This is a genomic window from Domibacillus aminovorans, assembly GCF_001643235.1.
GTDB lineage: Bacteria > Bacillota > Bacilli > Bacillales > Domibacillaceae > Domibacillus > Domibacillus aminovorans.
This window is the reverse complement of record NZ_LQWY01000019.1, coordinates 1-57671: the sequence shown is the minus strand read 5'-3', so window position 1 is coordinate 57671 and position 57671 is coordinate 1. Positions and strand designations below refer to the sequence as shown.

Here is a 57671-nt window from a genome sequence, read left to right as displayed (position 1 = left end):
TCAATAAAGGAAGTTAATTGATTTTTGATCAGACTTTTTTAAAATTATCGAACTTTATTTCGAAGCCACATCAGAGAATTGTTTAATCCCTAACATCCCGTACCCCGTGACATAATTAATTGAACCCATAATGTTTATATACATCATTGTATTTTCTTTCATCTTTCATTACTTCTTTCGAAAGAATTTTTAGATATTTTTCACAAATGGCTAAATCTATTTTATCAACCTCTCCACCACTATAGATTAGGTTATGGTAATGTAAGTCCAAGATGCCGTGAGTCATACAAATTTCTACAAAGTTTAAAAATACCTCAACTTTTGCTTCACCTAATCCATATATATTAACTAAACTAAATTCTCCAAGCAAATCGTCAACCAGCCCTATTTTTCTTTCTTGATAGTCCTTCATTTACCCTTTAAAAGATTGATCAAAACGGATTTTTTCCTTGTGTTTCGTATTCAGTTTTTATGATAAAGTTCGATAATTTATCATTCATTTTATATTCTTTATCCTAAAGCCTACGGATACAGATCTTACAAGAAATCAAATATTATAAATTTTCATTATTCACTAAAATCTAAGTTACTTGGCTGCTTGGGAAGCTTTTCCGCAGCTAATAGATTTGTTGTAGGCACTTTCTTGTCTACTTTCTCCAAGCAGAATCCATCTGCCCATACTTTTCCACTTCCGATAAGCAAAACGCCAAAATGGATAGATGCACTTTGCTCGGGAACATCCAGTACGATTGAATAATGATTCCAATCTGCTGTTCCTTCAATCGAACGCTCGCTCATATTATCAAACTGAAGTGTATCACCATCTGCATTGTCTACTCGTAACCAAGCACCAGATTTCGCTACATTTTCCGTTTTTAAATAGCAAGATAATTTTAAACGTTTTCCTTTGAACTGGTCCGCTTGAAAACCTTGCATCATTGTACCAAAATGTTGCATATTTGCTTCGCTTTTTGCTGCGAGTAGTCCTGATTTTATACCTGTATGAAATACATTTGTGTCTACAGATATTTCATACAGCTCTGGGTTTGAACCACTTAAGCTCCACCCTTTAATTGGTTGATTTATGTTCATCATTTGTTCCTCCTTTAAGATCCGTATGGTTTTCATGATTTTGCGATATTTCCCCGGGGGTAAGCTGTACATATCTTTAAAAGCTCTTGTAAACGCTTCTTGAGATTGAAAGTGAAATAAAAAAGCGATTGTAATAATGGGTTCATCGGAATGTAGTAACAGAGTTGATGCCATTGCAAGCCTACGGATACGAATATATTCCCCAATCGACTTACCCGTTTCTTGTTTAAAAATACGTAGCAAATGATACTTAGAGTATCCAATAACATTTGGAAAAGAATCTAATTGAATATCTTCTGTTAAATTACTTTCGATAAACGCAATCGTTTTTTGTGTAACCTCGCTATAATACACTTCACTCACCTCAAAACCATCATAACGAATGTAAAGAAAGGATTTTTGATAAATATTGCTGAAGGTAGCTGTCCTTTAAATACTTTTTACTCATCATTGTACATGAAATGGAAAATAAGAACTGTTCATGGACTCAATAATCTGTAAGCTATTCTTATCAATCTTTTTTAGAAATTATCGAACTTTTTTTCAAACCTACATCTATCTATATCCTTCTGCACTAGCAGGTTTTCCAGCCTCCTGAACTTCCACTAAGTATCTCCAGCAATCCGGCTGAGATCCATCAATATCATAGAAGTCATACATCTTCGCGAGTTCACCACTTGAGAGGGATTGCCCGTTTAAACGATGGTGATCAGGATCCTTTGCTAGTGCAGCAACAGCCCGTCCTATATAACGCGGTGTTTCCGAGATTACGAAATGAGGTTCTTTCTTTGTTGCCTCTCTCCAATTTTCCTCAGTCACCCCAAATGTCTCAAGCATAATTTCTGATCGCATCCAGCCAGGTGTCATAGAAACTGCTGTGCATCCATATGGAGAAAGTTCATGCGCCAACGCCTTAGCCATACGATTTACTGAGCTTTTCGCTAGATCATAAAACATAGAGAGTCGGTAATTTTTGTTGTTATACTCTTCTGTACCGTCCGTTACTTCAACTACTAATCCACTCTCATTTTTGATTAATAAAGGCAGTGCGTAATGACTTGTTGTAAGATGTGTATCAATCGCCAAACGCAGCATCCGTAAGCCTTTTTCAAGAGAGTGCTTCCAGACGGGTGTATTCCATTCGATCAAATATTCCCCTCCCCAAATGTCATTAACAAGGATATCTAATCTTCCCTGTTCGTTTTCAATTCTTTCTAATAAAGATTTCACTTGTTCAGGTACAAGATGGTCTACTTGTACAGGAATACCCACTCCACCAAGATTGTTGACAAGTTCTGCTGTTTCTTCAATCGTTTCTGAACGCCCGTATTCAGAAACCTCGGTTCTTGTTGTACGTCCCGTAATATAAACAGTAGCTCCGGCGGTTCCTAATTCCATTGCAATTCCACGTCCCGCTCCTCTTGTGCCTCCTGCTACCAAAGCTACTTTTCCTTTTAAAGACCGCATTTGCATCTTCCCCCTATTTTGTACTATCTTTAGTATAATCTTTAAAGTTGACATCTTATGTCATAATAAAAATTCTTTTTTTAGGAGAAATCTATGCGAGCAGACCGACTCATCAGCATATTATTGTTGCTGCAGAACAACGAAAAATTAACAACAAAAGCATTGGCGAAAGAATTGGAAGTGACCGAGCGAACGATTCATCGGGATATGGAAGCGTTAAGTGCTGCTGGTATTCCTGTTTTGGCAGAACGAGGAAAGTTAGGCGGCTGGCGATTACTTGAGCAATATCGAACAAAACTTACCGGTTTAAAAGAGGGAGAAATCAAATCCTTGTTTCTTTCTCCTTCCTTTCAGTTGCTCTCTGATTTAGGCTTCACAAAAGATTGGAAAGAAGCACGTCAAAAACTTTTAGCAACCATTCCAAAAACATTGCAAAAAGATGCCAATGATATATGGAACCGAATTCACATTGATACCGACACATGGAGACAATCTTCTGAAGAACTAAATGCTCTTGGGATCTTACAAGAAGCCATTTGGGATGAAAGAAAAATTCAAATGGAATATGAACGAGGCGATCATGAAATACATGAAAGAATAGTTGAGCCATTAGGATTAGTTGCTAAAGGCAGAACGTGGTATTTAATAGCAGTCTCTAACGAAAAGATAAAAAACTACAGAGTATCCAGAGTGAAATCTGCTGAGATGACAAACGACAGATTCATAAGACCACCTGAATTTAATCTCGTCGATTATTGGCAAGAGTCTAAGCAAGCATTTATCAAAAGTCTGCAGAAGTTTGAGGTAGACGTCGAGATTTCTCCATCCATTATTCAGCGGATAAAGTTTACCGGACGTTTTGTACAGGTTCTGTATGTTGAATCTAAAAAAGAAAATGGATGGATTCCAGCGAATCTATGTTTTGATACGGAACAAGAGGCAAAAGAATATGTACTGGGCTTTAGTAATCAAATAAAAATCATTCGTCCCGATACGTTAAAGCAAGCTGTTAGAGATATGGCTAAGGCCGTAATTGATTTATATGGATAAGGTGATTATTAGTAGAACAACACAAGGATTAATCAAAACATGCTCTTATTGTATCTTACAGGGGTATTCTTTTATAAAAAAGTTGAAAAGGATGGTGCGAATTATCATAAAAAACAGCTTAATTTTGTCGTGTTTCTTCTATATTTTTTGCGAAAGAATTACGGGTTACTCTATACTGTAGGTAAAGATTGTTGTTTAGGAGGTAGAAGAATGGCTAGTGATCAGTGGATTTTAATTATTGACGATGAGGAAGATTTAGCACGTCTGATGGAGACAGTTTTACATAAAGAAGGTATTAAAAATGTTGTAACCGCAGGGACGGTTGCAGATGGTTGGGCTAAGTTTCAGGAGTATAATCCTGCACTTGTATTGCTTGATATTATGCTACCTGATGGCGAAGGCTATGATTTATGCAAGCAAATTCGTGAATTGTCAAATGTGCCAATTTTATTTATGTCGGCGAAGGATGAGGAAATTGATAAGCTTTTAGGACTGGCTATAGGTGGAGATGATTATATTACCAAACCTTTTAGTCCGAAAGAAGTTGCTTATCGGGTGAAGGCACAGCTGAGACGTGCTGGCTTTTCAGAGGAAAAATCGACTTCGAAAAGTTTGCATGTTGGTCCTTTTGAGCTTAGTGTCAATGAAACAGAATTGAAAAAAGATGGCAAAACGATTGAGCTCACAGCTAAAGAAATTGGGCTGATGGGCTGTTTTATGCATCATTCGAATCAAATTTTGAGCAAGGAAACTTTGTTTGAACATGTGTGGGGCGATGAATTCTTTGGCTCCGATAATACGGTGATGGTACATATTCGCCGTTTACGTGAAAAAATTGAGGTAGATCCTTCAAAACCTTCGTTTTTAATAACTGTTAAAGGGCTTGGTTATAAATTACATACCAAGGGGTGAGGCAAGATGAAGTGGAAATTGACACGGCGCTTTTTAGGATCCGTTGTGACAATTGTTGTGATTGTAGGGATTGTAAATACAATTTTACTCTTCTGCTTACTCATTTTACAATCAATGTATAATATATTCGGCACAGAAGAAGGGTCTGCGGAAAACTTTAGCCGAATTTTTTCACAATATGTAGAACTACAAAATGAAAAACCCATAGTAAATGAAGAAGGCTTAGAAAAACTACAAGACATGAATGCCTGGATACAATTTTTGAATAATGAGGGTGAGCAAGTGGCAGCATTTTATACACCTAAAAATTTGCAAACAGAGTATTCCCCTGTTGAAATTGTACAAACGTATAAATATAAAGAAGTAGATGCGAATACGACTGTTTTTGTCGGCAAAGCCCATAATTTTAGCTATTTTTTAGGGATTAAAGATCAGAGAATAGGTCGCTATGTAATGACCTATGATTATGCTAAAGTTTTTAAATACATTAATATCTTACTTTTAGTATTTTTAATCGTTGATATTTTTATTGCAATAGTTATTGGATTTTTATTTGGTAAAAGATTAACGACACCACTCAACACATTAATAGAAGGAATTCAGCAGCTTCGGGAAAGACGATTTAAAAAGATGTCCGTACCAAAAGGCGTTTATGAAGATGTATTTCGCAATATGAATGAACTTTCGGTGAAATTAGATCAGCATGAGAAAGAACGTAATCATCTCGACCAAATGCGTGAGGAATGGATTAGCAATGTTTCGCATGACATGAAAACACCTCTCGCCTCTATCCATGGTTATGCAGAATTGATGAAAGACAGTGTAACAGATTTAACACTACAGGAATTGCATGATTATACATCGATTATTAATAGAAATTCGATGTATATGAAAGATTTGTTAGATGACCTCAATTTAACTATGCGTTTGCGCAATCAACAACTCCCATTGCAATTTGAAGATGTAAATATCGTTGGGTTTATACGTGAAATGACGATTGAGCTTTTAAATGATTCACCATTTGGTGATCGACAGGTTGAATTTGAGACAAATATGGACAAAGCAGTGCATAAAGTGGATAAAAAATTACTAAAACGGGCGATTTTTAACTTTATTTACAACGCACTTGTGCATAACGATGAAAATGTTGTTGTGAATATTCGAATTGATAACGTTTACCCACAATGTGAACAAGAGCAAAAATCAAGCAACATATCTACTGCTCCAGAATTTCATACCCAAATTACTATTGCTGATAATGGTCGCGGTATTCCCTCTAAAGATTTAGAACAGGTTTTTGAACGCTACTATCGCGGTACGAATACTACCAGCACACATGGTACTGGTTTAGGAATGGCGATTGCAAGAGAGATTATTTTGGCTCATAACGGGAAACTCGATTTGACTAGCGTTGAAAATAAGGGGACCACCATTACTATACTTTTATAATGCTAATCATATTCTTCTTAATAGGCAGAGAAAAGGGCTGTTCCCCACTTACTTATTGGAGACAGCCCTTCTTTAATATTTTAATTTTTTTGTGCCTTTTTCGGAATATCTTCAAATTTCACTTCATCATATGACGATACTTCATTACCATTTTTTACGTACATTTTCAGGTAGGCATCTTTACGGAGATTTTTTTGTGCTGTGAATTCAAGTGGAATTGTTTCACCATCAGCATTTGTGGCGTCTAGTTTATAAGAATAGTAGGTCATAACTGAACCATCATCTAGTTTATCTTCATGTGGTACCCCATCCTCTGTAATTTGTAAATAATAATTGTTGGCATTCATGCGGTTGAAGTCAATATTAGTAAGCGCGAAGACTCCTACTACTCCTAGTACAAACAAAATACCAACTACAATTAGAAATTTCTTCATCTCGATCATCCTTCTGTTTTATTATTTTGTGTAATAATACGATTGTAAGAAGCTACCGCTAAGACATAATACAGACCGTAAATAACTGTATAAGCAATCATCCAGATCAACACAGGTTTTGCTAGATTCATCATCAGTAAGCTAGAGAAGGCTTTTAAAGCAACAGCACTGTGTAATAACCCTACTACTAGTGGTACGAAGAAGATGACAAATACTTGTGATGCAATGGATTTTCGCATTTCTTTTGTGCTAACACCCATTTTATGAAGCATATTGTATTGTGGTTTATCTTCCTCTGCTTCAGTTAAAACTTTAAAGTAAATGATACTACCTGTTGCAGCTAAAAATACTAGACCAAGGAAACTTCCGATAAAGAGCAGTGAGCCTACGCCTTCAATGCTTGTTTGGAAGTCTTGAGGAGCACTAGAAAATAGCGCTTCTTCAGGTAATTGTTTTGCAATTTTTTTAGATAGACCTGTAGAAGCTTGATCCATACCAATGACACGATATTTTAGTGCTTCTCCATCTTTACGTAATGCTTTAAATTGATCATTTGATACTACCACTGCAATGCCTGCGGTGCCTGCATTTAAAACTGTTTGTGTTTTAAAACTTTGGAATGTGATTGCATTGTTGTTTTCTGTTGTGATGATTTTGCCTTTGTATTTAGGTGAGAATCTTTTGTCATATCCAATATCTAAAATAACAGCATTGTCATTATTAACATGTAGTTTTTCCTTATGTTGTACTGCTGCTAATTTGTTATATGCTTTTTCATTGATAACAGTATAAATTCTTTTATCTGAGCTATCGAATGCTGATGCTGAGTTTAATTCTTTGGTATTAAATGTGACAGATAGTGCTTCGATATTTTCATCATACTTTGTACCTGATAGTATAGTACTGACTTGTTTATCGCTTTTTGCATCCGTTTGCTGATACATAAAGGTATTCGGATTAGCGGTCTTAACCAAGTCATTTGTGTTGTAATAAAGACTATACACCGCACCACCTGCTGTTACTGTCGTAGCACTTAATACCGCAATCACGGTCAATGTACGTGCATTACCTCGAACACGATATAGTAGTTGTGAAATCGTCATTAAATGAAGACCTTTCCACAGCCATTTTTCACTTTTCTTAATCACTGCTAACACAAAGCCTGTCACACTGTGGAACAATAAAAACGTACCGACAATAACTGTTGTTAAAATAATTAGTGCTGTCATTAAAAAGCCGACTTTTTCCCACACTTTAGAAGTAAAAAGATCTTGCATCGCCAACCAATAACTGATGACAATTAGAAATACTCCAAGAATGGCTACAATTATAGATGACTTTGGAGCCGCTTCCCCTTTTTTCGATGCATGGAATAAATCAATTAGTTTAAATTGATAAATTAAACGATAGCCTTGGAATGACGTCACTAAGAAAATAAGAAGAAATACGATAGCGGTGTTCAAAGCTGCTGATCCCGAAAATGTAAATGGTGCCATGACATCATAGCCCATTAAATGAATCAAAATCGTCATAAATCCTTTTGAACAAAGGAATCCAAGTACAATCCCCACTACTAATGAAACTAAGCCTAATAATAAGTTTTCAAAAAAGAGCATTAAGCCAATTTGACGATTACGTACGCCTAGTAATGCATACAATGCCACTTCTTTTTTACGTTTTTTCATAAAGAATGAATTCGAATATGCAATAAATATGGCAACGAAGAATATTAGAATGACTGCCGCACCACTCATTAGTGAATCTAATTTTTGTGATGAAGCCGTTTTTTCTTCAATCGTATCGCTATATTTTAATGTCACAAATGTGAAGTAGATGACAATACTAAAAACCATAGATGCGATGTATAAAAAATATTGGGAGAAGTTTCGCGCAATATTTTTTCTCGCTAGACTAAATAACGTCATCTACCTCACCCCCAATTGTTGCAAGGATATCTAAAATCTCTTGGAAGAAAGCTTTACGCGTTTGATCACAGCGATAAATTTCTGTTGAAAGTGTACCATCCTTGATGAAAATAATACGACGGCAGAAGCTTGCGGCATATGCATCATGTGTCACCATCATGATGGTAGAATTATTATTTTCATTTAAATTACTTAAGCTTTCAAGTAGATCTGTCGCTGATTTTGAGTCAAGTGCACCTGTTGGTTCATCAGCTAGAATCAGTGCAGGTTCTGTCACAAGTGCTCTTGCTGCAGCTGTTCTTTGCTTTTGGCCACCTGAAATTTGGTATGGATATTTTGCTAGTAAATCCTCAATACCGAATACTTTAGCAATACGAGTCACTATGATATTGATTTCTTTCGCTGGAATTTTCGCAATCGCCAGCGGCAATAATATATTTTCCTTCACAGTCAATGAGTCGAGCAAATTGTAATCCTGGAAGATGAAACCGAGATTGTCACGTCTGAAATCTGCTAAAGCAGCTTCCTTCATATCGTGAATACTCGTATCATTCATATAAATTTTCCCTTCAGTTGGTGAATCAATTGTTGCTAACATATTAAGCAAAGTCGATTTCCCCGCTCCAGAAGGCCCCATAATACCTACAAATTCTCCTTCTTGAATGACAAAAGATACTTTTTCTAACGCTGTGTAAGCAGCGCTTGATTTACCATATGTTTTTTTAATATTTTCTACTTTTAATAATGGTTCCATTTGTTTCACCTCGTTAGTTTTGCTGATATTTATACTATAAATGCTCATCCTTACAGCATTTTTATCTCAACCTTACAGCAAGCTTAAATCTATAAAAAAACCGACTCCTATTGGATAGAAGACGGTTTATTATATTATTTTTTTCTAGTTGTATATAAATCAGATGCTTCATCGAAGTAGAATCGGCGTTTTTCTTTACCTAACACGACTAACATAATATGAATGAATAACACGATCGTTAAAATAATAATGATGACCCCTGTACCCAGCGTTAAGAATACGGATGCTTTATAATATGGAGAGTCTATTGGTACTTCCACATTATTCAAAGTACTTGCAATCACTAAGGAACAAAAAGAGAAGTAAAATAATAATTTTAAACATAAGACACCTCAGATTCATTTAAAATACTACACCACTGTGATTTTAGCCACTTCATGAATTTAAATAATTATCCTTTTCATGCATATTTTACCGAAAAAGTGGAGTGTAGAGTTTATACACCCTTACTTGACATAACATCACAAAAAAGGAAGTTCACTCAAAGAAAAGCCCCCTTATTGTACAAGGGTTTTTCTTTGTGTCCTCTATTTTCTCTATGCAGGATTTTATGCATCATGAATTTAACAAGGTTTCTGTCCCTCAAATCAGCTTAGTGGCTGCATGAAAAAGTGGTATTTTATGCAATCATTCCTTGCGGACTAGACTGTCTTACAAAAAAAGAATGCTGAACAGTAGACCTAAACTGCGTAACAAAATATACATCAATAATAAAAAAAAGAACTGTCCTAAAAAGGAGCAGTTGATTATTAGAATATTATTTCACTGTTTTTAAAAGAGTACTTCCTTTGGTATAGACAAATCTTTCTAGTTTGGCTAACCAACCATTTCCGTTTTCTCCATTGGCTATTTGAGAAGCGTGATTTTTATGGAATTCTTTTACACGTTTATTATGATCTTTTTGCCATTGGTGCAAAGCATTATGTTTCATTTTCAATTCCTCCTTTTGTTTAATTTCTTAATTATATGGTTAGAATTGATAAATTAATGTTGCTTTAAAATAAAGTTTGATTAAAAATTCCTCACAAGCTAGCATTTTACGATAAATAAAAAGAATCTATTTTGAAAAAAGATTGATCAAAATGGATTCTTATCCCTCAAATTTAAGATTGGTTTTTATAAAAAAGATTGATTATTTTCTACCAATGTTGTTCAACAATCGCGCCCGATTGTTGAAGATCTTAACTACTTTTTCTTGTTGAACTAACGCCCCCGTTAGCTTAATCTTGCTTATAATCACTGCCTAGTTGTTCCTACTACTTCCGTTAATTCTATATTGAGTATTTGGAAACACTTTAAGTGTTAGTTAATTAGATAATACTAATACTTAAAGAGGCACCCTGCAAAGGATGGCCTTTTTAAATACCTCTTGTTTCCTTTTCGATCAATTCCTGAATCTTGGCGGATTACGGATCGATCTTGCTCTGGCCACACAATAAAATGCTCTTACAGCACGTCAGTCCCGGCCCGCCTCGTAAAACTTCTGTGCCACCATAGCCGCCCTTGTACGCGTGTCCGTAAAGTGGTCGCCGTCGCCGACGATCAGGCGGAACTGGCCGAGTCGTATGGACATATGCGGATGCCAGCCGAAGCCCTCTCCTTGTGGCAATGCGTTGTCTTGGTAAAAATAGACATAGCTTTTAGGCGTAGGCAGCGCGTAGAACGCTTTAAGATCCAGCTTCTCGAAAAGCGGCTTAGCCGGTTCCGGAGTGATGCCTGCATACATCCGTTTGGCTTCCTCCAAAGTGGCCGTATTGACGAACAAATCCCGAAACAGCGGAAACGGAAGCATGATCGTATCGTCCTTCGAGCCGGCTCTGAGCTGCTCTAAACCTTGCCTCATTTGGGGCGAGAACTCGTCGGCAACCGATTCGCCGTCTTTCAGTACAAACGCGTCCCAGAAGACAAGACGCTTTATGCGATCCGGTACTTGTTCTGCAACCTTTTGGATGACAGTTCCGCCGAAGCTGTGCCCGACGAGAACAAAGTTGCGTAGGTTCAGTTTCGTTATAAAATCAACGACGGACTTCGTGATCATCGCATGCGTGACATCTTTGTTCGGATCTTTGCCGTGACCTGCGTATTCCGGCGTATAGACGGCATGCCCTCGACTGCGCAGCACCGCCGCTACGCCGTCCCAGAAGTGAGCGTCAGCCCAAGAACCATGCACAAGCACGAAGGTAAGGCGTTGCTGTGCGGGTAAACGGTATCTTTCATCCGATTCGAGGGCACCATTGCTCCAGAGCCACCATCCTTCAGAATAAGGGGAGAGATAAGGAAACATGTACAAGACATCCTTTCAAATCGACATATATTATCAGCTTATGCCCACTGCGTTTGAGAAGTTCCCACACTCGATCCGCCGAAAAAAAGCCGCAAGAGAGAACGGTGGAGAAACTGAAATAACCGTACTGATTCCAAACTGTGAAAATAACAATTTTGTAGAAAATGTAGCTTTGAAACAAAGTTTGATTAAAAATATCCCCCAAATCCTCATTCTACGGAATATAAAAAGAATCCATTTTGAAAAAGATTGATCAAAATGGATTCTTATCTTTTTGAATGAACGTTCCGTTTTATAAAAAAGTTCGATCAAAAGTGCCAATAGTTTAACTGTTGTTTTATATGTCAAAACTGTTATTAGAATTATTAAGGGGAGTTGATAATTTTGATTGGCACTCTCACAAAGAATCATCAGGGTAGATATGCATTACCCGATGGACAATACTTTACAACTGGTGATGATATTGAGGTTAAGCTAGAGCTAACTTGGATTTTTTAGTAGGATTCACTTTTATTTATAATTGTTAGTGATTAATCAATTACTTATATTTAATTTTAAGTTAATCATTATTTCTAGTTTTAGTCTGAATCTTCATTTTCTGCTTTATTTTATCTTATCCATCCCAAATCGTCAGCCCCTAGTATACCTTTGGAATAATTACTGATTATTTACATTAGTTTGCCCCTGGTGTCAGCTACGCTGGTACTATCCCTCTTAGTCTTAGGAAGGGTTTTTTATTTTATATTAAATTGTTGTTTATGGTATCCTGCTTGCAGATGTCAGTTCCCTTGGATCTCACATCGCAGGAATTTGTCAAAAATACGCCAGCTGTGGGGATGAAAATGATGCTTACTAAGGTATCTTCGATTCGGGATAAGTATCGGTTTATTATATTTAAACATTAGAGGTGGAGACATCCTCTCCACCCTCCAAATGCCCCTTTCGCGAAGTACATCAAACTTCTACAAACACAGTAACTGAGAGCAGATTTGTATGGACTTACCAATCCATAGCAAGCGAGTGTGGCTTCTAATTTGAATTTGGTGAACCTACGACTCTTCCAATTGCCCTGACTCCCGGCGCCGCCAACTCATGAATACCAAGGACAATGCAATTACCGAGAGGATAGCCCCAAGCAGTCGAAATCCCCCGGCGCTGAACTTATCTCCCATTACGATGCCTAGTAACAATGAAGAGAGAATGGTTCCCAGGTATCTCGATGTCATAAATAATCCGGATGCTACACCGATAATTTCTTTTGGAGAACTTTTGAACAAGGCCGCTTGCATACCGACATTGTTCAACCCGTTGCTAATACCGAATGCAGCTAAAGCCAAACACACACTGATAACCGGTGAAGTTTGATTCAATGTCACTATCCACACTGACCCAAATGTCATCAGCACTCCGGATACTAGCAATGCTGGTCGAGGTCCTGATTTATCTATCCATCGTCCTGCTATTGGAGAAGCAACGAGCGAGCACAAGCCTAAGCTTAGCATGAGAATCCCTGTATGGAACTCGCTGACATGACGTACCATTTGCAAGTAGGACGGAAGCCCGAAAAAGAGCGAGTAATAAAGTACGTTAACGAGTATGAATTCGACATTGACCCAAGTCATCGCAGGATATTTGGCGAATGTACGCAAAGGAATAAAGGGTGACGTCGCTTTTAACTCATGTCGCACGAAAGCCCCCAGTGCAACGAGCCCTATCAGCCCGACAATAACATGCCCAAATGAGACATGCCCAGATGATTTTGCTGACAGTAATCCAACGAGTAGGGCAACCAGACCCACTGTGAAGAGCAGGATCCCTGACGCATCAATCAAATCAAACCATTTACGAAAGGACATGTTGAGTGCAACGGATGTTGACGGTTCGTCCTTAGGAATAGTCCTCCAAGCTAATAGAAAGCTCATCACCACGAACGGAATATTGACGAAAAAGATAGTAGGCCAATCCCACCAGTGAATCAAGACCCCGCCAATAAAGGGTCCAATTGCTGCCGCCCCTGACAAGAATATGGACATAACTGACAGCGCAGTCCCTTGTTTCTCCGTAATATGAATTCGTACAATGGCCATTCCAACTGAAACCATCATGCTTGTTCCGATGGATTGCACAATGCGGAACACGATGAGCCACCCAAAGTTTGGTGATAGTGGAGCTAATAATGATGCAACGAAGGCTACAACAAGCCCGGTAAGAAATATCTTCTTGCGACCGAACAAATCACTGGCCTTTCCCATGACAGGTTGAGCGATAGCACTCGCAATGTAGAAAGAAAAAATAATCCAGGAAACAACTGTAAAGTCAAGATGGTACACATTTTGCAGCCTTGCAATAGCAACAGAAATCATCGAAGAATTTAATGGGTTCAATAGCACCCCCAGTCCAACGGAAATCATCAACCACCTGCTGCGAACATTCATTTTTGGTCCCCCCAAAAAGTGTATTGATGTCATCGTACTTGAAATCGATTATTTATTCCAATGCATTTTATGTTATAATTTCATTGATTTGAAGGAATGAATGGAGGTTACGAAATGGAACTTCTTCAACTGCAATATTTTCTCGTGGTGGCTCGATTGGAACATGTGACCGAAGCTGCACGAAGTCTGCACGTTACTCAATCGTCACTAAGTAAAACGATTCAACGCTTGGAGGAGGATCTAGGGGTCCCTCTATTCGATCGAATAGGGAGGAAGCTACGATTGAATGAGTTCGGAAGCAGATTCCTTCACCGTGCAGAAAGGGCTTTGTTTGAATTGGAACAGGGGAAGCAGGAGCTTAGCGATTTATCCAGCCCGGAACATGGCACACTCGAATTGGCGGTGACCACCGCAAGCACGTTACCAAATATCCTTCGAGAGTTTCGGAAAAAGCGGCCCTATATCCAATTTCATGTGCAAATGCTGACCACTCAGGAAATGATTACGCTTCTTCATAGAGGAGAGGTCGATTTCTGCTTGTCCTCACCTCCTATAGAAGGAGATGACATTGAATGTCAAATCGTGTTCATCGACCCAATCCTTGTAGCTGTTCCAAAGGGGCATCGGCTGGCAGACCGAAGTAGCGTATCCTTGACAGAACTAAGGGATGAATGGTTTGTCGGTGTAAAGAGAGGCTACGGTACTCGCGATTTTGTGGACTCTGTATGCAAATCAGTTGGATTTGTACCTAAATATGTGTATGAGGGGGATGAACCTGCAAGGCTAAGCACTCTTGTGGAAGCCGAAATTGGCATAGCCTTCATACCAAGCACGGCAAGGTATTCACGGGAACATATCAAATATCTCCAAGTAGAGAATCACGAATTGGTACGGGAGATAGCTTTATTATGGCACAGGAGTCGGTACATTTCGCGGGCTGCTCTGGAATTCCGTGAGGTCGTTGTAGAATATTTTGAGGCGATATCCAAACAGACAATTTAATCATGCTGTACTACTAATACTGATTCTATTGGCGGAACAAAACAGGTGTAACTAATACAAGGATTCGAGGTGATCCTGAGGAATTTTTATTGCTTGGAATCGACTTTCCACATTGACTGAGAAACTGGAAAAGGGCGAATTTTAAGCCCTTTTCAACCACAAAAATCCGAATATTTAGGCTCTACCAATCTTTGTCGTTGTCTGGGTGACAGCTTATGACGGAGTTACAGGGGCTGACATAATATCGTTGCGGCCGTTGCAACTAGAACCATTTGCTTGATTTCGCTTAACCTATGCCGGGCCTTGTTCCTTTACCTACGCGCCGATGACAGATAACTCCACCTTCACCGTTTCAGGTTTAACAAGCGGCTCACTTCTTTCACGCTAAGAAAGGACATGGGGAGTTCCCCATATGAGACATACGAGGGAATAACTATATTTAATACAAAGTACTGCTAATCTGCCCTAAACAAGCTTTAATAAAAGGTGTGCACCGCATTTCCCGACTGCGGCGCAAAATAACGATTGCACTAATTAAAAAGACTGGATAGTCGTTCGAAGTGGTTGAGGACACATGGTGAATAAAATGTTAGCTCGATGGAATGTTTACATATATGTCCATCTACTTCGTAAAGTGTTTGCAATTGCTGCTTAAGCTCTCTGATGGACACTTTAAGGACCGGATGTTGCGTCTCGGGCAACAAATCATTTAACCTTTAGTAATATAATAAATTGCTCTGTTCTTTACATTTTTCTTTGCCATTTGTCCATTTTTCTTATTATCAATTCTTTTAACTCTTTTTCATTTTCAGCTACTTTATAAAACAAAGCTAAAGATACAAGAATGACATCTACACATTCTTCTTTTACTTCATTAATACCTAATTGTTTATACTCACTTCCATTTGCTTTTAAGTAAGATAATACTGCTTGTGAGGTTTCTCCAACCTCTTCTGACAATTTTAATGCCATTTGCTCCAATGTTTTAGGTTCTTTCTCACTTAGTAGCTTAATTTGCCTCAATAATTGCTCCATAGACGTATATCCCCCCTACCTTTACAATAGTTATATTCAATTCTTGTTACCATTTATTTATATATTCACCTTTGTAATCCTTTATTTTTTTTACTAATTCTGATGCTTTATCATCGATTACTATTAATTTTTTATAATCGGATTTTACAAACCCTTGGTCAATCATATGGTCAAAAAAAGATAAAATAGGAGAATAATAATTATTAATATTAAGTAGAGCACAAGGTTTATTATGATAACCAAGTTGTGCCCATGTAAATACTTCAAACCATTCTTCCAATGTTCCTGTACCACCAGGTAATGCAATAAAACCATCAGCGTAATCCGCCATTAATGCCTTTCTTTCGTGCATAGTTTTGACTACATGTAACTCTGATATTTGTTGATGCGCTATCTCAACATTTTTTAACTTTTCTGGAATTACACCTATAACTTTACCTCCTGCCTCCATTACAGCATTAGCTACGTAGGCGTCAAACAAATACGTTTGTTTGAATGCCAAGAGGGTCTTGGTATAGAGAGATTGTCAATTCCTTAATGCTCCCTTCGGTCCGCTTACCATTGACAATCGCCAAAATGTAGCATCGCTCCTTTTTAAAAGGACTATGCTCATATTTATTTATAAAAAACTAAAAACACCGATCCGATTATTCAGAAGGTGTTAAAAAGCTACTGAATTTCCTTGTTTACCCTTAAATGTTGATATTTACTGATTTATATTTCGTTACATTTAATAATTTTGTAATATAATTGTAATTGTAATTTAATATTTTAAAAGATAAAGGCAAACCATTCGAAAGATTGGGACGCAAAACTACAGGTCTTAGGTTTTAAACTATGATGGCTGGGTTGCAAAATCATAGGAGTGATATATTTGTTGATGAAAAAGTTATTCAAAACTCTATTTGTAGTATTAACATCACTAGCATTAGGAGTAAGTATTCTATCCACGAAAGCGGAAGCTATTAATGAAAAAAACAATGACCTTATCATAGTCAACAAAGCCTATAATAAGATGGTGTTTATCAACGATGGGTTTATTGAAATGGTTGCACCAGTAGGAACAGGTCGCACATGGGATCTCACCCCTGTTGGGCATTTTAAAGTTGTGAATATGGTTAAAAATAGACCTTATTACAAAAAAAATATCCCAGGTGATTCACCAAATAATCCTCTTGGCGCACGATGGATTGGCTTCAGTGTACCGGGAAATTGGGAAACTGAAACAGGAAATGTATTTGCACTTCACGGAACTAATCAACCGGCCTCTATTGGTGGTTACGTTAGTTCTGGATGTATCAGAATGTATAACAACGACATTATTAAGCTATATGATAAAGTCGCTAACGGAACACCTGTGACAATCACTTATTCATACAAATCATTCCAAGAATTAGCAAAAATGTATGGCTATTCGATAAAAGGTTTTAGATAAGAGTTTCCGGAAATTCAATATACGTATAACAAGACTAGACTGGTCAAGCTAGGAGTGCTGTTTCTCAAACCACGTATACAGGCAGATATGGTAAATGGTATTAATTAAAACTATTTTTACATTTTTGACCTTGAATATATCAAGGTTTTTTTGTATTCCATTCATGTTGTTGCTTTAGAATAATGTTTGATCAAAACATGCTCTTAATATATTCAATTGAATCATTCTTTTATAAAAAAGTTTGATCATTTCTGTGACCCTTATTAAATTAAAGCTCCGATTGCGTAAGAACAAGAAATGTGAAAGAGTTGCAGAAATTACTACTTCTTTAAGGACATAGTTACTGCTTCAAGAGCATGTATATAAGTTGTGTCAAACATAGGAACTCCGACTTTATCAAAAATCCAATTTCTGTACAGCCAATCATAATTCCTTCAGCTCCACTTTCGATTTGAAACTAACCTGATGATCCCACACAAAATTAATGACAAAAAAGTTGTTTACCAAAACTCTTATTCAACAGAGGCACCGCTTCTTTATTACTATAACCTTTCCAATATTTTTAGATGTTTACACTTTTTTGACGATGCTTTTAAGCTGTTCTTCAACATTATTTTTACTTAACCCTCCGTGGTAACAGATCACGTTGTCAATATCGAAATTCAAATAGCTTGCTATAGAACGGGAAGCTGTATCCATATCCGGAGTGGATGGTAGATGAGGTCCTTGTAAAACGCCTTCCACACTAAACATGGCGTCACCAGCAACAAGAGTTTTGCTGTGCTTCAAATAAAGACTGATGTGCCCGGGTGTATGCCCCGGCGTAAAAATAACGTGAATTCCTCCGCAAAACGGAAGTTCCTCGCCGCCCATCAACGTTCTATTTACTTTAGCCCTCGGGGAATTTTTAACTAGAGCCACTACTTTCCGACTCTCGTCTTCCGAAAGGCCCTCTAATTGCCAAGCCATACTTTCAAGGTTTGCCTTCATGAGAGGTAATTCCCCCTCAATATAGGGCTTATCAACCTCATGAGCGTAAACTTCAATGCACGAATCGGATTCCTGCAGGATTTCAGGAAGGCTGCCAATATGGTCAATATCCTGATGCGTCAGAATGATGGCTTTTAATTTTTCAAAAGGGATACCAGCTTCATTCATGGCTATACGTATTTGTTCCAATTGTCCGGGCGTCCCTGTATCAATCAGAATGGCAGTATCATCGTCCCAAATCAAAGTAGGATTTAATTCTTGACGACCGCCGAAAGCTTCAACCTGCAATTCAAGCATTTTTACTCCATTCGAAATTTCCATATGTCCCTCTCCCTATCAAAATTTAGTGTGTCCAATGTTCTGAGGAGCGGTTACTGAGCATGAGGACAATACCTGTTCAAGCTGGCATTTGAAATCCATATCCTTAATAAAGATCCCCTCGAAAAGTTCACTCCTCAATAAACAAAACGAAAAAGGATTCTAAATAGTTACGGTGGTTTCAATATTTTTTTGTATCCGTCGTATCTTTCTGTTCTCATTTTTCGTTTATAATAAATGAAAGGCAAAATAAAGGAGGGATTTGCAATGTGGCCGCTTGTTCAAAACACTCCTACTGAAGCGAAAGAAAACTTCGAAAACGCCGTTCAACCCTACATTGGGGACTTGAAGAACTATTGCTGTTCCCTGATGAAATCGACTTGGGATGGAGAAGACCTGATGCAAGAAACATTGGCGAAGGCATATAAACGGTGGTCAACAACATTAAATCCAGTTTCCAAAGCCTATTTGTTCCGAATTGCACGCAATACATGGATTGATGGAAATCGGAAACGAAAGCCAAATGAAGATTTTAATCAGGACATTTCAGAACTGACCGAAGGAAAAGCAACAAATTCAGATGCCCTTATGGATGCAATGCAACTATTGTTGCAGGAATTATCGCCAAAACAGCGTATAGCAATGCTGCTCGTAGATGGATTAGACTACACAACACAAGAATCGGCAAAGATGATGGGTACGAGCGAGGGAGCCGTGAAGGCGGTTCTTCATCGAGCTCGAAGGAAATTAAAACAAGTGAGAAATCACGCTGTTATTTACTCGGAAGACGACAACGTCACAACGTATATCACCGCATTTCAAAACGGAAAACCAGAAACGCTTGTCGACCTTTTCCAGAAAGAAATCAGAGAACCGCGTATGACAGTAACAAGTGATCAATCAGGTTCTAATCCACAGCTGACAATTCAACCGATTATAGGGTCGGGGACTTCATACGTACTTGTTAAACTCAGAACAAAAAGTGGAAATTCAGTTTTCATGCCATTTTATCGGTCAGAGTGGTTGACTTTGTTCACTCAGTTGACGGAGAAACTTTCATTCGCGGCGTAAGAAAAGGGATTATATAGAATGGTTAAATGTGATTCCATATGTCTTGGAGCAGACTATTTACTACCTCATCACACCTCTGTTCCATGAAACACAATCCTATCCTTCAATAACCGCGAAAAAATATCATAAGATCGTTCACATTGTTCGAATTGAATCCGTATTCCATGGCCTCTTAGAGACGTAATATCCCAAGAGGCCATTCTTATCAATCTTTTTTATAAATTATCGAACTTTTTTACAAATTATCAAACTTTATTTTAAATCCACACATGTTCTACTAATTTCATTTTTTTAAGGTCAATTCGGTTCTGGTGCAAAAACTTCAAGATACGTGCTGTAGGTTTGAAATAAAGTTTGGTCAAAACATCTTTTGAACTCACTTGTTGCTGTAAATAGAAAGAATCCATTTTGAAAAAAGATTAATCAAAATGGATTCCTTTCCAGTAGATTTAAGTTGGATTTTTATAAAAAAGTTTGATTGTATTATAAAACCAATAATTATGTTGTTTAATTCGAGAGCCGAATATTAGCGTTTAGCCCCCAATTATAAAGTGAATTTTCCACCATGATAACAAAAGTAATTTTCAACCTTAAGATTTTTAATCATTGTCAAAGACTGTTCTGCTTTCTCAACATTTAAACAAAAGTCTGGATTAGCAATGACTAATTCATTATTCTCTTTAACAGCTGCATCACCTGTAATCACACTTTTTAAACTTGGAAAATATAATGAAATATGACCTGAAGTATGCCCTGGCGTTGCTAATACTCTACATTTGTTATCTAAAATCATATCACCCTCATGTACCTTTTCATCAATTGAAACATGCTTCAAATTCTTTAATTGCTGTATAAACCAATTACCAAATTCCATTTCTTCATTTGGCATATTTTCTAGCATTTCTTCGGCTTGAACCAATCTCTCTGACTTCATTTCACCACTAATGTATTTTGATTCAATTTCACTAGCTATAATGTTAATCCAAGGATACTTTTCTTTGAAATCATATAACGAACCTATATGATCATCATCATAGTGAGTAATGATTATATTCTTTAAATTCTTCATTTCATATCCATTTTTTGAAATTTCATTTTCGATTAAACTTAAAAAATTTGTATACCCTGTATCGACCAAGGTGAGTTCATTATTCAATATAATTAAGCTAGGATAAAGGTAATTTTTTTGTCCATTAAATTCAAATTCAATTGGTAGTTCAATTATCTTCATTTTTCTTCCTCCATACTGCCCGTAAGTGAAAGTACATTTTTTCACATATTGCGTTATTGTACTTCACAATCTGGCCGTTTAACAGAACAACTCTACTCAAGTGTCCTCAATCCACTTTTCAACTTTAGATGGTTTTTCCTTTTCACTATAAAAACACCCCTTTAAATAATCTTATCCAAAGGGGTAAAACGGTACATCTTTTTTAAAACATCGTGACTTTATTTCAAATTTACAAAATACGGTCCTTCTAAAAAGGTTTGATTAAAACTCGTAAATTCTTTTAAGAAGGATGCTATCATAACTTCTGAATCACCCGTTAAATCATTCCAGTTTTAATCCTCGTACTGCATGTCCGCCAATACGCTATAAAGTTCTTATATCCCGTGAAACTGGCCATTCACTGTTTTACTGATCCGACGTCCCTGCTCGTCACATCTAGGTGAGAGTAAAGTAAATACATCAGTTTTAGCTTATCTATGCATTGCTATATATTCAGTACCTCTTCTTTAATTAGTTGACTTGATTTTTGTTTTTTAATAATAATTACAAATAGGCTTGCTAATAAACAGAAAACTCCTGCCAAGAAGAACGCCCAAGTGTAAGAATTGAAAAATTTATAGATTATACCTCCACCAAAAGCAGCTACTGCAGCACCTGCCTGATGAGAAGCAAAAATCCAACCATAAACAATTCCACTTTTATTCGTGCCGAAGATTTGTCTTGAGATACTAATAGTTGGTGGTACAGTTGCAATCCAATCTAATCCATAAAACACAGTAAAGATAACCAGCATAGTGATGGAACCTTCACTTAATGCATAAGGAAGTAATACGAGTGAAGCCCCTCTTAGACTGTAATACAAAAATAATAGCCATCGGTTATCGAAACGATCTGACAGCCAACCTGATAGGGTTGTTCCTACTAGGTTAAAAATTCCCATAAACGAAAGAAACGAAGCAGCAGTAACTAAAGGGACTCCAAAACTAATACAGAAAGAAATAAAATGTGTACCAATTAATCCGTTCGTTGAAAGTCCACAAATAAAGTAACTACCGGCTAATAACCAAAATTCCTTCACTTTTACAGCGTCGAATAAACCGTTGAAAGCAATAACAATAGGATTTTTCTTTTGAACTTCATTGCTCTCTTGTGTTTCTTCCTCAAGTCCATATGGAAGAATACCAACATCCTTCGGTGAATTTTTCATAAATAAAAAGATTATGGCAAGCATAATGAAACTAAGGATCATTATTAATCCAATCGCCCATCGCCACGAATAATTATTGATAATAATCGCTAAGACAGGAAGTAGAATTAACTGACCTGTCGCCGTACTTGCAGTTAATATTCCTACTGCAAGTCCCCTTCTTTTCTCAAACCAATGATTCGCCACATATGGACTTAATACCGTTAAAAAAAGACTCGATCCTAACCCAATAATAAAGCCCCAAATGATGATCAGCTGCCATGATTGATTCATAATGAAGGTTAGCATGATACCTGTCAGCAGTGTTGCCATAGAAACTATCATCATTTTTTTTAACCCAATACCTTCTAATAATGCTGCCATAAACGGTCCTGATATGCCATATAAAAAAAGACTAATTGCAAAAGCAAGTGCAATAACAGATCGATCCCAGCCAAATTCATTTTCGAAGGAATCTATAAAAACCCCTGATGAAGATATGACGATTCCGGCTACAATAATTGAGAAAAATGTTATGGAAAGAATAAACCAGCTATAGTGAATACGTTTCAAAACCTCACCTGCATTCTATGGTGTTATTTTATCGATTCTACCTATTATATTCCCGATAGTTTAATATTCTTTCTTAGATAGATCTAATTGGAAAATAAATGGATTTCTATCAGGGTAGTCATATTTAATCAGTAAATCCTCTCTTGAAGCTGTCCAAATGGTTGTCTGGTTGCATCATGAACAGGCATCGTGGCAACAACCTTCTCACTTGACACTTCAACGATTTCAATTCCAAGTGCATCCAATATCGTCTTCATATAATATCCTCCTATTTTCTATTTTTCTTAACATTAACTCGTAATTAATTATTAGTAAAATTGAAATTTGTGAATTTATCTATTGATTTTTTTGATACTATAGACGTAAGAATAAAATAAAAGTTGGTGAAATGATGGAAATACGCCATTTTGTTACGTTTAAAAAGGTCATTGAAACGGGTAGCTTCACACAAGCAGCAGAACATTTAGGTTACACTCAATCCACGGTGACTTCTCATATTCAGGCGCTTGAAGAACATTTAGGCGCACCTCTGTTTGATCGGATGGGTCGAAAGGTAAGATTGACTGATATTGGCAAGAATTTGTTGCCCTATACTCAAGAAATTTTAGATACCTATGGAAAGATCGAAAGCATTACCAGTGATGGAGAGGATATGAGAGGGGAGTTAAAGATTGCGGCTCCGGAATCTCTAACGGTATACCGACTAGAACCAATATTAAGAGAATATAGAAAGAAGTTTCCTCATGTAAGCATCAGTTTAAGTAACGCCACCTGCGGAGATAACAAGAGAGCAATACTTAATGGTAGTGCAGATATTGCATTTGTCATGTTGTCACAGTTGCAGGATTCAGATTTAATCGTCCATTCGTTATTGGACGAACCTTTTGTCCTTGTTGGAAGCCCTGACTGTTCACTGAGTATTTTAGATAAAAGCTATGAAAATCAAAAGATAAGCGAGTGTTTGATTGCGAACGAGAAAGAATGCAGTTATCGAACGATGTTTGAAGAATACCTTGGAGAACGGGGAATTGTACCTTCCCACACGATGGAGCTTTGGAGTATTGAAGCGATAAAACGTTGTGTAATGAGTGGGCTTGGTATTGCTTGTTTACCTTTAATGACAGTAAATGATGAAATCAAGGAAGGAAGGTTAAAGATTATTCCCTGCGTTGGTGGCTTTAAACAGACTTTCTCCCAAGTCGCTTATCATAAAAACAAGTGGATTTCCCCAGCTTTATCAATGTTTATCGATATTACTTTGAAACATGCAAGAGACTGGTCATATGGGGAGACTACTTGTTGAGCGAACAGGGTGTTTTTCTTTAATAAGGTTTAGGCAATGTTCTTCAACAATCGGGCACGTTTGTTGAACAAGAAGTAAATGGGTGGTACATATTATTCATAACTAATATGTACCACCCATTATTTTTTATGACTTTTTACATTTTAGGTCTTGATAATTTATAAACGGTACGACTTTATTTTAAATATCGCATCTTTTTTAAACATCGTGACTTTATTTCAAGTTTACACTTGGCGATTTTAAGCGTGAACAGAATAATGTCGGCAAAAAAAGCATGAAATATCCGATTTTATAAGCCTTAAAGCTAAAGAATCTTTGTTATAGAAACCGGTAGAAAGTGGATCTTAAATTGGAGTTATCCATAAGAAAGTAATGCTACCCATCCTTTATCTTTTATGTTTTAATACCCTATAAAGCCTTTATATTATATTGAATTTTGAATTATTTTGGAATTATGTAACAAATCAATAGTTTTTTGCCTTTAAACATTAAAAACAATACCAATTATAATTAGAATGAGGTTGATCAGGATGGAATTCAGACAACTAGAATATTTTATGGCAATTTGTGAGGAGTTACACTTTACCCGGGCTGCTGAAAAACTAGGCATTACACAGCCTACACTTAGTCATCAAATTAAAGCATTGGAAGGCGAAGTAGGAATGCCTTTATTTGATCGGATAGGAAAGAAAATCGCCATTACTGAGGCAGGATTATTGTTGCAAGAGCAATGCACTAATATCTTTAGCAACTTAAAATGTGCTTCAGAAAAAATTCGGGAGCTTCAGAAAATGAAAAGAGGGAAACTTGCGATTGGAGCGTTACCAGGAGAAATAAATCACCTTGCTTCATTACAATTACTGAATTTTCACTATAAGTATCCTGATATTCAAATAAAACTCGTGGGCGTAGATGATCTTTATGAACGTGTTTTAAAAAATGAGATCGATTTAGCAGTCACGATTATACCTATTCATGCCGATGAAAGAGTTACCACTATACCTTTATACCGTGAAGAATTCTTCTTAACTGTACCTGATACTCATCCTTTAGCCAGTAAGGAGGAGATTGATTTTGCAGAAATAAATAAGATACCTATTATTATGTTTCCACAAACCCATCAGTGTAGAATATTAGTTGATATTACATGTAACTCTATAGGATTTAAAATACAGCCCCATATAGAAACGAATACTTTTGAATCTATAATCAGCTTAGTACGGGCTGGGGCAGGAGCAACAATTTTATCCAAAACATTATTAAATCTTAATGATACATCTAAATTAAAAATGATTAAAATTGTAAATCCAACGATTTGCAGGCAGGTTGGTATTGTTATTCACAAAGATAAATATATTGGATTTGCAGCCCGGCATTTTATAGATTTGTTGACAGATCACGTCAAAAGCTTGAATTTAAAAGAACCAATAAATTGTGATGCAATTGGATGAAGGCTGAATTTTTGCAGAATATTCCTTCGTGAGATAAACAGGCTGTACAGGAATTACTGATTATCTCATAAGGGATTCATAAGCTAACATATAGTTTTATGATAGAAATTATCTATCGTTATTATTGAAAACATAATATTGTTATATAGATCCCTCTCATTTATAATTCAGTCACATATTAGTGAACATCATTGGGCAACTATAAATTAATGATAAGATTGCTAGTATTAAATTTAGAATTATTAGGAGTGAGGAAAAATGGGTGTCTATTCAAAAAACGATTATGTAATGAGTGATGAACTAACAGCCAGTAAACAAAGTACACTGCAATTCTTGCCTGTAAACTTATTTGGTTCTGTAATGGGGATATCGGGGCTCGCCCTAGCATGGAGATGGTCTCATGAACTATTCGGAACATATGCACTTATTGGTGAGTTAATTGGAGCCTTAGCTGTTATCATTTTTATCGTATTAAGCATTTCTTATATAATGAAACTTTTTAAGTATCCACAAAAAGTTATTGAAGAATTTAAGAATCCAATACTCGGCAATTTCTTTGGGACAATAGCAATTGCAATCCTGCTACTTTCCTCAGTTATTGCACCCTATAGCAAAGCGCTTTCTGAAATAGTATGGGTTACTGGGACAATTCTTACCATAGTTTTAGCTTTTATCATTGTTCATCGCCTGATGAATCAAAAACAAGAAATCCTTCATGCTACACCTGCCTGGCTAATTCCAGGTGTAGGAACACTTGATATAGCTGTTGCAGGTGGCACAATGCCATTTCCTTGGAGCGAGGAAATAAATTTATTTGGCTTTGCAGTAGGAGGTATATTAGCGCTCGTGTTTTTCGTTTTAATTTTCTCACGCTTGATGCATCACGATCCTATGCCTGAAAAATTAACCCCTTCACTAATGGTTTTAATTGCACCGTTTGGAGTAGGTTTCTTGGCATATACAAACATTATTAAAGACGTTGATATGTTTGCCTCAATATTATTTTATTTTGGATTATTTTTAGGAATTGTTCTTTTTGGAAAGGTATTTAAAAGACGACTGCCTTTCGGTACATCTTGGTGGGCAGTAAGCTTTCCAATGGCTGCTGTAGTTATTGCAGCATTTAAATATGCAGCACATGTAAATACGTGGCCGCTAAAAGCAATAGCTGCTATTAGCCTCCTTGTGCTCACTATAGTACTAGCAGTTATATTTGTTCGTACTTTAATTTATCTTTTCAAAGGTGAACTTCTAAAAGCATAATCATCAGAAAAAGGAACAAAATATTGTTCCTTTTTCTACTTAATTCACATATGCAAAATAAAAGGAACAATACCTATGTAATTAGCTGGAGCAATATGTTCCCGAAAGAAAAGCAGGCCAACAGGGATTAATATCAGGGCTACAGCAATATTAACAAGCAGGCTGGCTACGCTGATATTCTAGCCGCTGCGGTAAACAAACAGGAAGCCGAGTTCAATACAACAACGGCAAACCCCAACGCAAAGGTGGCCCAGTTTAGTTGCCGAAAATCCTGAAAAACACTTATTGAACCGCCTTTTGACACAAAATAAGCAATGGTAGCTGTTATCCCGGCGACATTATATGTAACTATAAGAGACAGATATGGGTCGGCGTTGGGAGCTATAGTTTTTTGAAAGATATTTTATAAAACGAACGACAACACGGCGAGGACAATTGGTAAATATAGAGATAGAGACATTTAGATTACTCCTTTCTTTCATTTTCTATTGATTCCATAGCCATTTCACCTAAAGTAGGATGAACATGGATTGTTAGAGCTATATCTTTAGCTGTTAGACCAGCCTCAATAGCTAAGCCTATTTCAGCGATTATATTAGATGCACCAACACCAACAATTTGGGCACCTATTAATAGATCATCTTCTTTACGAGCAATAAGTTTTATGAAACCATCTGTCATGCCTAGAGTTAATGCATGACCATTTAAAGCAAAGGGGAATTTCGCAACTTTTACTTCTAAATTTTCAGCTTTGGCTTGTTCTTCAGAGTAACCTACGGTAGCTAACTCCGGATCTGTGAAACATACAGCTGGGATAGCTAAGTAGTCTACAATTGATTTTTTTCCAGCAATCGCTTCGGCAGCAACTTTACCTTCGTATGAGGCTTTGTGAGCAAGCTGTGGACCGGCTATAATATCGCCTATCGCATAAATATTTGGAATGTTAGTACGGCATTGTCTGTCAACATTGATTAAGCCGCGCTCACCGAATTTGATACCGATTTCTTGAAGACCTATTTCATCCGTGTTTGGACGACGACCTACGGTTACTAATATGTAATTTGCCTCAATTTGCTTCTCTTCGCCATCGGCTTCAAAAGTAATAATTACGCCATTTTCGTTTTCCTTTGCACTTTTAGCAGATGCGCCTGTGATTATTTCAACTCCTTTCTTTTTAAGTCCTTTTTTAACGATTTGTGTCATTTGTTTTTCAAAGCCGGTTAAAATATCTTCTCCACCCTCAATAATTGTTACTTGTGAGCCAAGATTGGCGTAGGCAGAACCTAACTCAGTACCTATGTAGCCGCCGCCGATTACTACAAGTTTATTTGGAACCTCTTTAAGCACAAGAGCACCGGTTGAGTTAATTACACGTTCAGTGAATTTAAATGCTGGAATTTCTATCGGTCGGGCACCTGTTGCTAAAATAACATTTTTGAATATATAATTTTGAGCTGAATTTCCGCTCATTACACGTACAGTATTTACGTTTGCGAAGTAGGCTTCACCTTTAACGATCTCAACTTTATTACTTTTTAATAAATATTCCACACCGCCAGTTAACTTTTTAACTATGCTGTCTTTGAACGCTTGTGCTTTTGTAAAATCTAATCTAATTTTTGAAGCTATAATACCGATGTCATTAGAATGTATTATTTGCTCAAAGCGATGACCGACGGAAATCAATGCTTTTGATGGGATACATCCAATATTCGAACAAACACCACCTAATTTATCCCTTTCAATAATCACCACTTTTTGACCAGTTTGTGCTGCTCGAATCGCGGCTACGTATCCTCCAGGACCTGAACCGATGACGAGTGTATCTGTTTCGATAGTAAAATTACTTAACATTTTATTTATTCCTCCATATAATGCAGATTGATAAAATATTCAGCTATAATCTTAATTTCAAATTTTCAAAAAGAGACCGATTGGTATCTTTTTTATTTTAAAAAAAGACGGCTCTACTGCCGTTCGTGAAAAATTGTTGAAAAGTAATGATTTAAATAATGATGAATGGATGTAATAATTTGTTCATCTTTTTTTAGTTTATATAAAACGAGCGCACCTTCCAATATTGAGATGATGAATATACTTGCCTCATTGGGGTTTACAAATTCTTTCAACTCATTAGATTGTAAACCTTTATGAATAATATTGGAAAGAAAATCCTTGAGGTTATCCATTGCTTGATCAATGTAGTCTATAAAAGTATTACCTTCCAAATCATCCATTTCGGTCGCAGCGTTGAAAATTGGACACCCTCCAACAATAGGTTTATTTTTACTTAAATCGAAGAAAGCCTCTACAAACGCATTTAACTTTTCTTTTGTATCTTTACAAGGTTCCACCATTTTTACAAAGTGTTGGTGCATTATTTGTACAGAGAATTGAAAAGCTTCGATCATTAGTTGTTCTTTATCTTTAAAATGACGATAAATCCCGCCTTTCTGTATACCAGTTTCTTTTATAATGTCATTCATTGACGTAGTCATATAGCCTCGTTGATTAAAAATGAATGAGGACTTTGCAATAATATGCTGTCTTGTTAATTCTCCTTTTTTAATAAGAATGTCCTCCTTTTAAGGTCGTCTACAAAAGATACCGAATGGTTTCTTTTATTTTAACAGATTCTTTATTATTGTAAATAATGAATTTTAATATTTATGATTAATTTTTGTAAAATAGCTCTAATCAGGAATTGCTTACATGTTATATAATTTTTTAATTCAAGTGTGTAATGATAATAAAGTTGTTTATTTCTTCTTAAATTAACGCCCCAATTAGAAAAATATAGAACTAATTAATTCAAAAAACTTTGTCATTATGACAAATGGTACTCCTACAATCAATACACCAGCAATGAGATAGCAAAAACTTTTAATAATATCAAAAATTGCACCAGCAAGGTCATCTATAAATTTAGCCATCTGTATTACCTCCGTAATCTATCCTCAAATTGAATAACTCTATTCTGATCCATTATACATTAATTGGTAAAAAAACCAATAACATGTTTGTTGCAGTGTCGGCTTTTAATTTTTTAAAGAACTTTATTGTGTTTTAAACGACTTTATTATTTTTAAAGAAATTTATTATTCGTGAACACATTAAACTAACAGTCCCATCTATTTACTGCACTAAGTACTGTCAACTAAGTGGTTTTTGTACAAAAAAAATTCCTATGTTTATTTTTGTCCATTGAAAGGGTAATTTTTTTATTCTATTCTATCATCAATAGATAATGATTTTGATTTGGAGGTAATATAGGATGAAGAATATGCGAATAAGCGTATTTTTCTTTTATGTTTTACTGGTAGTAAGTACATTGGCTGCTTGTAGCACATCAAAAGAAACAGAGAATAATGATTCTGTGTAAACTAAGGAAAAGACTAGCCAAACGCGGGTTTATAAAGACTATATAGGTCATAAGGTCGAAATCCCAGTTTCACCGGAGCGTGTTGTTTATCATGGAGAGAATTACGGCGACCTTTTACCTCTTCATATAGAACCAGTCGGTGCTCTCTATTCTTGGATTACAGATTATGTATTTGAAGACCAAGTAAAAAATGTAGAAGATGTTGGATTTCCTATCAATACAGAAAAAGTTTTAGAGTTAAATCCTGATCTTATCATCATAGCTACACCTGATGAAAAAGTTTACGAAGAACTTTCTAAGATTGCTCCAACTGTAGTATTAGATACATTTGCTCCTATTGATACACGGCTGATGGAACTTGGCGACATACTTGGAAAAAAACAAGAAGCAATAGATTGGCTTGCAAACTACGCAAACAAAGAAGAAAAGATGTGGAAACAGCTTGTTGATGAGGAGGTCCTGAAGCCAGGAGAAACAGCTTCTGTGTTTACCTATTATCCAGGAAACCGATTATTTATCATGGCATCAACAGGGCTTTCACAAGTTCTTTACCATCCCAATGGATTTAGACCAGGGGAGAAAATCCAGCCAATCCTTGATGAAGGAGTAGGATTTGAAGAAATTTCTTTAGAGCTTCTCTCAGAATATGCAGGCGATCGAATTTTTATCCTTACTCCAGAATCTGAAGAAGCAATTCAGTCTACAAATGATATGATAGACAGTGCAATATGGAAAAGCCTACCTGCCGTCAAAAACGGAAAAGTCTATACGATAGAAATTGAAAAAAGTTCTAGTGATGCAACGACTAGAGAATGGCTATTGGATGAGCTTCCTTCCATGCTAAAAAAATAAATTTAACGAGTCACTTCACCTTTAGTTGAAGTGGCTCTTTTTATTTTATACAATAGTAATTGATAATCGTTTTCACTTGTAATAAGGAGAGAAACCATGGATAACCAAAAGAGAATTTCCCCTTTTTCATCCTTTCTTTTTCATTTAACTCGGATTGACTATGTTACTTACTCGACGCATTTGAAGTTTCAAAGTATCGTTACTCTACAGCATACCATGATTATTTTTATAAATATCGAAAATGGAACATTAACGATTGACGATAAATCATGCTTTGCGACAAATGGCAAGGTTTTGTTACTAACACCAGGATCCGTTATAGAACTGACTGATGTAGATAAACAGTTTAGTTTTTACCAACTTACATTTACAGTCATTCAGTTAGGTCAGCAGGAGCCTTTTCGTTACAATGATAAATTATTTTCTAATCAGCTAGAATATACCATTCGTCCATTTTCACCATTTAAACATATTGCCAAGGAGCTTTATAATTTGCAAAGTGATGAAGGCAATCAAAGTTACTTTAAACAACAAAGTCTATTCAATGAGTTACTTAGCATGTTATTCGAACATCAGCTTCAAACAGAACAATTAATAGACACTACAAAAACAGTGGAACAAACGATTCAATATGTACAACAACATTATGATCAGCAACTAACGGTTAAACAATTAGCAAGTATGGCACAAGTAGCTCAATGGCACTACAGGGAAATTTTCCAAACAATAACCGGGCAAAATCCCCTCGATTATTTAACAGAGCTACGGATAAAACATGCTAAGGAGCTACTCCAGCAAGAGTATGGTCCATTTATAAAAATCTTGTTCCATATGTTCAAGATGTAGCATTCCCAATTGATGTAAATAAATCCTCCAAACTAAAACCGGACTTAATTATTTTTACAAATTTTGATGAGCAACTATATAAAAAATATCTACTATAGCTCCTACAGTAACCCACAATTCTTGGGCTACTCTCGAGGAACGGATTACAATATTAGGTAAGTGGCTAGGTAAAAGTCAAGAGGCTGAAGATTGGCTTACACACTTTAATAGAAAAGAAGAAATGATGTGGCAGCAGCTTCAATCCCTATTAAAACGTAATGAAACTGCATCAGTTTTTATATTTGATCGAGGACGACGCTTATATGTAATGGGATACACAGGCCTACCAACCTCTCTTTATCATTCTTCCGGATTTCAACCTGGAGAGCTGGTAAAAAAAATAATTGATGCAGAACAAGGTTATAAAGAAATAACGCTAGATTTGATACCCGATTATGCCGGAGATCGGATTTTTTTGCTATTGCCTGAAAACCCATTATCGAAATTAGCTACAATGGAATTGATGGAGAGCCCCTTATGGCATAGCCTGCCTGCCGTTAAAAATGGACATGCCTATCTAGTAGATGCAGTAAAGTGGAATTCCAGCGATGCCTTCACAAGGGAAAAATTAATGGGAGTATTACCTCGTCTACTTGGCCAATCACCCTGAGTAAGGAAAACAGATCCAATATTTAAGAATACATTCGCACAGAATTATGATCTAGAATAGCGAAAACAATACTTTTAGAAGCATCTATATAAAGTGAAATTTTGCTCAATGGGGGGGGCTTAACCCCCACTGAGTGTTAGTCCTGTTACGAGCAGATATTATCCCACCTATCTTATTTTGTTTATTCAGAAGCTTGAGTGGGATTCTTACTACTTGTTAATAACAGATAAAACATTTATTCCTTAAGAGAAGCTGCTTCATGCTTTTTTGTGGTCTTATCGATTGCAGCCCTACTTTCTGACTATCGCAACGTTTTTATGTATGATAAAAGTATCTCCATTCGATTACAATTATACATAGAGGTGTTTACATTGGGTAAAGAAGAATATGTAAAATATCAAAATTGAAGTAAATGTAACTTTGAAAAAAAGTTTGATCAAATTACCGCTATAAACCTTAATACAAGAGCAAATAGAAAAAGCGTGTTTTGAAAAAAGATTGATCAAAACACGCTCTCAATATATTCCATTTAAGCACTCACTCTTTCTGTATGGCCTACTAAGCAACGTCTGCCCAACATAAATCAGATTCAAGTGAGTAACCTTCTTTGATCATTTTCTTTATAACCTCTTCCTCCGAAAATTTACGGACAAAGATTTCATTTTTAATAGCGGTATTCATAATTGAAGCCCTCCCTTTTTTTGATGTGGATGCATAACGTCCATAATCGGACTAGCGATGTTTTTTTATAAATTATTTTTGAATTTTGCACAATGTTAAACTTGTATTAAAAAAGGAAATCCCATGGGGATCTCCTTTTTCATCATTTTAAAAGCGTTTGAAACTCAATCTCCGCTTTGCCTAGCTTCTCTGAAAGTTCTTCCTCAATCACTTCTTCAAGGATAGAGGACAACAAGAGATTTTCCTGCAATTCATTGTCTAATTCATTTTGAACATACGGCACACCAGTTACAATGACTTCATGCTCTCTAATGAACAAGTTCAAATTCTGCGGGTGTTTCAGCTTTTCCTTTTCTTCATACGCATGGATCGCACGGCTGATAAACTTATCGAGGTTTCCACCTCTTGAATTGAATCATATTCAGTCATTCTTGTAATTCCCGTAGCCTGACAATAAAAAGTAAAACGAACACCTGACATAAGTTTCTCGGTTCTGGTGCAACTGTCTTGAAGTTTTTGCACCAGAACCTAAAAGTCTGCTTTAAATTGTTGGTCCGCCAGCAACCCGTTTACCAGCTGTTGTAGCTTCTGGAAATTTTGAAAAATGAAAAGTTGCATAGATCTTTGACCGAACCATCAGTTCAACTCCACTTTGGTTATTTCACTTAAATAGGCCTCGTTTAAAATCGAGTCTTCATACGCGACGACATATTCAAGAACAGTTGGACTTACCCTTCGAATGTAAACAAAAGCCGAATCATCTACATACTCAATTCGGAGCTTTTTCCGCTGGATTTGCTTAATACCAAGCTGATTTGTGCTGGCTTCCGGCAGGCTCGTATAGTAAATTTCAAAATCTTCTTCCGACGCATCAATGAATAAATGCCATTTGTTATAACTTTCTTCTCGGTCAATAATCGTTTTAAATTTTCCCTTTTTCCCCATACCGAGAAAATACTTGAATTTCGCTTCATCATTCACAATGTTATGGTCAATAACTTTTATCCTTCCACCTTTTCTGCTCTGTACCAGCCCAAAGGCAACCCCCGTCTTTCCAGTCGGGCTCCCTAGGACATGTCTGTCAACAGATATGCCTCTTTCCTCTTGTTTGAGATAAGCGGCATCTGTCCCTAGTGGTGGAAAGATTTCAAAAAGATTATCAGAAAACTCATTCAGCTTATGGATGTTCTGTGCTTCTTCTTCTATGAATCTGTTAAACAAATTAATGACGACAGGAGATTTACTTGAATTGCCCGCAAGCAGAATATTTACTTTATTGATTTTGCTGGTCTCCGATCGATCAAAAGCGCGGCGTAAGGAGTCAAAGAAATTTTTGATCCCCTTTTCAATTCTTTTCATAATAACTTGTTCCATTTCCTCTTTATCGACCAGAAGTTCTACATTCGGTTTCGATTGGCCGGCTTTGTCAAATAGGTCTACTCGAATCATTCCTTTTTCAAAATGTTCTTCATACCCTTCATGCCTTTCCCAGAGAGGCCTTAATTCTTCTACCAGTTGTTTTGTATTTAATTTTGATTCTTGTGACTCGTTAATCAATATTTCACTTCCAGGAAATTTCGTGCATTCTAACGGGAGGATAAAGGATATGTTAAGCTCGCGCATCGTATTTTGGTTCTTTTTAAACACTTCGAATGCTAAAAGTTCTAATATATTTTCTCCACCTAAGTAACGGTCTCCGCCCGCTGCAAAATGTTCAATTACATAGTCATATCTTCTTTCCTTAAGGCCAGCTTCACGCCAAATACCAAAATCAAAATCCGTTGTCCCCCCACCAAAATCAAACACGCCATAAAAAGTTTTTTCATCCTCTTCTGGTTCAAATCCATATTCTTGTAAAGCACAAATGGCGTATGCGGCGGGTTCACTTGCACCGCCCGTTACACGAAATTTTTTCATAATTTCTTCGTCTTGCTGGATCGGAATAGGAAGCGTCTTTTTTAACCCACGTTCAAAACTTTGAAGAATTTTTTCTCTTACCTCTCTTTCATACGTGACAGGGAAAGATAATGTGTAGTCCAGGTAAATCCCATTATGCTGATTGTTGATATATAAACCGAGATAGTAGGCATATAACTCAATGGGGTTGATTTCCTGATCTGTTAAGTTCAAAAAAGATGGCAGTATGATATCATATCCCACCTTGTCTTTTAATCTAAGATGTTTCTTCTTGTCTCCGGCCCATTGCTTTAAATCATTCAGTATTGAATAATAATGGTCACTTTTGCCATTCATTAAGCTATTAAAAGCGGTATGGGAAACAGTGACATCCTGCCACACCGTGTCGGGTCTTCCTGCTTTTTCTTGATAAAGCTCAAAAAAACTTACTAAATCAATAAATTCAATCACTGTAGGGTTTTCATAATGCCAATCTTTTACTTCATCGTTAAAGTAACCAACACCAACACGCATAGGAAGGGTGAAATCATTTTCTTCTTGATGAACTACAACTGTACTTTTTGTACCAAAATCAATTCCTATGAGGCCGCCATCTTTAATGTCCATCTTAGGGTTTCTTGCCATTATTTCATCGTTCAGTTTTATAGTTAAGGGTTTCTCTTCAGTAAGGTATGGCCACAAATCCCAATGTCCTCGGTTTGGATCTGTTAACATCTTTTCATCATACCGATCGATGTCAGCCCTTACCTTTTCAGAGTTTAAAAGTTTCTCAAGATATGACTTGGAATCGATACGGGTTGATGAAAGTTCTTCATGAAAGTCATCATGATCTAAGTCCTTTAATCGATATAACGCTAGCAAATAATCATAAGCCTCTTGATGTTCTCCACTTAATTCACTCGGTACTAATCCATTTTTCAACCATAGATGCAGAGCCATTTTGTCACTGATCTCAGAGCTGTTTTTTCCGTTTAGGCGGAAAATAGGAATAAAAAACCCTTTCCCCAATGATTCGGTTTTTTGATTCACTACATCAAAACTTTTAATGTCGTACTCGTTAAATTTGAATGCAATTGATTTATCTGAATTCGTTGTTGCATTTGTAAAGAGCCTTGAAACGGAAGGGTTTTTACTCATGTAAGAATCGTGTAAGGCTAATATATCCTTAAATATAGGATGATCTCTCGTATCAAAACTTTTCCTGACTTCTTCATATGTCATAGCGTCGCCTTCAAAGCCTGAAAAGTCCAGGTGCTTTTTGTAGTCAAAATCCTCGTCCATTAACTTATATTGAGCTCTATACGGAAATAAGGCTGCAATGCTATGGTCATAGACAACGTTTACATTGCTCATATAAACCCATCTAGAGCTAAGAATCTTTTTGATATCTTGAAAAAGGCCCGATTCGTCTGTAAAAAAAGTTTCTTCCGCTACCCGATATAAATGGCTAATTAAGGATCTCATTTCTTTATAGGTCATTGAAATGGAGGAAACTGGCATTGTTTGTATGTCAGGTGAATATTGAATCTGCATCTCGTTGTTATCCATTAAATGAATAGAACTCCCTCCCGAATTTTTTTCATCCAAACCTGTTACTCTATCGAGGGTTTTTTCAACAGTTATTGCTTTTTTTTCTTCCACTTTCATTAAGGATTCTACTAATATAGAATCACCGGATTCCATATTACCTACTACATCACCGATCCTAACTAAAGCTCCTTCAGCTACATATAATTCTTTAAGGATGCCTTCTCTTTCTGAAAAGAGATCAAGGCGGATCTCCTCGTTGCTAATTTCTGCTAAATAGTCGCCCATTGCAATATAGTCTCCAGGCTGTTTGTACCATTGCACAAGTAAAACTTCTTCAATACCTTTCTCAAGTTCAGGAATTATAATCGATGTCATCCCAATTTCTCCTTCTTTGTTCTTCTATTTATTGCCCGTTATATCTTTACAATTGATTTTTTTATGATTTTACCATTAATGCTTATGTACCCTGGTAGTAGTATTTCCGTGATGTTTCCAGATATTTTGCTATCGCTGGCCCTTATATGTAGATCTTCTCTAAAGACATCATTAATTTGCACTTCCTGCGTTTTATATAAAGGGGTATCATACGTTTTACTGTAAGCTTGAAAGAAATACCGAAAAATAGCAATCAAGGTTTCTCTTTCGTGCTCCCTACCTTCCATTGCCTCATTTTTAATGAAATCCCATAGAGATGAGATATTTTCGTATTGCACACCACAAAAAATAAAATCTTGCACCGTTGTACCTTTAAAAATTCTTTTTAATGAGTTTCTTGTTTCTTCCGATAAGTGCTGAATAGAATTGTAAAGTTCTTCTGCTTCTTGATAATCTGCCCTTCTTTTTTGCAATTCATAAAGATAGGAATCGATCTTTTGATTTAGCTCGTTGATCTTGATTTTGTAGTCAATGATTTCCCTCTTTTTTGAGTCAAGCTCTTGTTGGAACCTTGCAATTTCTTCTTCTTTTTCTTTCAATAACTTGTTGGTTTCCCTCGTTTGATTAAATGTGTCGGCTTCTATTATTTCATTTATCTTTTCAATGATTCTTTCGTCTTGGAGGGAAATCAGCAGTTCATCAATAAAACAATCATCGGCTTTTTTATTCATTTATGTACTCCTATTAAGGTTGATTAACCAATACTGATATGTTATTTTAATTAAAATATGCCTGTTAATATTATATTGAACAAGAACTATTATTTCACTGTGAAAATATACCTCATTGTGTTATAACGGTTGGTTCTTCATCTTGATTCCTAAGTTTGGTTGTGACAAAATTAAAATTATGGATGAAATCACTAGTCCTTCTTTTATTTAATGCCCTTTACCTTCTAATCCTAGTTCATCTTGCGAAACCGAAACTAAGGTGATCAAGTTTTCTTTCATCGAAGGGATTGGGTTATATCCTACTTGGGAAACAGTAGTACCGCAAATCCTTCTTTTGCTGATTACTTTCTTAAAGACTTTTGGATTGTGCGAAATAAAAAAAGAAAAATGAAGCAGCTGTATTAAATTGGGCTACTTCATTCTTTAGAGCTTTATTAGTCTGTCAGTAAGGTGTTGGACTCTCATAACGAATTGTTCGTAAAAGGATAATGTCACTAAGGTCAAACTAAGTCCTTAGAAAACAAAAATAGAGATAGAAGGGATCAGTTTTGTAAGACCCTCTGATAACTTCATTGACGTTGCTCCTATAATTCCTATGAAAATACCTAAAATAAGCAAAATCCACCCCATGTTATTCCCCTTTTCCTAACCTACTCTTTTTGAAATGTTAAATGAATGATCGATGTAGAATATCATTGTATATTCACTGTTGATCCTATTCCCGGGCTACACCTTAAAAGTGAGAAAAAGCCACCTCAAGAAGTTCCTCTTTGAGGCGGCTCTTATCCTATTCAACGGATCCAACTACCAACATCTCATATTTTAGTCACATATGACCTAGCTATAGTCAGACATATTGAGGACATTACAGTGATTCCAATTATTGATAAATAGGGAGCAGATGCAAAGCCCCAAGACTCGCTTATTTCTGGCATATAACCCTCTCCTTTTTTAATTAGATAATTCCTGTATCCCGCATTCGGTCTTCACCAAAACTTGTTAGTGAATATTTAAATAATACCTTCCCCTTACTGAAGTGCTCACCAGTGTCTAACTTATCTTCATTCGTTTCGATCAGCGCTCCCGAAAACAAATCTGTTAACGCGACTCGTACGCTGCCCATCGCATAGGCACCATTCAGCTCGTACTCTTTAAGAATTTGTTTGGCTATATCATAATCCCATATTCCTCCGTCCAATCTTCCCGTGGTATTCTCTCGTATGATTTGCAAGATTCTTCCCTTGAACAGAGGTTTATCAAGTATTTAACTTGTTATTATTTTGTAACATATTCCATAAGTAGTAGTTTATTGACTAAAATCCTTCCAGACGGTACAGTGAAAGGTATACTAAAGCTTTTTTCTTCTATTATTGAAGAAGCCTTTGTTAAAGTAAGGGGTCGAATGGAGTGACAAATTGATAATTATTTTAATTCTTCCTTTATTTTTAATTTGACCTTTTGCATGATGCCCAAATGTCAGGCGTCAACATCTTTTCTACTGAATGTTTACAATAAATCATGAGTATATCATCTTGGAGGATTGATCATTTTGAAAGAAAACACACTGGAAAAAGAACTGTTAGCTGCCACTTCTCGTATTATAAACACGCAAGGAGTTAGCCGCTTAACACTGGAAAATGTCGCACAAGAAGCAGGCGTTAGCAAGGGCGGGCTATTGTATCATTTTCCGAATAAAAAGGCATTAATTATGGGTGTACTTAACCAGATTATTCAGCGATATACAGATAGTTTCCTCACCCCTTCGAACCAAGATACCGATCCTGGAGAAACCTTACGTGCATATATTGAAGTGTCGCTTAAAGATCCGCAACAAATGACTTCTGGATTGTTAGCAGCTATGACTTCGGATCCCGAGCTATTAGCACCTTTTCAGGAACATTATGAGCTTTGGCAAAAACAGATTGAAGAAGATGGTGTGGATCCTGTCATAGCAACCATTATCAGGCTTGCAGTAGATGGCTTGTGGTTCAGCGATATGTTTGGTTTGGCACCTATTCAAGATAATCTTAGGGAAAATGTACTGAACGAGTTGCTTACTATGACAAGGGTAAAAACAGATTGACCCTTGTCATAGAAGGGGTACAGGCATATGCCCATCAAGCTAAGGTAAATTTGTATACTCAAAGCGAAAAACGCTCTTCTTTTTCTAATAAGTGAAAATTAATATTAACGGACAGTCCAATGCCATTTAATAGCGTCTTTTTCAACACTTTTGACAAAATCGTCCTTCCCGTCGCCATATCCATCAATATCATTTGGATACTGTTCGGCAAGTTTGCTCTTTAATTCCCCATACTGTATGCAGACTTCTGGGTGTTCGCGAAGGTAATCTCTAAATGCTAAGTGCCTTTCAATTTCTTCTATGTTGTTATATTGAAAAGCGTGAATTTGGTGAGTACGATTATCTCCACCTTTGCGGAAATACCTTCTTCCAGTGATCCCGAATTCCCCCATAACTTCATATCCAATATCTTGAAATTGGTTAGAAAACAAGTCCAATTTATTAATATCATTGACTACAAGTAAAATATCAATAATTGGTTTTGCTTTTAGACATGGAACTGATGTACTTCCAATATGAAAACTATTCACCAATTCTTCTTGAAGGATAGTCCTAATAGACTGTTCTTCTTTTTGATATTCACTGCTCCAATTCTGATTATAATCTACAACTTTTATAATCATTAGATACACCCCATTCTTTGAATTTTATTTCGTTTGATTAATTTTGTGCATCGTGTCAGATTATAAAAAAACTAATGCATTGTCAATGGTGTTTTTCGTTTTTTTATTAGACTATTTCAATTCTTAACTCAGTAACAAAAAAGCTACTGATTTGTGAATTTCTGCACTTAAATTAACGGGGGCTTTAACAAAAGAACAGACGCAGAAAGAGGACTTTCTTGTAAAGTCCTCTCTTTTTAATATTTGTAGCAACAATCTTTAAGAACATAGCCTTTCATTTTAATGATAAAAGTAATCTTCAAAAATTAACTTAATACGACTTCTTTCATTTTCCTATTAAACAAACTCCGGTTTTTCCAAATAAATTGAACAAATGAAAAAGCATCAGTAAAAATGTGCAGTGCACTTTTAATGATGCTTGATTTCAAGAGATATTTCGGAAGCCGAATATAGAACAAACGCGCCCTTTTTATGTCTAAATTGTGAGCTCATCTTGTACAAGAGAATAAAAAACACTTACATCATAGGAAATAATTTTGTTATAGTAGTAAACAGACCGATCGGTATGTTAGGAGGAATAATCAAAAATGGATACAAAATCGCTAATGGTCGACATAGCGACAAAGCTCTTTCAGCAAAAAGGATATAAGGGTGTTGGGCTAAATGAACTATTGAAAGCTTGTAATATTACAAAAGGTGCTCTCTATCATCATTTTCCGAATGGAAAAGAAGAATTATTAATTGCTTGTCTACAATCTTTAAATGAAGCGATTACGACGGATATTGAATCGATTTTCCAACAACATCCGTCAACACAAGAAGCAACACATGCAATGATTGAAAAGTTAATTACGAACTTGGAAACAGACGGTACGATTACAGGCTATACGTTTAGTAGTATTGTGAGCGAAATGGCATCATTAAGTGAACCTGTAAGAAATGCTTGTGGAGCACTTTATGAAAAAATTCAGGACATCTACCGTAATAAACTATTAACAGATGGCTTTTCAATTGAATCCGCTTCCTCTGTTTCATTATTCATGACAGCTTCTATCGAAGGTGCGATGATGCTTTGTTTAACGCAAAAATCAACAGATCCTTTAAGAACCATATCGAAAATATTACCCAATTTATTGAAGGAGTTTTAACACATGAATAAAGAAATTAAAACAGGGCCTATTATGACTGCCCTGTTAGTAGCAGGTTTTGTCGGGCTGTTCAGTGAAACAGCCTTAAATATTGCCTTAGGCGAACTAAGTAACATTTTTAGTGTAGATGCGACCACGATCCAGTGGCTGGCAACAGGTTATTTTTTAACGCTAGGGATTTTAGTGCCCGTAACGGGGATTTTAATGCAAAAATTTACGACACGCCAAATGTTTATTACATCGGTAGCATTATCTATTATTGGAACAATCGTGGCTGCACTGGCACCCGTATTTAGCGTGCTATTAACAGCACGTGTCATTCAAGCAGCAGGGCTTGCGATTATTTTGCCGTTAACGCAAAATGTTATTTTCACCATCTTCCCACCGAATAAACGTGGTGGTGCAATGGGGATCATGGGATTAGTCATTTTAGCTGGTCCAGCATTTGGTCCAACATTAGCTGGTCTTATTTTAGATACATTATCGTGGCACTGGATTTTCTGGTTTACGATTCCATTCTTAGTATTCTCACTCATTTTCGGTTACATTTATATTCCGAATGTCAATGAAATAAGAAAAGTATCCATTGATATTTTATCGGTCATTTTATCGACGATTGGATTTGGTGGCGTTGTTTATGGCGTGAGTGTCGGTGGAGAATTTGGATGGACAAGCACGACTGTCCTAAGCACAGTCATTGTTGGATTCATCGCGCTTATTTTATTTGCGATTCGTCAAACAAAGATGGATACGCCAATGTTAAATTTAAAGGCATTTAAGCACCCCCAATTCGTACTTGGGCTTGCGATGAATATGATTACATTTTTAAATATGCTTTCCATGCTCGTTGTCTTACCAATGTTTATGCAAATGGCGTTATTAGTTTCTGCATTTACAACAGGGCTTATTCTGTTACCAGGTAGTGTATTAAACTGTATACTTGCCCCGACGATTGGCCGATTATTTGATAAATATGGTCCTCGTGCCGTCATTACACCGGGAACAATTTTAGTTGTGATTGGTTATGCCTTATATGCACAATATGGAACCGAAACAGCCTTATGGATTATGGTAATTACGCATATTGTCATGATGCTTGGTATCGGTATGGTCCTTGCATCTGTTCAGACGAACACATTAAATGCATTACCAAAACAGTACTATCCAGATGGCATTGCCATTTCTCAAACATCTCAACAAGTTGCAGGAGCAATTGGGATTGCCATAATGGTATCGATTTTCTCTGCACAACAAGCAAGTTCTTTAGCAGATGGAACTACGCTACCTGTAGCTGCTGCATCTGGTTCATCACTTGTGTTTAACATAAGTTTAATTTTAGCCATCATCAATGTTATCCTTTCATTGTTAATGAAAAAAACGCAATAATTGAATGAAACGAACAATAAGATAGAATATTCTTACCTATAAAAAACCGATTCCTATAATGGAATCGGTTTTTTAATTTGTCTTGTTAGCGACTAAAATAATTGCTAGTCTTTTTGATGTTTATCTCTTTTATTTAGACTCACTTTTTTCCATTATAGAAAAGTAATTTCCCTCATTATCGGCAAAGTTAAATACTCTTCCGGAAGGCACACTTACAATTTTTCCGACTGTGATATTTTTTTCCGAAAAGTCTTTATACAAACTATCAAGATTTTCCGAGAAAAACATTAACGAAGGTGTATTAAGGTTTAATTCAGGCTGCATTTTTGCAATTAGTTTCTTATTGTGGAGTATAATACTTGTTTCTGTTGCCTTTGTTGGAGCAATTTCAATCCATCTCAACCCTTGCCCGTTATCTTCCTCAGAAACTATACTAAATCCTACTTTTTCTGACCAAAATTTCAATGACTCATCTTGGTTATTTACATATAACATAATTTGACCAACTTTATTAATCATTTTCTTTCCCTCATTTCTGTTAGGTGTTTTTTGGAAATTCTTTTGTTGTTGGAATAAATTATACCATCTTTCAACGATTCTGCTTACATTAGTTAAATATAATCCTTCACAATCTCAATAGTGTAAATCAAATCAGTCTTGTTTTACTCATACTTCTTTTAAAATCAAATATCCAAATAACCCTCCTTTATTTATACTGCTTAACGCTTGTGTCAATTGGCATTGCTGCTTTGATGATTGCTTCAATAGACAAATTTTAAAAATACTCCCTTTCCTGTATACTTATGGATAGGAATTCGTTCTTTCAGTCAGTCCTGGATCCTGCTTTCATTCTGCCGTCAATATATAAAAAAATGCTGCACCTTATTAGAACACGTTTCCTCGGGTTCTAATGAAGGAACATTCAAGTCTTTATGAAGAAACGGGTAAGGCAAAACAAACAAGGAGGAGATACGATGCGGGAAATTATTTTTTCGACCGAGAGCGGAGCAGATTTACGAGGCGATTTAGCTCAAAAATATGGTGTCCAGGTCGTCCCGATGCATGTCATCATGGACGGACAGGATTATTTGGACGGCTTCATACCCGTTGCCGATATTTATGACTACTATGAACGCACGAAAAAAATACCTTCTACCACATCCACCAATTCCAATGAATATCATGATTTTTTCACGAAGATCAAAGCGGACTTTCCCGGTTGCATCATTATTCACATCGGCTACACGTCGCGTGCCTCTTCTTCTTTTCAGAACGCGACCATCGCAGCGAAAGAATTTGACGATATTTTTCTTATTGACGCCTTGAACGTGTCAGGCGGACTGATGGCGATTGTTATGTATGCTGTTTCCCTGCTGAAAGCGGAGCCTTCTATTGACCCTGCCCGTTTAATCGAAAAAATCGAATCACAGGTTCCTCAGTCTCGACTCGCGTTCGTTCCCGGCAGCCTCGATTTTTTAAGAGCAGGCGGCCGTGTCTCAAACGCCGCTTATCTCAGCGGATCTTTGCTGAAAATTAAGCCGCTCATTGAATTAGTTGATGGCAAGCTTGTATCGACAAAAAAATATCGCGGAAAAATGAGCCGCGTCATAGAGAAAATGATGCGCGATTATTTAAATGAGTACAATATTGATAAAGGACAGCTGTATTTCCTTTATTCAATCGGACTGGATGAAAGCATTAAAAGGCGGGTTGATGAAATCGCTGAAGAAGCCGGTTTCAAACACGTAACATGGATTGAAGCTGGTGCCGTCATTTCTACCCACGGTGGTCCCGGCGCCTTCGGAATTGCCGGATTAGAAATATAAATTTTTCATATGTTTTACAATAAAAATTTGATGCTCATAAAGTTCATAATTAGACACCCATGTTCCGCTCACGCCCAATGTAATAGCCAATTGCCGATTTCATGACCTTTACTTTGCTGATAGGTTGAGGTACACAAACTTGGCATACTACCTCTAATGGAGGTACCGCCAGCATTTCGGAAATTTTGTACGCTAGGCAAACATCAATATAAAAAAGTCGATTTCCTAATTAGGAATCGACTTTTTTATATGCTTGTTATTATTCATATCTTCTGATTTTTTCTAGAATTTATGATTTTGAACTAGATTCTTTAGAGTTATGTTTCGTTCATCAGAAATAAACTTTATTTAATTATGTTTGTTCATAAACAAACATACATGTAATTTGTTTGTTTATTGAATTGACAACAAATAAATTATATATTAATATGTTCGTTATTAACCAAACATTTATATTATATGTTTGCATTTCAGTAAACTTTGATTGGATGTGTTTATATAATGGAGATATCGGATTCTTTTTGGAATGCCTCATTAGCAGAACTGAAACAAGGATATATTCAGGAAAAAGATTCTTATATTTGCCTGTTATGCGGCAAGAAAATAGAAAAGGGGATTATTTATCCTTACGAGAAGTTAAAACAGAAGGAACGTCAAGCAAAGACCTTTTTGGCGATTATGGAACTATTAAAAGAAAAAGACGAGTATGCGCCAGCCTTTATACCTCCTCATAAGACAGCCAAAATGGTCGATGATCGATACGCTGTTACAGAAGAGGAACAACAAGAAATCATTAAGAAGTTTTTACCAGAAGGGGTAAGTGGACGATTAAAGAAATTTCCTACGAAAGAAAAACAACGACTGATTGTTCTTCGGGAAATCACAAAGCAATTCGAAAGTGACGTCATCTATACAGAAAAAGAAATAAATCAGCTTTTATAGGAGTGAAATTTCAATGAATAAATCTAATAATGAAAATAATGCTATGCCAATAGCTAAACCTATGATTGCTTTTCTCATCCCTGTAATTTTCGCCAGTGTCTTACAATCATTAGGTCAAGTCTTTGGAATTATCATCGTTGGGCAAACACTTGGAGTGAATGCACTCGCAGCTATTTCGGCATTCTTCCCATTACTCTTTTTCCTTATATCCTTCGCAATTGGAATTGGTTCAGGAAGCTCGATTCTGGTTGGGCAATCTTATGGTGGGGGAAATATTCCAAAAACGAAGGAAGTCGTTGGCGTCACGCTAGCTTTTACAATGATTGCTTCGGTTGTGATCACCATTTTTGGCAGCATCTTTACAGAGAATATTTTGAAATGGATGGGAACACCTGAGAATATCCTTCTTGAAAGTGTAAACTATGCTCGAATATTGTTTGTTACGTTGCCCATTACTTTCTTGTATATAGCATATACCACTTTTATGAGGGGTGTCGGCGATTCCAAAACGCCCTTTTATTCTTTAGTTATTAGTATCATGTTAAATATCTCACTGCTACCGATTCTTATGTTCGGTTGGCTTGGGTTACCTAAATTCGGATTAAATGGCGCTGCATATGCAGCTGTATTATCCAATTTCATTACCTTTGTGTTGCTGTTAGCATACTTACACAAAACAAACCATGTGCTGAAACTCGATCAAACAATTTTGAAAAACTTCCATTTAAAAGGTGCGATATTAAAAAGCTTACTGACATTAGCGATTCCTACTAGTATTAGTATGGTTGCGATCGCCATGTCGGAAGTCGCTGTCATTACATTCGTCAACGATTATGGTTCCAATGCCACAGCTGCATATGGTATTGTGAATCAACTTGTAAGCTATATACAAATTCCTGCAATGAGTATTTCCATTGCGATTTCAGTCTTTGTTGCTCAAGCAATTGGATCGGGGAAAACTTCTACTATCCAAAATATTACGAAATTAGGGATTAAACTGAATTATCTCCTTGGTGGAGGCCTCATACTGGTTGTTTATCTCTTCTCTGATCCCATTTTAAAGGTGTTTTTAACTAATGCTGAAACGATCGAGATTGCCAAAAGCCTTATTGTCATTTCATGTTGGGGTTATGTACTTTTTGGTCATATGCAATCTCTGTCTGCAACAATGCGAGCAACAGGTACTGTTTTGTGGCCTACGCTGTTTACAATTGCGAGTATTTGGCTGATTGAGGTACCGACTGCCTACTTTTTGTCGCATTACACCGAACTTGGTATCAAAGGTATATGGTGCGCATACCCTGTTGCATTTATAGTTAATCTGATCGCTCAATCTACTTATCATCATTTTATCTGGAAAAAGAAACCCTTAAAAACATTATTGAATTAAACTTACAAAACAATGAAGCTGTTTGTTCCGTTTTTTAACAAATAGCTCCATTTACTCCATTGATTATCAAACCATTTATTTCCCTCTATTTTACCTCTTTTTCATTTCTCTGGATCACTTATTGCTAAATTAGAAAGAATTTGTGCTGCACGTGATCTTTTATGATTATCACGATTGTTTAGGTCTTGTAATAATTGATCCCAAACTTCATATGCCCAGTCTACTTCTTTTTCTGTTATAGTTAATAAATTCTTATAAGCTTCATATTGGATTTCTTTATCTGTTGATTTTAAATCCTCAAAATACCTTTGAACTGGTGCTTCCATTGAGCAATCAAAAGTTGTTTCAGCGACCTCGATTAATATCCGAATAACGAATATTCTTACTTAATTGTATCGTATATAGCAAGAGCCGACACTATCTTTAGTATCGGCTTTCATTTTTAAACAACTTTATTAGTACACAACATTAAAAGCATTCCTGTTGAAAACAGGAGTGCTTTTTTTTCAGTTTACGAGCGCTTTTTTTGTTAACATGAAATTATCTTGAGAAATAAAGAAAAGGAGCGGTAATCATGGTCAAAAAACAATCCCTCTATTCTTGTTATTAGGCGCAGCTTTGCTTTTAAGCAGGTGTGAAAATTAAAACCCTCCTAAAACTTATAAAGTAACAGCTGAATTTTGTCGTGTTTCTTCTATTAAACAATAAAAAATAGCCCTCCTTTAAGAGAGCTAAGAGGGCAATGAAAAGCATTATACGAGATCTTACACTTTTAGTTGATTTAAATTGTTTTGTGGCATTTCATTATTCTGTATTTTCAATATATTTTGAACAAAGTAACGGTACCTTTCTTTATGAAACTTTGTACCATCAGGCATACCTGCTGTATGAGGGGTTATGATAACATTGTTCAAAGTTCTTAGCTCACTGTCCAAGCTTAAAGGCTCCTCAGTGAATACATCAAGACATGCACCGCCAATCACATTATTCTTTAGAGCTTCAATCAAATCGTCTTCACATACAATAGGTCCTCTTGCCGTATTCACAAGTAACGCATCGTTTTTCATTTTATTCAAGAACGTTTTGTCGACCAAATTCCTTGTAGATTCGTTAAGAAAAGTATTGATTGTAATAACATCAGAATTTTTAATCAGTGTATTCAAATCAACCATTTCAACGTCATCACTTTCAATATTTTTATTCGGGTCGTACGCAAGCACTTGCATCTTAAAGGCTTTTGCCAGTTCAGCAACTCTGGATCCAATGGCCCCAAAACCTATAGTACCAATTGTTTTTCCAAGTAACTCACCGCCTACGTACTCCAGTTTAGTTTCATCTTCTCTATTCTTCATAAATTGATCCAAAAATGAGATGTTCTTATAATAACCAAGAATTAAAGCCATAATATGTTCTGCTACTGCATTTGCATTTACCCCAGCCGCATTACTCACCCAGATTTTTCTTTTTGTACAAGCTTCAATATCAACATTATCAAAACCCGCACCCGTTTGAACACACTTTAAATTTCGAGCTTTGTTCAATAATGCTTCGTTTACTTTAATATGCTCTGGGATTAACACATCCGCATCACTAATAAACTCGTCAACATGTTCAGGTTCAACAATTCTGATTTTCCAGTGATCCGGGAACGAATAAATCACTCTCTGTTTAGAATGTTCGTTAAAGTATCCTATAATCAATACGTTCAAGTAAAACAACTCCTTGTACAGTTTATGCATTTGCCCAAGCCTCAAAAAAAGTACGTTTAATATTTGCAATCACTAGTTGTGGAGATTTATGTTCTAGACATCCTACCTCAAACGTGATTACCGGCTTTCTTGTTGGTTTTGGACTATTAAAAAAGTTTATATCGTTTAACGTTCTGATGAAATTCATTAGTTCAACAACGCCCACTTCAGAATCCTTAACTCCAAATGGAATATGCTTGTCACCAAAATAACTGACTTGCCTGTCTTTAATATAACTATTTCCGATATGAATATGTGTTAAGAAATCTTTGGCTAGCCATAATGATTTATTGGGGTCCTCTCCCATGATCGGGAGGTGACTTTGATCAAGCAGAAGGCCGAAATTGCTGCATTCACTTTGTATTGTTCTCGCAACATGAACGGCCTCATTCGTTGGACCAAGCAAATACCTTCGATCCATATAACGATCCCCTGTTTCCAGAGAGATGCAAAGCTCATACGTGGTTGTTTTATCTTTAGCATACTTGCAGAGTTTTATTGTAGAATCAATGAAAGCATTAATGCTATGTTCCCTGGACTCTTCTCCTTCAAATTTCCCGGTCACAATGTGCATGATTTTGGCGTCCATTTCATAACAATGATCGATAAGCATCTTGCATTGTTCAATGGATTTGCTTCTAATCTCAGGATTTAGAGAGCTTAAATTGATATTAAGCTCTCTAAATGCATCTCCTCCGTTGAAGATAGTTTCGACACAACTATACTGCATATACTTCTTGGCAAGCTCTCTTGCGTTCTTATCTGCAATATACGATACTTCAACTGCAGTAAAGAAGGGATCTTCCAGTATTTTCATGAGACTTGAAATCATCTGATCAGGGTTCGTTTGTGAAAATGGGAATAACTTGGGCAGAACAATACCTATGAAAGCTTTTTTTTCTACTGGCTCCTTCACACTATTTTACCGGACAGGATGAGCTCAGGCAGTTCTTTCACTGTTTCAATGACATGTGTATGGCGATATTTCCCCCAAACCTGGATTGGCGTCGATCCTTGGGTCACTCCGATAACAGCTTTACAGCCTGCGTTGTAACCTTCCAGCATATCGGCGGGTGTATCGCCAATTTTAATGACTTGTCTTACATTTTGAACATTCAAGGCTTCCATCGCTTTGAAAATCATAAACGGAGCCGGGCGTCCTTTCCCTTCAGGAACCATGTCAAGGTCAACCGCGTAATCAATCAGGCCACTGTTAATCCAGCCTAGCTTCTCCATAATTACGTTATTAATGTCCTTATGAAACCCTGTTCCTGTCGCCACTTTAATGCCATTTTCTTTGAGCCACTTAAGAGTTTCTGTTGCCCCTTCAATTTCTTGGCAATTTTCGTTATAATATGAAATCATATATTCTGTATATTTTTGATATAATTTTATAGCTTCATCATGTGTCGAATCATCGATATCTACTTCGAAATTTTTAAAGTCAATATAGTTCCCTTTGGTTCTTGCGATTAAAAATTGGTATAAATGGATTTTATTCGTACCCATATGTGTGCTGATTTCATCTTTGGTAACGTTTAATCCGTATTCTGTCGCCGCCTTATAAAGGCAGTCCCGAACTCCATTATTATCCTGCACAATCGTTCCTGCCAAATCAAATACTGCTAATTTGATATTATTATTCACTTGTAAAATCTCCTTTTTATATGTTTTAGATTGTTCTCCCCGCAAATTATACGAGGAGATTTATGCTGTTATTATTTTTGATTCAACACTTTATCAAGCTCTTTCTGCGCTTTTTCTTTTGCTTCCTTAAGAGCTTCAGCGGCAGGCTTGTTTTCAATCAATACCTTATCTTTTGCCAGTTCAATTTCAGCATATATTTTACCTCCTGTAGGATCTACGAATGGAGGAATACCTTTTGTCTTTACTTGTTCAATTGGAACTGCCAGGTATGGATTATCTTTTAGTTTATTTTGGAATACTTCAGTATTTACAGCGCTGTCTCGAACTGGGATATATCCTGTTTCAGCAGCCCAATATGCTGTTTGATTTGCTTCAGTAAAGAATTTTACAAACTCCCAGGCTCCTTTTTTCTCTTCATCAGATGAATCCTTAAACATATTGAACATTACAGAGACAGCAACAGGCCTTGCTTCGCTTCCCTTAAATCCTTTTTGCATCCCTGTTGCTACTTTAGAGAAGTCCAAATCTCCTCCGTCACCGGAAGAACCTGTGTATCCTGCCGATTTGCCATTCATTACATTATCGATTGTTTTGTACCACCATTCCCAGCCATTACCACCGTAGACAGTATCCATAATTTCATCTTCATGAATCCATTTTCGAACATTATCCCAAGCATAGATCCACTCTTCTGAATCAATTGTCACTGTTTTACCATCTTTACTTACGACATCTCCACCTGCAGATCTGGCATAATCAATCATATGCTCTGTATACCACATCACTGACCAACCGGTAATTCCTTCTTTTTCCTTAATAAGTTTCGCCGCTTCAGCTAATTGTTCAAAGCTATCCAATGAGTCGAAGTCTACATTGTGCTTTTCAAAAATATCTTTTCTGTAGTACATCATTTGTGTAGCTATATATGCCGGCACACCTAAAGTTTCATTATTATACTTACCTTGGTCCAGTAGCAGAATATCACTTTTGTTATATTCAGACTGATTGATATATTCATCTAGTGGAAGCAACACTTTACTCTGAGCCAGCTTCATGAATTCCGGATAAGCGTTAATAGCTAATGCAGGCGGATTTTTAGCCCCAAGTGAAGCTTGAAGAGTTTGTAATGTTTCACTATAGTTACCTTGTACGATAGGAACAATTTCATACTTTTCGTTACTGCTGTTAAAATCCTTAATGATTATATCCATCGTTTCCCCAAGTTTTCCTCCAAGGCCGTAATAGAACTCTATTTTCGTTTTCTCTTTTGTTCCCTGCTCTGCTGTTTCTTCTGCTAAATTATTCTGCGAGCATCCAATGACTCCGACCAAGATTAGAGCTATACTTATGAAATAAAGAAATGCTTTTCTTATGTTATTTTTCTTGTTTCTCATTTAAATAGTTCCTCCCGATAAATGTTGTTTAGCATTTTCATTTGTTAACATAGAGGTTAGCCATCGAATTAATTATTCTTTTATTTGAAACAGCTAACAGAATAAACATAGGTAACAACGACACTGCGCAAGCAGCCATAGCAAGCGGGAAATCCGTTCCATAGCCTGCCTGACTCATAAACAGCCTTCGAAGTCCAATCGTGACAAACATGTTCTCCTCTGCCTTGATAAGTAATGAAGGCCACAAATAGTTGTTATAGCAGTATATAAATGTAATTAACACCAAGGAAGCAATCGCATTTTTACAATAAGGAATATATATAGTGAAAATAAGCCTCAAATGGCCCGCCCCATCCAGTTTAGCTGCATGTACCACTTCTTTGGGCACCTGTATAAAGGATTGTCTTAGAAAGAAAATGGCAAAAATACTTATAAATTCGCTAAAAATATAGCCCACATGAGTATCCAACAAATTCATATTCGAAATCAGAATAAATGAAGGAATATAGGTTATAGCTGCGGGCAGCATGTATGTTGCCAGAATAAGAACAAAACAAAGCTTCACCCATTTTTTTTGTATCGTTACAAACACGTACGCCGAAAAAATGGCACATAGCAATTGAACAATAATTATCAGTACACCGACATATATACTGTTCCATAAATATAAAAGCATCTTGGTTTCTGTAAATACTCTAATATAGTTCTCAAATTGAAATGTTGATGGCAGTATCTTGCCGCTGTACAGCTCGTTTTTTGGCTTTACTGATATCAGGAACATCCACAAATACGGAAAAATCATGATAAAGCTTAACAAAACCAACGTTACATAATTTACGAACGTCTTTAAATTTGCAAAGTACAAAAGATTTCACCTCAATTTCTAATAAGTAATTTTGATACAAAATAATTGATTGCACTTATAAAGAGGCAAATTATAAGGAAAACAATAGCCAATGCTGATGCTGGCCCCGTTTCGTACCATTCAAAGGCTAGTACATAAAAGTAGTACAGGATTGTCGAGGTCGCACCTGAAGGCCCCCCTTGCGTTAAAATGTAAATTTGGTCATATGCTTTTAGAGAATCAAGCGTAAACAGAATAAACAAAAATACAAGCATCGGAGAAATTGCCGGCAGCGTAATTCTAAATAATTTTCTGAACCCACTCCCCCCATCCAATTCATTCGCTTTTTCCACTTCCGGATCTAGTTTCGCCATAGCAGAAGTCAGTAGCAATATCGCAAGTCCTAGATACTGCCAAACAGTAACAATGATGACAACAATCATCGCGGTGGTTTGTCCCCCTAGCCATTCGACGGGCTCCAAGCCTATTACCTTTAAGATGGTATTGATTATTCCTGTATCTTTTTCAAAAATACTGACCCATACCATCGAAATGACAACCGTTGGTGTCATCCACGCTGAAAACATTGTAGCAACAAAGAAATTCCGAAGTGCTTTTATTTTGTTTAACCTGGTAGCTACATATAGCCCGATGATAATAGGTGGCACAACGGTGAAAAAGGTAAATACCAGCGTATTCATTAACACCTTCACAAAAAATTGATCGCCTATAAAATTTTTGTAATTCTCTATTCCCACATTGTTATACGTTGGTGAAATGTAGTTCCAATCCGTGAAACTAATTAAAAAAGTTTTGATCAACGGATATATCCAAAATATGGCTAAAGGGACTAGTGTCGGTATCAATAACGTAATCGCCCATAGGTTATCTTTCAAATTTCTATTGATGAACCTAATCATCTACTCATTCTCCCTAATGATTTCTTTAATAACTTTACCGTCACAATGATGAGGTATTTGAAACAAGCTTGCTAAAGTCGGTGCAATATTCTCAATTTTTTCTTGTTCGATCCATTTCCCTCTCTCAATTTGACTGCCGATACACACCAAGAATCCATTCATTTCATCGACAGTAGTTGGGTTATAGCCATGTAAGCTTTTCATATCCTCGTATTGAGGTTGTTCTCCTGCCATGATATCCTCGCCGCATACATTGGGATTCAGATTCAAAATGCCAACAGGCTTATAGCGGGAATAATTCTTGCATTCAATATAAGCAAAATCAGAAACTTCAGGAAAATTAGTAAAATAAGAGATTATTTTTTTATTTTCCTGATCATCCAACAAACTGTAAAATAATAGTGAACCACTCCCGTCACCTACAAATCTTATTTGGTCGTTATATAAATTTTGATTCCATGGGCTTTGTCCCAATATTTGATTTGGGTAGAAGAAAGATTTTACGTCGCTCTGACCATGGTCAGAAAATATGATCAAATTGAATGATGCTTGGAACTTTAACAATGCATCATAAATTTGAGCTATGTAATCCACAAGAAGCTGAATATATTCAATCGCCTCATCAAAGTCTTTTCCATATTTATGAGCGAGAGCGTCATAGCCCACGAATCTGGACGCAACAAAATCAACAGAGCTTGATTGTATGGCTAGAATCGTTTTATTTAATGCTATGTTGTCGAGTGAATATACTGGATTGGGCTCTTGGATTGATTTTTTACTGTTAGCTTCAGTAATAAGGTAATCAATATAGGTGTTGCCTGAAGTCAGAGGCCAATGAATACAGCTACTCGTCAATGAATGCTTGGATAACGAATGAAATAACGTTTGCTTGTGCAAATCGTCTTTGTCAATCAGTGAATGATCACCGTACAAAGATATTCTTTCCAACGTTTTTGAATCAGTTATTACATTGTCAAATACGAAATGTTTGTCATGCTTACTTCCAGTAATAGCAGTAGCATGAGCATTAAAAGTAACGGAAGGAAATGTTGTGATCAGTTTATGGCAATAGGAGTAACCATTATTTATAAATTTCTGCGCATAACGTTCGAATATTTTATATCCAATTCCATCCAGAGAAACCAGAACATTCATACGAAGTACCTTAAATTTTTTTGAGTTCTTATATTGAACACATTTAATTTGCTTGCAATTATACCAACATTTAACTTTTCACCTTTTGAATAGATTCGATCAAAGCTCTTCTTCACAATAAAATTCAAGTCTTTATAGATGAGGTGCAGCAGTACATCCGTTCCAATTATTTCAGTAAACGCTACTTCCATCTCCAAGGTGTCCTCTTTCTTCTCTTCAATTAAGCAGTGCTCTGGTCTAATACCAGCAATAACCTTAGGATTTTCGTTAATCAATTCTATTGGCAAGCCCGTTTCTAATAAAACGCCGTCAATATCTATGAATGCTTGTCCATGATGGTCAACCAAAACGGCATTTAAATAGTTTATTGGCGGTGTACTAATGAAATTCGCCACGAACATATCGACAGGATAATCTAGAATTTCCATCGGAGTTCCTATTTGTTTGAACTTTCCGTCCGCCATTATGGCGATTCGGTCGCCAAGAGTGACGGCCTCTACTTGATCGTGAGTAACATATATAAACGTGGAATTCAAACGTTCATGTAGCTTCTTGATCTCAATTCTCATTTCATTTCTTAATTTTGCATCCAAGTTGGACAGCGGCTCGTCCATCAGAAATACTTCGGGCTCTTTAACAATAGCCCTCCCGATGGCTACCCTCTGTTTCTGTCCTCCTGACAATTGACTAGGGAATCGGTTCAGCAATGAATCAATTTGCAGAATTTCCGCCGCTGACTTAATTCTTTCATCTCTTTCCGGCTTCTTTACTTTCTTTATCTTCAGCCCATAAGCCATATTTTCATAAACCGTCATGTGAGGATAAAGGGCATAGTTTTGAAAAACCATTGCTACTCCTCGATCCTTGGGCTCTACTTCATTAACGCAGACATCTCCAATATATACTTCGCCTTTATCAATATCTTCAATTCCAGCAATCATCCTTAACAATGTGGACTTTCCGCATCCTGATGGACCAAGCAATACCAGAAACTCCTTGTCTTTAATGTTAAAGCTTATATCATCCAAGATTTTTTTTTCATTGGAATATTTTTTTGACAATAGCTTCAAGTTAATACTTGACATTATTAAAATCCCCCTCAAAATTTTTCATAACTGGCATCGTTCTGGGACGTTCAGGCGGTGCTGTTCACATTACCCGCAATGATCCTGCTGACGATGTTTTGGGTTTATTCTGCTCGTGTATGTCGTCTACCTTAGCTATACTTAATCGGACTATTTAATTCGGTTTAAAGTATTCATTGATCTTCGAAGCAATATTAGTCAGTATTGGTCATGGCGCAATTCTCCGTTCAAATTTTATTGTAAACATGATAAAATAGGCTTATAAAGGTTGATAATTGCCCTTCGTACAAAAATTATTGTACACTTAAAATACACTTTGTTTGTTAACTCAACGTCAAGATTATTTAATTTTTTTGTAAATCTGATCACATCTGTGTTAATAATAAGGGGCAAAGGGGAGTATCGGAATGAGACGAATAACCACGCAGGATCAAGAGCCAGTGCCGCGCCGCAACGAATTGCGCGCCCAGGTCATAGAGGCTATCGCACAGACGATGGATCTGTATGGCGCAAACCATTCATTCGGTAAGCTATACGGTATCATGTTTTTTGAAGATAAGCCGATGACACTTGAAGACATGAAAGACCATATGAATATGAGCAAGAGCAACATGAGCTATGCCGTCCGGTCGCTGCTGGATTCCAAAATGATAACCAAACTAGAGGAGAAGAAGGAGCGAAAGGATCAATATGTGGCGGAGACCGATTTTTTCACGACATTCCGCAACTTTTTTACATTAAAACTACAGCGGGAAATCGATATCATGCTCGTCGCGATCAACGGGGTAATTCCCGAGCTTTCGGAAATTGCGCTTACAGAGGACATAGCCGATGACGAGAGGCAGGAATGCCTACAGGACCTGTATAAGCTGCGCCACGCGGTCAGCTATTACACCTGGCTTCAGGAGTTCGTGGACCAGTTACGGGACGGGGATTTTTCAAATCAAGTGACCGACTGACGAAAAAATAGATTCCTTCTTAACCTGAATTGATAAATTAGGATACCTTTGGCATCGAAGGCTTCTGGTTCTGGTACAAAGATGGCACGTATTTGAAAGAAGTATATAGACTTAACGTCTTTAAAAGATATTAATTACAATGGAAAAATTGTATTGGAACCTTTTGTAAAAAGTGCTGGACCAGTTGGCAAAGATTTGAGAATTTGGCGCGATTTAAGTGAAGGGGCCGATGCAAAAAAGTGGACGAGGATTTGCAAGAAAGCTTGAAGTATTTAAAGTCTTTGTCCGGCAATAATATAATGATATGAATAGGTTTTAAAGAGGCAACGGGGCAGTGTCTGAGCCCTTTTTTAATTGGTTGGAGGGATGGGAAATGAGTTATTTAATGGGCATTGATTTAGGTACATCAAGTGTGAAAACTGTTATTATGGACGAGAACGGCTCCATAAAAGGTACTGCTCAACAAAGCTATGAAATTATTATTGAAAAGAGCGGTTATGCTGAACAAGATCCTAATGTCTGGTGGAAAGCGGTTGTATTGACGATTAAACATGTCTTGAATAAAACGGGTATACATTCTAAAAAAATTAAAGGAATCGGTTTTTCAGGTCAAATGCATGGGTTGGTAATGATAGACCGAAATCTCCTTCCTATACGTCCAGCAATTATTTGGTCGGATCAGCGTTCTAGAAAAGAAGTAGCGGAAATCTATTCGTTAGCCATCCATGTAGCGCAAAATCAGCGCTACACCACAGCTGATGAAAATGTGTGCAGAACGGGTATTGGATACTACGGCTGGGAGAGGAAGGTCGATCAACTATGGTGCCATAGAGCCCAT

Annotated in this window: 56 protein-coding genes, 1 pseudogene and 1 riboswitch; of the genes and pseudogenes, 20 read left to right on the top strand and 37 right to left on the bottom strand. The window is 36.6% G+C overall.

Features of this window, described 5'->3' with window-relative positions; all coding sequences use genetic code 11:
- Positions 1-115: 115 nt before the first annotated feature.
- From AWH49_RS08625 to AWH49_RS08615, 3 genes are all read right to left on the bottom strand, one after another.
- On the bottom strand, positions 116-412 hold the full coding sequence (locus AWH49_RS08625; RefSeq protein ID WP_063965359.1) for a hypothetical protein: 297 nt from the start codon (positions 410-412) through the stop codon (positions 116-118).
- A gap of 155 nt (positions 413-567) precedes the next feature.
- A complete protein-coding gene (locus AWH49_RS08620; protein ID WP_063965358.1) occupies positions 568-1446 on the bottom strand; it encodes a helix-turn-helix domain-containing protein in 879 nt (292 codons plus the stop codon).
- A gap of 201 nt (positions 1447-1647) precedes the next feature.
- The gene (locus AWH49_RS08615; protein ID WP_063965357.1) at positions 1648-2559 is read right to left on the bottom strand and encodes an SDR family oxidoreductase; all 912 of its coding nucleotides are present in this window, start codon (positions 2557-2559) and stop codon (positions 1648-1650) included.
- A 93-nt stretch (positions 2560-2652) separates the two neighbouring features.
- Between AWH49_RS08615 and AWH49_RS08610 the strand changes: the two genes are divergently transcribed.
- The 3 genes from AWH49_RS08610 (at position 2653) to AWH49_RS08600 (ending at position 5970) form a co-directional block, all read left to right on the top strand.
- A complete protein-coding gene (locus tag AWH49_RS08610; protein ID WP_063965356.1) occupies positions 2653-3609 on the top strand; it encodes a helix-turn-helix transcriptional regulator in 957 nt (318 codons plus the stop codon).
- Between the two features lie 210 nt (positions 3610-3819).
- On the top strand, positions 3820-4521 hold the full coding sequence (locus tag AWH49_RS08605) for a response regulator transcription factor (protein WP_034290495.1): 702 nt from the start codon (positions 3820-3822) through the stop codon (positions 4519-4521).
- A 6-nt stretch (positions 4522-4527) separates the two neighbouring features.
- A complete protein-coding gene (locus AWH49_RS08600) occupies positions 4528-5970 on the top strand; it encodes a sensor histidine kinase (RefSeq protein WP_063965355.1) in 1443 nt (480 codons plus the stop codon).
- 80 nt (positions 5971-6050) lie between these two features.
- On the opposite strand, the gene AWH49_RS08595 is transcribed toward AWH49_RS08600, so the two are convergent.
- From AWH49_RS08595 to AWH49_RS08565, 7 genes are all read right to left on the bottom strand, one after another.
- Positions 6051-6404 carry a YxeA family protein gene (locus AWH49_RS08595; protein WP_063965354.1) on the bottom strand — a complete coding sequence of 118 codons (354 nt, stop codon included), beginning with the start codon at positions 6402-6404 and terminating at the stop codon, positions 6051-6053.
- A 5-nt stretch (positions 6405-6409) separates the two neighbouring features.
- Positions 6410-8329 carry an ABC transporter permease gene (locus AWH49_RS08590; protein WP_063965353.1) on the bottom strand — a complete coding sequence of 640 codons (1920 nt, stop codon included), beginning with the start codon at positions 8327-8329 and terminating at the stop codon, positions 6410-6412.
- Entirely contained in the window at positions 8316-9083 is a 768-nt protein-coding gene (locus tag AWH49_RS08585; protein ID WP_063965352.1) for an ABC transporter ATP-binding protein, read from the bottom strand. Before AWH49_RS08585 ends, AWH49_RS08590 begins: the two co-directional genes overlap by 14 nt.
- 134 nt (positions 9084-9217) lie before the next feature.
- Positions 9218-9412, bottom strand: a complete 195-nt coding sequence (locus tag AWH49_RS08580) for a hypothetical protein (protein WP_063965351.1) — start codon at positions 9410-9412, stop codon at positions 9218-9220.
- Positions 9413-9900: 488 nt separating this feature from the next.
- Positions 9901-10074: a hypothetical protein gene (locus tag AWH49_RS20330; RefSeq protein WP_169815985.1), complete on the bottom strand. Its 174-nt coding sequence runs from the start codon at positions 10072-10074 to the stop codon at positions 9901-9903.
- 525 nt (positions 10075-10599) lie between these two features.
- Positions 10600-11427 carry an alpha/beta hydrolase gene (locus AWH49_RS08575; RefSeq protein WP_082862735.1) on the bottom strand — a complete coding sequence of 276 codons (828 nt, stop codon included), beginning with the start codon at positions 11425-11427 and terminating at the stop codon, positions 10600-10602.
- A gap of 1049 nt (positions 11428-12476) precedes the next feature.
- The gene (locus tag AWH49_RS08565) at positions 12477-13862 is read right to left on the bottom strand and encodes an MFS transporter (RefSeq protein ID WP_063965349.1); all 1386 of its coding nucleotides are present in this window, start codon (positions 13860-13862) and stop codon (positions 12477-12479) included.
- Between the two features lie 114 nt (positions 13863-13976).
- Between AWH49_RS08565 and AWH49_RS08560 the strand changes: the two genes are divergently transcribed.
- Positions 13977-14864, top strand: a complete 888-nt coding sequence (locus AWH49_RS08560; RefSeq protein ID WP_063965348.1) for a LysR family transcriptional regulator — start codon at positions 13977-13979, stop codon at positions 14862-14864.
- 744 nt (positions 14865-15608) lie between these two features.
- Here AWH49_RS08560 and AWH49_RS08555 read toward each other — a convergent pair.
- Both AWH49_RS08555 and AWH49_RS08550 read right to left on the bottom strand, forming a co-directional pair.
- Positions 15609-15899: a MazG-like family protein gene (locus tag AWH49_RS08555; RefSeq protein WP_063965347.1), complete on the bottom strand. Its 291-nt coding sequence runs from the start codon at positions 15897-15899 to the stop codon at positions 15609-15611.
- A 46-nt stretch (positions 15900-15945) separates the two neighbouring features.
- Positions 15946-16350 carry an LOG family protein gene (locus tag AWH49_RS08550; protein ID WP_082862739.1) on the bottom strand — a complete coding sequence of 135 codons (405 nt, stop codon included), beginning with the start codon at positions 16348-16350 and terminating at the stop codon, positions 15946-15948.
- 322 nt (positions 16351-16672) lie between these two features.
- Positions 16673-16756, top strand: a riboswitch (cyclic di-GMP riboswitch).
- Positions 16757-16779: 23 nt separating this feature from the next.
- On the opposite strand from AWH49_RS08550, the gene AWH49_RS08545 reads away from it, so the two are divergent.
- Complete coding sequence (locus tag AWH49_RS08545) at positions 16780-17334, top strand: L,D-transpeptidase (protein ID WP_063965364.1); 555 nt, start codon at positions 16780-16782, stop codon at positions 17332-17334.
- 320 nt (positions 17335-17654) lie between these two features.
- Here AWH49_RS08545 and AWH49_RS20710 read toward each other — a convergent pair.
- Positions 17655-17785: pseudogene (locus AWH49_RS20710) on the bottom strand (aspartate racemase); the annotation flags it as partial.
- Positions 17786-17904: 119 nt separating this feature from the next.
- Positions 17905-18645, bottom strand: coding sequence for an MBL fold metallo-hydrolase (locus AWH49_RS08540; protein ID WP_063965346.1), 741 nt, complete (start codon positions 18643-18645; stop codon positions 17905-17907).
- Positions 18646-18909: 264 nt separating this feature from the next.
- On the opposite strand from AWH49_RS08540, the gene AWH49_RS08535 reads away from it, so the two are divergent.
- Positions 18910-19713, top strand: a complete 804-nt coding sequence (locus AWH49_RS08535) for an RNA polymerase sigma factor (protein WP_063965345.1) — start codon at positions 18910-18912, stop codon at positions 19711-19713.
- A gap of 544 nt (positions 19714-20257) precedes the next feature.
- Here the strand turns inward: AWH49_RS08535 and AWH49_RS08530 are convergent.
- The 3 genes from AWH49_RS08530 to AWH49_RS20705 all read right to left on the bottom strand — a co-directional run bounded on the left by AWH49_RS08530 (position 20258) and on the right by AWH49_RS20705 (position 22960).
- A complete protein-coding gene (locus tag AWH49_RS08530; protein WP_063965344.1) occupies positions 20258-20944 on the bottom strand; it encodes an MBL fold metallo-hydrolase in 687 nt (228 codons plus the stop codon).
- Positions 20945-21428: 484 nt separating this feature from the next.
- Positions 21429-22703, bottom strand: a complete 1275-nt coding sequence (locus tag AWH49_RS08525) for an MFS transporter (protein WP_063965343.1) — start codon at positions 22701-22703, stop codon at positions 21429-21431.
- A 128-nt stretch (positions 22704-22831) separates the two neighbouring features.
- Complete coding sequence (locus AWH49_RS20705; RefSeq protein WP_425305701.1) at positions 22832-22960, bottom strand: hotdog family protein; 129 nt, start codon at positions 22958-22960, stop codon at positions 22832-22834.
- A gap of 131 nt (positions 22961-23091) precedes the next feature.
- Here AWH49_RS20705 and AWH49_RS08520 point away from each other — a divergent pair, with 131 nt between their 5' ends.
- The 3 genes from AWH49_RS08520 (at position 23092) to AWH49_RS08510 (ending at position 26720) form a co-directional block, all read left to right on the top strand.
- Complete coding sequence (locus AWH49_RS08520) at positions 23092-24006, top strand: LysR family transcriptional regulator (protein ID WP_082862733.1); 915 nt, start codon at positions 23092-23094, stop codon at positions 24004-24006.
- A gap of 530 nt (positions 24007-24536) precedes the next feature.
- Entirely contained in the window at positions 24537-25457 is a 921-nt protein-coding gene (locus tag AWH49_RS08515) for a LysR family transcriptional regulator (protein WP_063965341.1), read from the top strand.
- 258 nt (positions 25458-25715) lie between these two features.
- The gene (locus AWH49_RS08510; RefSeq protein WP_082862732.1) at positions 25716-26720 is read left to right on the top strand and encodes an SLAC1 anion channel family protein; all 1005 of its coding nucleotides are present in this window, start codon (positions 25716-25718) and stop codon (positions 26718-26720) included.
- A 465-nt stretch (positions 26721-27185) separates the two neighbouring features.
- Here the strand turns inward: AWH49_RS08510 and lpdA are convergent, their stop codons facing one another.
- The 3 genes from lpdA to AWH49_RS20320 all read right to left on the bottom strand — a co-directional run bounded on the left by lpdA (position 27186) and on the right by AWH49_RS20320 (position 29653).
- Entirely contained in the window at positions 27186-28574 is a 1389-nt protein-coding gene (lpdA, locus tag AWH49_RS08505; protein WP_063965340.1) for a dihydrolipoyl dehydrogenase, read from the bottom strand.
- A 113-nt stretch (positions 28575-28687) separates the two neighbouring features.
- A complete protein-coding gene (locus AWH49_RS08500) occupies positions 28688-29239 on the bottom strand; it encodes a TetR/AcrR family transcriptional regulator (protein WP_280512817.1) in 552 nt (183 codons plus the stop codon).
- Positions 29240-29506: 267 nt separating this feature from the next.
- Positions 29507-29653: a hypothetical protein gene (locus tag AWH49_RS20320; RefSeq protein ID WP_169815983.1), complete on the bottom strand. Its 147-nt coding sequence runs from the start codon at positions 29651-29653 to the stop codon at positions 29507-29509.
- Positions 29654-30144: 491 nt separating this feature from the next.
- On the opposite strand from AWH49_RS20320, the gene AWH49_RS08495 reads away from it, so the two are divergent.
- The 3 genes from AWH49_RS08495 to AWH49_RS20695 all read left to right on the top strand — a co-directional run bounded on the left by AWH49_RS08495 (position 30145) and on the right by AWH49_RS20695 (position 32449).
- Positions 30145-30954 carry an ABC transporter substrate-binding protein gene (locus AWH49_RS08495; protein ID WP_082862730.1) on the top strand — a complete coding sequence of 270 codons (810 nt, stop codon included), beginning with the start codon at positions 30145-30147 and terminating at the stop codon, positions 30952-30954.
- A gap of 96 nt (positions 30955-31050) precedes the next feature.
- The gene (locus tag AWH49_RS20700) at positions 31051-31800 is read left to right on the top strand and encodes a helix-turn-helix transcriptional regulator (protein WP_082862729.1); all 750 of its coding nucleotides are present in this window, start codon (positions 31051-31053) and stop codon (positions 31798-31800) included.
- An 85-nt stretch (positions 31801-31885) separates the two neighbouring features.
- A complete protein-coding gene (locus AWH49_RS20695; protein ID WP_342341785.1) occupies positions 31886-32449 on the top strand; it encodes an ABC transporter substrate-binding protein in 564 nt (187 codons plus the stop codon).
- Between the two features lie 558 nt (positions 32450-33007).
- Here the strand turns inward: AWH49_RS20695 and AWH49_RS20960 are convergent.
- From AWH49_RS20960 to AWH49_RS08470, 6 genes are all read right to left on the bottom strand, one after another.
- Positions 33008-33130: a hypothetical protein gene (locus AWH49_RS20960; RefSeq protein ID WP_280512814.1), complete on the bottom strand. Its 123-nt coding sequence runs from the start codon at positions 33128-33130 to the stop codon at positions 33008-33010.
- Positions 33131-33272: 142 nt separating this feature from the next.
- Positions 33273-33449 (bottom strand): hypothetical protein, encoded by a 177-nt coding sequence (locus tag AWH49_RS08485; protein ID WP_157723690.1) that lies wholly within the window; start codon positions 33447-33449, stop codon positions 33273-33275.
- A gap of 317 nt (positions 33450-33766) precedes the next feature.
- Positions 33767-36952, bottom strand: a complete 3186-nt coding sequence (locus tag AWH49_RS08480) for a biotin/lipoyl-containing protein (RefSeq protein ID WP_063965337.1) — start codon at positions 36950-36952, stop codon at positions 33767-33769.
- Positions 36953-36990: 38 nt separating this feature from the next.
- Positions 36991-37683 carry a coiled-coil domain-containing protein gene (locus tag AWH49_RS08475; RefSeq protein WP_063965336.1) on the bottom strand — a complete coding sequence of 231 codons (693 nt, stop codon included), beginning with the start codon at positions 37681-37683 and terminating at the stop codon, positions 36991-36993.
- Positions 37684-38196: 513 nt separating this feature from the next.
- Positions 38197-38313 (bottom strand): SMR family transporter, encoded by a 117-nt coding sequence (locus AWH49_RS19085; protein WP_342341784.1) that lies wholly within the window; start codon positions 38311-38313, stop codon positions 38197-38199.
- Between the two features lie 325 nt (positions 38314-38638).
- The gene (locus AWH49_RS08470) at positions 38639-38881 is read right to left on the bottom strand and encodes a hypothetical protein (protein WP_211268388.1); all 243 of its coding nucleotides are present in this window, start codon (positions 38879-38881) and stop codon (positions 38639-38641) included.
- 351 nt (positions 38882-39232) lie between these two features.
- Between AWH49_RS08470 and AWH49_RS08465 the strand changes: the two genes are divergently transcribed.
- Positions 39233-39766: a TetR/AcrR family transcriptional regulator gene (locus AWH49_RS08465; protein ID WP_034285078.1), complete on the top strand. Its 534-nt coding sequence runs from the start codon at positions 39233-39235 to the stop codon at positions 39764-39766.
- A 104-nt stretch (positions 39767-39870) separates the two neighbouring features.
- Here the strand turns inward: AWH49_RS08465 and AWH49_RS08460 are convergent, their stop codons facing one another.
- Positions 39871-40389, bottom strand: coding sequence for a GrpB family protein (locus tag AWH49_RS08460; RefSeq protein WP_063965334.1), 519 nt, complete (start codon positions 40387-40389; stop codon positions 39871-39873).
- A 587-nt stretch (positions 40390-40976) separates the two neighbouring features.
- On the opposite strand from AWH49_RS08460, the gene AWH49_RS08455 reads away from it, so the two are divergent.
- Positions 40977-41537 (top strand): TetR/AcrR family transcriptional regulator, encoded by a 561-nt coding sequence (locus AWH49_RS08455; protein ID WP_063965333.1) that lies wholly within the window; start codon positions 40977-40979, stop codon positions 41535-41537.
- 3 nt (positions 41538-41540) lie between these two features.
- Positions 41541-42923: a DHA2 family efflux MFS transporter permease subunit gene (locus tag AWH49_RS08450; RefSeq protein ID WP_063965332.1), complete on the top strand. Its 1383-nt coding sequence runs from the start codon at positions 41541-41543 to the stop codon at positions 42921-42923.
- 129 nt (positions 42924-43052) lie between these two features.
- Here the strand turns inward: AWH49_RS08450 and AWH49_RS08445 are convergent, their stop codons facing one another.
- Positions 43053-43442, bottom strand: coding sequence for a VOC family protein (locus tag AWH49_RS08445; RefSeq protein WP_063965331.1), 390 nt, complete (start codon positions 43440-43442; stop codon positions 43053-43055).
- Between the two features lie 455 nt (positions 43443-43897).
- On the opposite strand from AWH49_RS08445, the gene AWH49_RS08440 reads away from it, so the two are divergent.
- The 3 genes from AWH49_RS08440 (at position 43898) to AWH49_RS08430 (ending at position 47081) form a co-directional block, all read left to right on the top strand.
- Complete coding sequence (locus AWH49_RS08440; protein WP_063965330.1) at positions 43898-44749, top strand: DegV family protein; 852 nt, start codon at positions 43898-43900, stop codon at positions 44747-44749.
- Between the two features lie 501 nt (positions 44750-45250).
- Complete coding sequence (locus AWH49_RS08435; protein WP_063965329.1) at positions 45251-45691, top strand: DUF2087 domain-containing protein; 441 nt, start codon at positions 45251-45253, stop codon at positions 45689-45691.
- Between the two features lie 13 nt (positions 45692-45704).
- On the top strand, positions 45705-47081 hold the full coding sequence (locus AWH49_RS08430) for an MATE family efflux transporter (protein WP_063965328.1): 1377 nt from the start codon (positions 45705-45707) through the stop codon (positions 47079-47081).
- A 101-nt stretch (positions 47082-47182) separates the two neighbouring features.
- On the opposite strand, the gene AWH49_RS08425 is transcribed toward AWH49_RS08430, so the two are convergent.
- The 9 genes from AWH49_RS08425 to AWH49_RS08385 form a co-directional block, all read right to left on the bottom strand.
- Positions 47183-47407: a hypothetical protein gene (locus tag AWH49_RS08425; RefSeq protein WP_063965327.1), complete on the bottom strand. Its 225-nt coding sequence runs from the start codon at positions 47405-47407 to the stop codon at positions 47183-47185.
- Between the two features lie 438 nt (positions 47408-47845).
- Positions 47846-48790 carry an NAD(P)-dependent oxidoreductase gene (locus AWH49_RS08420; RefSeq protein WP_063965326.1) on the bottom strand — a complete coding sequence of 315 codons (945 nt, stop codon included), beginning with the start codon at positions 48788-48790 and terminating at the stop codon, positions 47846-47848.
- A 22-nt stretch (positions 48791-48812) separates the two neighbouring features.
- Entirely contained in the window at positions 48813-49745 is a 933-nt protein-coding gene (locus AWH49_RS08415; protein ID WP_063965325.1) for a sugar phosphate isomerase/epimerase family protein, read from the bottom strand.
- On the bottom strand, positions 49742-50476 hold the full coding sequence (locus AWH49_RS08410) for an HAD hydrolase-like protein (RefSeq protein ID WP_063965324.1): 735 nt from the start codon (positions 50474-50476) through the stop codon (positions 49742-49744). Before AWH49_RS08410 ends, AWH49_RS08415 begins: the two co-directional genes overlap by 4 nt.
- 71 nt (positions 50477-50547) lie before the next feature.
- Positions 50548-51870: an ABC transporter substrate-binding protein gene (locus AWH49_RS08405; RefSeq protein WP_063965323.1), complete on the bottom strand. Its 1323-nt coding sequence runs from the start codon at positions 51868-51870 to the stop codon at positions 50548-50550.
- Positions 51871-51907: 37 nt separating this feature from the next.
- On the bottom strand, positions 51908-52546 hold the full coding sequence (locus AWH49_RS08400) for a carbohydrate ABC transporter permease (RefSeq protein ID WP_280512815.1): 639 nt from the start codon (positions 52544-52546) through the stop codon (positions 51908-51910).
- Between the two features lie 200 nt (positions 52547-52746).
- Entirely contained in the window at positions 52747-53634 is an 888-nt protein-coding gene (locus AWH49_RS08395) for a carbohydrate ABC transporter permease (RefSeq protein WP_063965321.1), read from the bottom strand.
- The gene (locus AWH49_RS08390; protein WP_063965320.1) at positions 53635-54789 is read right to left on the bottom strand and encodes an alkaline phosphatase family protein; all 1155 of its coding nucleotides are present in this window, start codon (positions 54787-54789) and stop codon (positions 53635-53637) included.
- Entirely contained in the window at positions 54786-55874 is a 1089-nt protein-coding gene (locus AWH49_RS08385) for an ABC transporter ATP-binding protein (RefSeq protein ID WP_063965319.1), read from the bottom strand. Before AWH49_RS08385 ends, AWH49_RS08390 begins: the two co-directional genes overlap by 4 nt.
- A 407-nt stretch (positions 55875-56281) precedes the next feature.
- Here AWH49_RS08385 and AWH49_RS08380 point away from each other — a divergent pair, with 407 nt between their 5' ends.
- The gene (locus AWH49_RS08380; protein WP_063965318.1) at positions 56282-56833 is read left to right on the top strand and encodes a GbsR/MarR family transcriptional regulator; all 552 of its coding nucleotides are present in this window, start codon (positions 56282-56284) and stop codon (positions 56831-56833) included.
- A gap of 373 nt (positions 56834-57206) precedes the next feature.
- Positions 57207-57671, top strand: a 465-nt coding sequence (locus AWH49_RS08375) for an FGGY family carbohydrate kinase (RefSeq protein WP_244886786.1), incomplete at its 3' end; no start/stop codon positions are given.

Excerpts from the sequence above, each read along its gene's own strand:
- AWH49_RS08625 (WP_063965359.1), bottom strand. The coding sequence starts at position 412 with ATGAAGGACTATCAAGAAAGAAAAATAGGGCTGGTTGACGATTTGCTT.
- AWH49_RS08615 (WP_063965357.1), bottom strand. The coding sequence starts at position 2,559 with ATGCGGTCTTTAAAAGGAAAAGTAGCTTTGGTAGCAGGAGGCACAAGA.
- AWH49_RS08610 (WP_063965356.1), top strand. The coding sequence starts at position 2,653 with ATGCGAGCAGACCGACTCATCAGCATATTATTGTTGCTGCAGAACAAC.
- AWH49_RS08605 (WP_034290495.1), top strand. The coding sequence starts at position 3,820 with ATGGCTAGTGATCAGTGGATTTTAATTATTGACGATGAGGAAGATTTA.
- AWH49_RS08600 (WP_063965355.1), top strand. The coding sequence starts at position 4,528 with ATGAAGTGGAAATTGACACGGCGCTTTTTAGGATCCGTTGTGACAATT.
- AWH49_RS08595 (WP_063965354.1), bottom strand. The coding sequence starts at position 6,404 with ATGAAGAAATTTCTAATTGTAGTTGGTATTTTGTTTGTACTAGGAGTA.
- AWH49_RS08590 (WP_063965353.1), bottom strand. The coding sequence starts at position 8,329 with ATGACGTTATTTAGTCTAGCGAGAAAAAATATTGCGCGAAACTTCTCC.
- AWH49_RS08585 (WP_063965352.1), bottom strand. The coding sequence starts at position 9,083 with ATGGAACCATTATTAAAAGTAGAAAATATTAAAAAAACATATGGTAAA.
- AWH49_RS20330 (WP_169815985.1), bottom strand. The coding sequence starts at position 10,074 with ATGAAACATAATGCTTTGCACCAATGGCAAAAAGATCATAATAAACGT.
- AWH49_RS08575 (WP_082862735.1), bottom strand. The coding sequence starts at position 11,427 with ATGTTTCCTTATCTCTCCCCTTATTCTGAAGGATGGTGGCTCTGGAGC.
- AWH49_RS08565 (WP_063965349.1), bottom strand. The coding sequence starts at position 13,862 with ATGAATGTTCGCAGCAGGTGGTTGATGATTTCCGTTGGACTGGGGGTG.
- AWH49_RS08560 (WP_063965348.1), top strand. The coding sequence starts at position 13,977 with ATGGAACTTCTTCAACTGCAATATTTTCTCGTGGTGGCTCGATTGGAA.
- AWH49_RS08555 (WP_063965347.1), bottom strand. The coding sequence starts at position 15,899 with ATGGAGCAATTATTGAGGCAAATTAAGCTACTAAGTGAGAAAGAACCT.
- AWH49_RS08550 (WP_082862739.1), bottom strand. The coding sequence starts at position 16,350 with ATGGAGGCAGGAGGTAAAGTTATAGGTGTAATTCCAGAAAAGTTAAAA.
- AWH49_RS08545 (WP_063965364.1), top strand. The coding sequence starts at position 16,780 with ATGAAAAAGTTATTCAAAACTCTATTTGTAGTATTAACATCACTAGCA.
- AWH49_RS08540 (WP_063965346.1), bottom strand. The coding sequence starts at position 18,645 with ATGGAAATTTCGAATGGAGTAAAAATGCTTGAATTGCAGGTTGAAGCT.
- AWH49_RS08535 (WP_063965345.1), top strand. The coding sequence starts at position 18,910 with ATGTGGCCGCTTGTTCAAAACACTCCTACTGAAGCGAAAGAAAACTTC.
- AWH49_RS08530 (WP_063965344.1), bottom strand. The coding sequence starts at position 20,944 with ATGAAGATAATTGAACTACCAATTGAATTTGAATTTAATGGACAAAAA.
- AWH49_RS20705 (WP_425305701.1), bottom strand. The coding sequence starts at position 22,960 with ATGAAGACGATATTGGATGCACTTGGAATTGAAATCGTTGAAGTGTCA.
- AWH49_RS08520 (WP_082862733.1), top strand. The coding sequence starts at position 23,092 with ATGATGGAAATACGCCATTTTGTTACGTTTAAAAAGGTCATTGAAACG.
- AWH49_RS08515 (WP_063965341.1), top strand. The coding sequence starts at position 24,537 with ATGGAATTCAGACAACTAGAATATTTTATGGCAATTTGTGAGGAGTTA.
- AWH49_RS08510 (WP_082862732.1), top strand. The coding sequence starts at position 25,716 with ATGGGTGTCTATTCAAAAAACGATTATGTAATGAGTGATGAACTAACA.
- lpdA (WP_063965340.1), bottom strand. The coding sequence starts at position 28,574 with ATGTTAAGTAATTTTACTATCGAAACAGATACACTCGTCATCGGTTCA.
- AWH49_RS20320 (WP_169815983.1), bottom strand. The coding sequence starts at position 29,653 with ATGGCTAAATTTATAGATGACCTTGCTGGTGCAATTTTTGATATTATT.
- AWH49_RS20700 (WP_082862729.1), top strand. The coding sequence starts at position 31,051 with ATGGATAACCAAAAGAGAATTTCCCCTTTTTCATCCTTTCTTTTTCAT.
- AWH49_RS20960 (WP_280512814.1), bottom strand. The coding sequence starts at position 33,130 with ATGAATACCGCTATTAAAAATGAAATCTTTGTCCGTAAATTTTCGGAG.
- AWH49_RS08480 (WP_063965337.1), bottom strand. The coding sequence starts at position 36,952 with ATGACATCGATTATAATTCCTGAACTTGAGAAAGGTATTGAAGAAGTT.
- AWH49_RS08475 (WP_063965336.1), bottom strand. The coding sequence starts at position 37,683 with ATGAATAAAAAAGCCGATGATTGTTTTATTGATGAACTGCTGATTTCC.
- AWH49_RS19085 (WP_342341784.1), bottom strand. The coding sequence starts at position 38,313 with ATGGGGTGGATTTTGCTTATTTTAGGTATTTTCATAGGAATTATAGGA.
- AWH49_RS08460 (WP_063965334.1), bottom strand. The coding sequence starts at position 40,389 with ATGATTATAAAAGTTGTAGATTATAATCAGAATTGGAGCAGTGAATAT.
- AWH49_RS08455 (WP_063965333.1), top strand. The coding sequence starts at position 40,977 with ATGGATACAAAATCGCTAATGGTCGACATAGCGACAAAGCTCTTTCAG.
- AWH49_RS08450 (WP_063965332.1), top strand. The coding sequence starts at position 41,541 with ATGAATAAAGAAATTAAAACAGGGCCTATTATGACTGCCCTGTTAGTA.
- AWH49_RS08445 (WP_063965331.1), bottom strand. The coding sequence starts at position 43,442 with ATGATTAATAAAGTTGGTCAAATTATGTTATATGTAAATAACCAAGAT.
- AWH49_RS08440 (WP_063965330.1), top strand. The coding sequence starts at position 43,898 with ATGCGGGAAATTATTTTTTCGACCGAGAGCGGAGCAGATTTACGAGGC.
- AWH49_RS08435 (WP_063965329.1), top strand. The coding sequence starts at position 45,251 with ATGGAGATATCGGATTCTTTTTGGAATGCCTCATTAGCAGAACTGAAA.
- AWH49_RS08430 (WP_063965328.1), top strand. The coding sequence starts at position 45,705 with ATGAATAAATCTAATAATGAAAATAATGCTATGCCAATAGCTAAACCT.
- AWH49_RS08425 (WP_063965327.1), bottom strand. The coding sequence starts at position 47,407 with ATGGAAGCACCAGTTCAAAGGTATTTTGAGGATTTAAAATCAACAGAT.
- AWH49_RS08405 (WP_063965323.1), bottom strand. The coding sequence starts at position 51,870 with ATGAGAAACAAGAAAAATAACATAAGAAAAGCATTTCTTTATTTCATA.
- AWH49_RS08400 (WP_280512815.1), bottom strand. The coding sequence starts at position 52,546 with ATGCTTTTATATTTATGGAACAGTATATATGTCGGTGTACTGATAATT.
- AWH49_RS08395 (WP_063965321.1), bottom strand. The coding sequence starts at position 53,634 with ATGATTAGGTTCATCAATAGAAATTTGAAAGATAACCTATGGGCGATT.
- AWH49_RS08390 (WP_063965320.1), bottom strand. The coding sequence starts at position 54,789 with ATGAATGTTCTGGTTTCTCTGGATGGAATTGGATATAAAATATTCGAA.
- AWH49_RS08385 (WP_063965319.1), bottom strand. The coding sequence starts at position 55,874 with ATGTCAAGTATTAACTTGAAGCTATTGTCAAAAAAATATTCCAATGAA.
- AWH49_RS08380 (WP_063965318.1), top strand. The coding sequence starts at position 56,282 with ATGAGACGAATAACCACGCAGGATCAAGAGCCAGTGCCGCGCCGCAAC.